The sequence below is a fragment of the Streptomyces sp. NPDC030862 genome (assembly GCF_055571835.1).
In genome coordinates, this window is record NZ_JBVIEN010000011.1 from 278,880 (window position 1) to 336,550 (window position 57,671).

At 72.8% G+C, this 57,671-nt stretch carries 43 protein-coding genes, 3 tRNA genes and 1 pseudogene (2 of these 47 cut by a window edge); 23 read left to right on the plus strand and 24 right to left on the minus strand.

Annotation, left to right across the window (positions count from 1 at the left end; translation table 11 throughout):
• Window positions 1-38: the 3' portion of a Cmx/CmrA family chloramphenicol efflux MFS transporter gene (locus ACZ42X_RS28510; RefSeq protein WP_468295780.1), read on the plus strand. The gene continues 1,171 nt to the left of window position 1, outside the view; 38 of the gene's 1,209 nt are visible here — the last part of the coding sequence; its start codon lies beyond the left edge, outside the window; its stop codon occupies window positions 36-38.
• A gap of 93 nt (window positions 39-131) precedes the next feature.
• Entirely contained in the window at window positions 132-308 is a 177-nt protein-coding gene (locus ACZ42X_RS28515) for a hypothetical protein (RefSeq protein WP_361413897.1), read from the plus strand.
• 200 nt (window positions 309-508) lie between these two features.
• Here the strand turns inward: ACZ42X_RS28515 and ACZ42X_RS28520 are convergent.
• The 3 genes from ACZ42X_RS28520 to ACZ42X_RS28530 form a co-directional block, all read right to left on the minus strand.
• Window positions 509-585, minus strand: a tRNA-Ile gene (locus ACZ42X_RS28520).
• A 212-nt stretch (window positions 586-797) separates the two neighbouring features.
• Window positions 798-870, minus strand: a tRNA-Asn gene (locus ACZ42X_RS28525).
• A gap of 5 nt (window positions 871-875) precedes the next feature.
• Window positions 876-948, minus strand: a tRNA-Asn gene (locus tag ACZ42X_RS28530).
• Window positions 949-1,117: 169 nt separating this feature from the next.
• Between ACZ42X_RS28530 and ACZ42X_RS28535 the strand changes: the two genes are divergently transcribed.
• From ACZ42X_RS28535 to ACZ42X_RS28555, 5 genes are all read left to right on the plus strand, one after another.
• Window positions 1,118-1,417, plus strand: a complete 300-nt coding sequence (locus ACZ42X_RS28535; RefSeq protein ID WP_468295783.1) for a YtxH domain-containing protein — start codon at window positions 1,118-1,120, stop codon at window positions 1,415-1,417.
• Window positions 1,418-1,664: 247 nt separating this feature from the next.
• Entirely contained in the window at window positions 1,665-3,104 is a 1,440-nt protein-coding gene (locus ACZ42X_RS28540; protein WP_468295786.1) for an FGGY family carbohydrate kinase, read from the plus strand.
• A 121-nt stretch (window positions 3,105-3,225) separates the two neighbouring features.
• Window positions 3,226-4,959, plus strand: a complete 1,734-nt coding sequence (locus tag ACZ42X_RS28545) for an ABC transporter ATP-binding protein (protein ID WP_468295789.1) — start codon at window positions 3,226-3,228, stop codon at window positions 4,957-4,959.
• Complete coding sequence (locus ACZ42X_RS28550; RefSeq protein WP_468295791.1) at window positions 4,959-6,896, plus strand: ABC transporter ATP-binding protein; 1,938 nt, start codon at window positions 4,959-4,961, stop codon at window positions 6,894-6,896. Before ACZ42X_RS28545 ends, ACZ42X_RS28550 begins: the two co-directional genes overlap by 1 nt.
• 43 nt (window positions 6,897-6,939) lie before the next feature.
• Entirely contained in the window at window positions 6,940-7,173 is a 234-nt protein-coding gene (locus ACZ42X_RS28555) for a glycine zipper domain-containing protein (RefSeq protein WP_468295794.1), read from the plus strand.
• A gap of 66 nt (window positions 7,174-7,239) precedes the next feature.
• On the opposite strand, the gene ACZ42X_RS28560 is transcribed toward ACZ42X_RS28555, so the two are convergent.
• The 5 genes from ACZ42X_RS28560 to ACZ42X_RS28580 form a co-directional block, all read right to left on the minus strand.
• Window positions 7,240-8,607 carry an RNA polymerase sigma factor gene (locus ACZ42X_RS28560; RefSeq protein WP_468295797.1) on the minus strand — a complete coding sequence of 456 codons (1,368 nt, stop codon included), beginning with the start codon at window positions 8,605-8,607 and terminating at the stop codon, window positions 7,240-7,242.
• 89 nt (window positions 8,608-8,696) lie between these two features.
• A complete protein-coding gene (dnaG, locus tag ACZ42X_RS28565) occupies window positions 8,697-10,604 on the minus strand; it encodes a DNA primase (protein ID WP_468295800.1) in 1,908 nt (635 codons plus the stop codon).
• Between the two features lie 38 nt (window positions 10,605-10,642).
• Window positions 10,643-11,911 carry an NAD(P)/FAD-dependent oxidoreductase gene (locus tag ACZ42X_RS28570; RefSeq protein WP_468295803.1) on the minus strand — a complete coding sequence of 423 codons (1,269 nt, stop codon included), beginning with the start codon at window positions 11,909-11,911 and terminating at the stop codon, window positions 10,643-10,645.
• Window positions 11,912-12,093: 182 nt separating this feature from the next.
• A complete protein-coding gene (locus ACZ42X_RS28575; RefSeq protein ID WP_468295965.1) occupies window positions 12,094-13,404 on the minus strand; it encodes a deoxyguanosinetriphosphate triphosphohydrolase in 1,311 nt (436 codons plus the stop codon).
• A gap of 124 nt (window positions 13,405-13,528) precedes the next feature.
• Complete coding sequence (locus ACZ42X_RS28580; protein ID WP_468295806.1) at window positions 13,529-14,455, minus strand: sirohydrochlorin chelatase; 927 nt, start codon at window positions 14,453-14,455, stop codon at window positions 13,529-13,531.
• A 149-nt stretch (window positions 14,456-14,604) separates the two neighbouring features.
• Here ACZ42X_RS28580 and ACZ42X_RS28585 point away from each other — a divergent pair, with 149 nt between their 5' ends.
• Genes ACZ42X_RS28585 through ACZ42X_RS28600 form a run of 4 tightly spaced genes read left to right on the plus strand, consistent with a single transcriptional unit; the run spans window position 14,605 to window position 25,742 of the window.
• Window positions 14,605-15,531 carry a DUF4132 domain-containing protein gene (locus ACZ42X_RS28585; protein WP_468295809.1) on the plus strand — a complete coding sequence of 309 codons (927 nt, stop codon included), beginning with the start codon at window positions 14,605-14,607 and terminating at the stop codon, window positions 15,529-15,531.
• Window positions 15,528-20,879, plus strand: coding sequence for a hypothetical protein (locus tag ACZ42X_RS28590; protein ID WP_468295812.1), 5,352 nt, complete (start codon window positions 15,528-15,530; stop codon window positions 20,877-20,879). The genes ACZ42X_RS28585 and ACZ42X_RS28590 overlap by 4 nt, the downstream gene beginning before the upstream one ends.
• A gap of 2 nt (window positions 20,880-20,881) precedes the next feature.
• Window positions 20,882-22,060, plus strand: a complete 1,179-nt coding sequence (locus ACZ42X_RS28595) for an ATP-binding protein (protein ID WP_468295814.1) — start codon at window positions 20,882-20,884, stop codon at window positions 22,058-22,060.
• The gene (locus ACZ42X_RS28600) at window positions 22,047-25,742 is read left to right on the plus strand and encodes a DUF5682 family protein (RefSeq protein WP_468295816.1); all 3,696 of its coding nucleotides are present in this window, start codon (window positions 22,047-22,049) and stop codon (window positions 25,740-25,742) included. The genes ACZ42X_RS28595 and ACZ42X_RS28600 overlap by 14 nt, the downstream gene beginning before the upstream one ends.
• Before the next feature lie 1,819 nt (window positions 25,743-27,561).
• Here the strand turns inward: ACZ42X_RS28600 and ACZ42X_RS28605 are convergent.
• Window positions 27,562-28,323, minus strand: coding sequence for a hypothetical protein (locus ACZ42X_RS28605; RefSeq protein WP_468295819.1), 762 nt, complete (start codon window positions 28,321-28,323; stop codon window positions 27,562-27,564).
• Between the two features lie 148 nt (window positions 28,324-28,471).
• Between ACZ42X_RS28605 and ACZ42X_RS28610 the strand changes: the two genes are divergently transcribed.
• The 3 genes from ACZ42X_RS28610 (at window position 28,472) to ACZ42X_RS28620 (ending at window position 32,478) form a co-directional block, all read left to right on the plus strand.
• Window positions 28,472-29,182 carry an aquaporin gene (locus ACZ42X_RS28610; RefSeq protein WP_468295821.1) on the plus strand — a complete coding sequence of 237 codons (711 nt, stop codon included), beginning with the start codon at window positions 28,472-28,474 and terminating at the stop codon, window positions 29,180-29,182.
• A 301-nt stretch (window positions 29,183-29,483) separates the two neighbouring features.
• Window positions 29,484-30,161 (plus strand): SanA/YdcF family protein, encoded by a 678-nt coding sequence (locus ACZ42X_RS28615; RefSeq protein WP_468295824.1) that lies wholly within the window; start codon window positions 29,484-29,486, stop codon window positions 30,159-30,161.
• Between the two features lie 118 nt (window positions 30,162-30,279).
• Window positions 30,280-32,478: a molybdopterin oxidoreductase family protein gene (locus ACZ42X_RS28620; protein ID WP_468295826.1), complete on the plus strand. Its 2,199-nt coding sequence runs from the start codon at window positions 30,280-30,282 to the stop codon at window positions 32,476-32,478.
• Here ACZ42X_RS28620 and ACZ42X_RS28625 read toward each other — a convergent pair.
• The 5 genes and pseudogenes from ACZ42X_RS28625 to ACZ42X_RS28645 form a co-directional block, all read right to left on the minus strand.
• Window positions 32,468-32,878, minus strand: a pseudogene (locus ACZ42X_RS28625) (gamma-glutamylcyclotransferase family protein); the annotation flags it as partial. The gene ACZ42X_RS28620 and the pseudogene ACZ42X_RS28625 overlap by 11 nt on opposite strands.
• Window positions 32,875-33,198, minus strand: coding sequence for a divalent-cation tolerance protein CutA (gene cutA / locus ACZ42X_RS28630; protein WP_468295829.1), 324 nt, complete (start codon window positions 33,196-33,198; stop codon window positions 32,875-32,877). The pseudogene ACZ42X_RS28625 and the gene cutA, both read right to left, overlap by 4 nt.
• Window positions 33,199-33,220: 22 nt before the next feature.
• Window positions 33,221-35,026, minus strand: a complete 1,806-nt coding sequence (locus ACZ42X_RS28635; RefSeq protein ID WP_468295967.1) for an ABC transporter ATP-binding protein — start codon at window positions 35,024-35,026, stop codon at window positions 33,221-33,223.
• A gap of 176 nt (window positions 35,027-35,202) precedes the next feature.
• Window positions 35,203-36,936, minus strand: coding sequence for an ABC transporter ATP-binding protein (locus ACZ42X_RS28640; RefSeq protein ID WP_468295970.1), 1,734 nt, complete (start codon window positions 36,934-36,936; stop codon window positions 35,203-35,205).
• 14 nt (window positions 36,937-36,950) lie between these two features.
• Window positions 36,951-37,544: an NADPH-dependent FMN reductase gene (locus tag ACZ42X_RS28645; RefSeq protein ID WP_468295832.1), complete on the minus strand. Its 594-nt coding sequence runs from the start codon at window positions 37,542-37,544 to the stop codon at window positions 36,951-36,953.
• A 247-nt stretch (window positions 37,545-37,791) separates the two neighbouring features.
• Between ACZ42X_RS28645 and ACZ42X_RS28650 the strand changes: the two genes are divergently transcribed.
• Both ACZ42X_RS28650 and ACZ42X_RS28655 read left to right on the plus strand, forming a co-directional pair.
• Entirely contained in the window at window positions 37,792-38,454 is a 663-nt protein-coding gene (locus ACZ42X_RS28650; RefSeq protein ID WP_468295834.1) for a hypothetical protein, read from the plus strand.
• Between the two features lie 100 nt (window positions 38,455-38,554).
• A complete protein-coding gene (locus ACZ42X_RS28655) occupies window positions 38,555-39,247 on the plus strand; it encodes a class F sortase (RefSeq protein ID WP_468295837.1) in 693 nt (230 codons plus the stop codon).
• Here ACZ42X_RS28655 and ACZ42X_RS28660 read toward each other — a convergent pair.
• The 4 genes from ACZ42X_RS28660 to ACZ42X_RS28675 form a co-directional block, all read right to left on the minus strand.
• A complete protein-coding gene (locus ACZ42X_RS28660; protein WP_468295840.1) occupies window positions 39,231-39,821 on the minus strand; it encodes a dihydrofolate reductase family protein in 591 nt (196 codons plus the stop codon). The two genes, ACZ42X_RS28655 and ACZ42X_RS28660, sit on opposite strands and share 17 nt — an antisense overlap.
• Before the next feature lie 153 nt (window positions 39,822-39,974).
• Window positions 39,975-40,469 carry an anthrone oxygenase family protein gene (locus ACZ42X_RS28665; RefSeq protein WP_468295843.1) on the minus strand — a complete coding sequence of 165 codons (495 nt, stop codon included), beginning with the start codon at window positions 40,467-40,469 and terminating at the stop codon, window positions 39,975-39,977.
• On the minus strand, window positions 40,466-40,867 hold the full coding sequence (locus ACZ42X_RS28670; RefSeq protein WP_468295846.1) for a VOC family protein: 402 nt from the start codon (window positions 40,865-40,867) through the stop codon (window positions 40,466-40,468). The genes ACZ42X_RS28665 and ACZ42X_RS28670 overlap by 4 nt, the downstream gene beginning before the upstream one ends.
• 144 nt (window positions 40,868-41,011) lie before the next feature.
• Window positions 41,012-41,794: a sulfite exporter TauE/SafE family protein gene (locus ACZ42X_RS28675; RefSeq protein WP_468295848.1), complete on the minus strand. Its 783-nt coding sequence runs from the start codon at window positions 41,792-41,794 to the stop codon at window positions 41,012-41,014.
• 186 nt (window positions 41,795-41,980) lie between these two features.
• Here ACZ42X_RS28675 and ACZ42X_RS28680 point away from each other — a divergent pair, with 186 nt between their 5' ends.
• The 5 genes from ACZ42X_RS28680 (at window position 41,981) to ACZ42X_RS28700 (ending at window position 47,534) form a co-directional block, all read left to right on the plus strand.
• Window positions 41,981-43,162: an NAD(P)/FAD-dependent oxidoreductase gene (locus ACZ42X_RS28680; protein WP_468295850.1), complete on the plus strand. Its 1,182-nt coding sequence runs from the start codon at window positions 41,981-41,983 to the stop codon at window positions 43,160-43,162.
• A 1-nt stretch (window position 43,163) separates the two neighbouring features.
• Window positions 43,164-45,683, plus strand: coding sequence for a nitrite reductase large subunit NirB (gene nirB, locus ACZ42X_RS28685; RefSeq protein ID WP_468295852.1), 2,520 nt, complete (start codon window positions 43,164-43,166; stop codon window positions 45,681-45,683).
• The gene (nirD, locus tag ACZ42X_RS28690; RefSeq protein ID WP_468295855.1) at window positions 45,680-46,021 is read left to right on the plus strand and encodes a nitrite reductase small subunit NirD; all 342 of its coding nucleotides are present in this window, start codon (window positions 45,680-45,682) and stop codon (window positions 46,019-46,021) included. The genes nirB and nirD overlap by 4 nt, the downstream gene beginning before the upstream one ends.
• Window positions 46,022-46,054: 33 nt before the next feature.
• The gene (locus ACZ42X_RS28695) at window positions 46,055-46,639 is read left to right on the plus strand and encodes a TetR/AcrR family transcriptional regulator (RefSeq protein WP_468295857.1); all 585 of its coding nucleotides are present in this window, start codon (window positions 46,055-46,057) and stop codon (window positions 46,637-46,639) included.
• A gap of 136 nt (window positions 46,640-46,775) precedes the next feature.
• Window positions 46,776-47,534, plus strand: a complete 759-nt coding sequence (locus tag ACZ42X_RS28700) for an SDR family NAD(P)-dependent oxidoreductase (RefSeq protein ID WP_468295860.1) — start codon at window positions 46,776-46,778, stop codon at window positions 47,532-47,534.
• A gap of 16 nt (window positions 47,535-47,550) precedes the next feature.
• On the opposite strand, the gene ACZ42X_RS28705 is transcribed toward ACZ42X_RS28700, so the two are convergent.
• The gene (locus ACZ42X_RS28705; RefSeq protein ID WP_361413796.1) at window positions 47,551-47,955 is read right to left on the minus strand and encodes a VOC family protein; all 405 of its coding nucleotides are present in this window, start codon (window positions 47,953-47,955) and stop codon (window positions 47,551-47,553) included.
• A gap of 169 nt (window positions 47,956-48,124) precedes the next feature.
• On the opposite strand from ACZ42X_RS28705, the gene ACZ42X_RS28710 reads away from it, so the two are divergent.
• Window positions 48,125-48,709: an SRPBCC family protein gene (locus tag ACZ42X_RS28710; protein WP_468295863.1), complete on the plus strand. Its 585-nt coding sequence runs from the start codon at window positions 48,125-48,127 to the stop codon at window positions 48,707-48,709.
• Between the two features lie 272 nt (window positions 48,710-48,981).
• A complete protein-coding gene (locus ACZ42X_RS28715; protein WP_468295865.1) occupies window positions 48,982-50,142 on the plus strand; it encodes an alkaline phosphatase PhoX in 1,161 nt (386 codons plus the stop codon).
• Here ACZ42X_RS28715 and ACZ42X_RS28720 read toward each other — a convergent pair.
• The 5 genes from ACZ42X_RS28720 to mrdA all read right to left on the minus strand — a co-directional run.
• Window positions 50,112-51,167, minus strand: a complete 1,056-nt coding sequence (locus tag ACZ42X_RS28720) for an ArsR/SmtB family transcription factor (protein ID WP_468295868.1) — start codon at window positions 51,165-51,167, stop codon at window positions 50,112-50,114. The genes ACZ42X_RS28715 and ACZ42X_RS28720 overlap by 31 nt on opposite strands.
• A gap of 675 nt (window positions 51,168-51,842) precedes the next feature.
• A complete protein-coding gene (gene ppdK / locus ACZ42X_RS28725) occupies window positions 51,843-54,554 on the minus strand; it encodes a pyruvate, phosphate dikinase (RefSeq protein ID WP_468295870.1) in 2,712 nt (903 codons plus the stop codon).
• A 629-nt stretch (window positions 54,555-55,183) separates the two neighbouring features.
• Window positions 55,184-56,323: a tRNA dihydrouridine synthase DusB gene (dusB, locus tag ACZ42X_RS28730; RefSeq protein WP_468295873.1), complete on the minus strand. Its 1,140-nt coding sequence runs from the start codon at window positions 56,321-56,323 to the stop codon at window positions 55,184-55,186.
• 197 nt (window positions 56,324-56,520) lie between these two features.
• Window positions 56,521-56,703 (minus strand): DUF6243 family protein, encoded by a 183-nt coding sequence (locus ACZ42X_RS28735; protein ID WP_468295876.1) that lies wholly within the window; start codon window positions 56,701-56,703, stop codon window positions 56,521-56,523.
• Between the two features lie 113 nt (window positions 56,704-56,816).
• A protein-coding gene (mrdA, locus tag ACZ42X_RS28740; RefSeq protein WP_468295879.1) for a penicillin-binding protein 2 crosses the window boundary here: on the minus strand, window positions 56,817-57,671 show its end. Its footprint extends 1,290 nt past the window's final position; the window shows 855 of its 2,145 coding nt (coding positions 1,291-2,145); the start codon falls outside the window, past its right edge; it ends in the stop codon at window positions 56,817-56,819.

Sequence of the window (57,671 nt, forward strand, 5' to 3'; positions counted from 1 at the left end):
GACCGGTGGGCGGGAGGAGGGTGGGCGGTGGACAGTAGAGTGGCCTGCGTCACCGGTATGCCGGCATTCGTGGCGGATCGCACGTCCGCCGAGTGCCCGGATTATCGGATCCTCGCCCTACGCTGGATGGCATGTCCCAGACCCTGCGTTCTCCTGTCCAGCCGGATGCCGAAGCCCTGAATTCGGCGATCCGAGAGCTGTGGGCGCGCGCCGGCGGGCAGCTGTCCCCGGATGAGCACCGGATCTATCAGCGCCTCGTCGTCCTGTGGGCTGCCGCGCAGCAGGGGGACGTCGCCTCGGCGGCGTAGCTTCAGCCGCGCGCGGCAGTCGCGCCGTGCCCGTACAGCCCGTACACATCCGTAGTGGGGTATACGAGGGGCACGAGGGGCATACGAGGGGCTGTGGCGGACACGCAGCGGTTCAGCGGCGGCACCGCCGGGAGCGGCGGGAGCGGCGGTGCCCGCTCGGACGTCTCCGTGGACAGAAACGTTTCTGCTGACCACTGCTGTGGTGGGGCGGGTGGGACTCGAACCCACGGCCGACGGATTATGAGTCCGCTGCTCTAACCGGCTGAGCTACCGCCCCTTACGGCGCGTCGCGCACATTTGTGCGCGCCGTCTGCCGCAGCATAGCCGCTCATACGATCTCCTGCTCCGGATGGTCGGCATACGCACGTCCATGAAGACTGCGCTGGGCGCTGCGCGGTTCCCGTCGCGGTCGGATCGCCCCGGGAAGCCTCGACTCCCCGCCGGAAACGCGAAAGAGGACCCCCTCCCAGGGGCCCTCTTCCAGCACCGCTCCCCCGACTGGACTCGAACCAGTAACCCTCCGGTTAACAGCCGAATGCTCTGCCAATTGAGCTACAGGGGATCGCGCTCCCCCGACTGGACTCGAACCAGTAACCTGCCGGTTAACAGCCGGCTGCTCTGCCAATTGAGCTACAGGGGATTGCTGCGTTGCACCGAACGCACCCACCCGGGGCTTCCCGGGCGGCGCTCGCTCGCTGCGACACATACATTAGCGCAAGCAGGGGGGTGCTCCGCCAATCGGTTCCCGGGGTGATCTCCGGCCACGCGGGTAGGCGGCCAGCACCAACGCCTTCGGAAGGGTGGCAGCCATGCGGTACAAGCTCGCGTTCGTCGTTGGACTGGCCGTCGGGTACGTGCTCGGCACCCGGGCAGGCCGGGAGCGGTACGAACAGTTGCGGAAGTCCGCGCGTGACATCTCCCAGAACCCGGCTGTGCGCAACGCAGCAGAGTCCGCCGCGCACACCGGGCGGGAGGTGGCCGAGAAAGCACTCCACGCCGTGAGCGACAAGGTCGGGGACCGGGTGCCCGAGTCGGTCGCCGAGCGGGTGCGATCGTTGCGAGAGCGCGGCCAGGGCGGTGAGGACGAGTGGGGAACCACTAACACCTGAGCCTGCGGCCTGTCCGGGTGGCCCGTGAGCCCGGCGGGCCACTCGGCCGTTGGGCCGTTACGCCGTTGGGCCATTCGGCCGTTGGGCCGTTGGGCCGTTGGGCCATTCGGCCGTTGGGCCGTTGGGCCGTTGCGCCAGTGGATCGGTGGACCGGTGACACCCCGGCCGGTGGTACCCCGGCCGGTGGCGACCGGCCGCGGTGCCTGGCGGGTCGGGGTGTGTCCCGAGTGCGGCAGAATCTATGCCCATGGGGATAGTCGCCGGGTTGGACAGTTCGTCGGGTTTCACGCGCATCGTCGTCTGTGACACGGACACGGGCGCCGTACTGCGACAGGGCTACGCGCCGCATCCCGTCGAGCCGAAGGCCACCGAGGTGGACCCGCAGGCGTGGCTTCTCTCCCTCGGAGAGGCCGCTTCCGGCGGCCTGCTCGAGGGCGTGCAGGCCATCGGCGTCTCCGCGCAGCAGCACGGGCTGCTGCCGCTGGACCCGCAGGGCGCGCTGGTGCGGCCGGCCCTGGTCGGCAACGACAAGCGCGCGCAGGTGGCCGCCGCGGACCTGATCGAGGCGTTCGGCGGCCGTCAGGCATGGGCCGAGGCCGTCGGTTGCGTACCGCAGGCGGCGCAGCCGGTGGCGAAGCTGCGCTGGCTGGCGCGGACCGAGCCGGAGGCGGCGGCGCGTGTGGCGATGGTGATGCAGCCGCACGACTGGCTGGTGTGGCAGCTGCTGGGGCGGCCGGCGCGTCGCACGACGGACCGGGGGGCGGCTTCCGGTACGGGTTACTGGTCGGCCGGCACCGGTGCGTACCGGCCCGATCTGGTGGAGCTGGCGCTGGGGCACCAGGCCGCGCTGCCGGAGGTGCTGGGTCCCGCCGAGGTCGCGGGTATCACGCCCGAGGGGCTGCTGATCTCCGCCGGGACGGGCGAGACCATGGCCGCCGCGCTGGGGCTCGGACTCGGGCTCGGTGACGCCGTGGTGTCGCTCGGCGCGTCGGGGTCGGTGATGGCCGTGCACCACGAGGCGCTGGCCGATCCGCGCGGCATGATCACGGCGTTCGCGGACGCGGCGGGGATGCACCTGCCGGTCGTCCACACCTCGAACGCCGTGCGGGCGCTGCGCGGCACCGCCGAGATGCTGGGCGTGGAGAGCCTGGAGGAGCTGTCGGCGCTGGCGCTGAAGTCCACGCCGGGCGCGTCCGGGCTCGTACTCCTGCCGTATCTGGAAGGCGAGCGGACGCCGCAGCTGCCGCACACGGCGGGGACCCTGAGCGGGCTGCGGCGCGAGTCGATGAAGCCCGAGCACCTGGCGCGGGCCGCCTTCGAGGGCATGCTGTGCTCGCTCGCGGACGCGATGGACGTACTGCGCGGGCGCGGTGTGGAGGTGCGGCGGGTGTTCCTGCTGGGGGCGGCCGCCGAGCTGCCCGCCGTGCAGGCCGCCGCGCCGGCGATCTTCGGCGCCCAGGTCGTCGTACCGCAGCCGGCGGATTACGCGGCGCTCGGCGCGGCGCGGCAGGCGGCGTGGGCACTGGGGGCGTCGCACGGCGTGCTGTCGCCGCAGGCGCCGCCGGCCTGGCAGGCGGCCGCGATGCAGGTCTTCGAGCCGGGCGAGGAGCTGGCCGTGGGGCAGGCGGTGCGGCAGCAGTACGGGGCGACGCGGGACCAGCTGCACCCGGGCGCGTTCGACGCCTGAGCGCCGGCCCGGGTTTCCTCGGCCCGGGCGGCCCGGGGTTCTTCGGCCCGGGGTTCTTCGCCGCCCCTAGTTCCGGGAAATCGGCTCGTAACAGGCCCGGGCGGTGGGGATAGTTGATGGTGTGCTCAGACAACTTCTTCGACGCCACCTAGGGCCGTACAAGCGGCCCATCGTCGTGTTGGTGGTCCTTCAGTTCCTGCAGACCTGCGCCTCCCTCTACCTCCCCAGCCTGAACGCCGACATCATCGACAACGGTGTCGTCACCGGTGACACGGGCTACATCCTGCGGTTCGGCGCCGTGATGATCGCCGTCTCGGTGGTGCAGGTGGTCTGCAACATCGGCGCCGTCTACTACGGGGCGCGCACGGCGGCCGCGCTGGGCCGGGACGTGCGGGCGGCGGTCTTCGACCGGGTGCAGTCGTTCTCGGCGCGCGAGGTCGGGCAGTTCGGGGCGCCCTCGCTCATCACGCGTACCACCAATGACGTCCAGCAGGTCCAGATGCTGGTGCTGATGTCGTTCACGCTGATGGTGTCGGCGCCGATCATGTGCGTGGGCGGCATCGTCATGGCGCTCGGGCAGGACGTGCCGCTGTCGGCGGTGCTGCTGGCCGTGGTGCCGGTGCTCGGCGTCTCCGTCTCGCTCATCGTGAAGCGGATGCGGCCGCTGTTCCGCACCATGCAGGAGCGGCTGGACGCCGTGAACCGGGTGCTGCGCGAGCAGATCACCGGCAACCGGGTCATCCGGGCCTTCGTGCGGGACGCCTACGAGCGGGAGCGGTTCGGGGCGGCGAACGGCGCTCTCACCGACGTGTCCATGGCTACGGGGCGGCTGATGGCGCTGATGTTCCCGACGGTGATGACCGTGGTGAACGTGTCGAGCGTCGCGGTCGTGTGGTTCGGCGCGCACCGGATCGACGATGGCGAGATGCGGATCGGGGCGCTGACGGCCTTCCTCGCGTACCTGATGCAGATCGTGATGGCTGTGATGATGGCCACCTTCATGTTCATGATGGTGCCGCGCGCCGAGGTGTGCGCGGAGCGCATCGAGGAGGTGCTGCGGACCGAGTCGAGCGTCGTGCCGCCGGCGTCGCCGGTACGGGAACTGGCCCGCCATGGACACCTGGAGATACGGAACGCGGACTTCCGCTATCCGGGTGCCGAGGAGCCGGTGCTGCGCGGGGTCGATCTGGTCGCCCGGCCCGGGGAGGTGACGGCGGTCATCGGCTCGACGGGCAGCGGCAAGTCGACGCTGCTGGGACTGGTGCCGCGGCTGTTCGACGCGACGGGCGGGGAGGTGCTGGTCGACGGGGTCGACGTGCGCGAGCTCGACCCGGCGCTGATGGCGAGCACGGTCGGGCTCGTACCGCAGAAGCCGTACCTCTTCTCGGGGACGATCGCGACGAACCTGCGCTACGGGAACCCCGACGCCACGGACGAGGAACTGTGGCACGCGCTGGAGGTGGCCCAGGCCGCCGACTTCGTACGGGAGCTGGAACACGGGCTCGAGGCGCCGATCGCGCAGGGCGGGACGAACGTGTCGGGCGGGCAGCGGCAGCGGCTGGCGATCGCGCGGACGCTGGTGCAGCGGCCGGAGATCTACCTCTTCGACGACTCGTTCTCGGCGCTGGACTATGCCACGGACGCGCGGCTGCGCGCGGCGCTGGCGGCCGAGACGGCGGACGCGACGGTGGTGATCGTCGCCCAGCGGGTGTCGACCATCCGCGACGCCGACCGGATCGTGGTCCTCGACGAGGGCCGGGTCGTGGGGGCGGGGCGCCATCAGGAGCTGATGGCGGCGAATGAGACGTACCGGGAGATCGTGCTCTCCCAGCTGACGGAAGCGGAGGCAGCCTGATGGCGGGGCCGGCGGGACGGATGATGGCCGGCGGCGGCCCCGACCAGAGGTCGATGGACTTCAAGGGGTCGGGCAGGCGGCTGCTGCGGCAGCTGGCGCCGGAGAAGGCCACGCTGTGGCTGATGCTGGCGGCCGGTGTGGTGAGCGTGGCGCTGTCGGTGGTCGGGCCGCTGATCCTCGGCAAGGCCACGGACCTGATCTTCGCGGGGATGGTGGGGCGCGGGATGCCGGAGGGCGCCTCCAAGGAGCAGGCGCTGGAGGCGCTGCGGGCGAAGGGTGACGACGGGCTCGCGGACATGCTGTCCGGGGTGGACTTCACACCCGGGCACGGGATCGACTTCGGCGCCGTGGCTGCGGTGTTGCTGGTGGTGCTGGGGGTGTACGTGGGCGCCGGTGTGACGATGCTGGTGTCGACGCGCCTGTCGATCAAGGTCATCAACCGGACCGTGTACCGGATGCGCGAGGACGTCCAGGCGAAGCTGGAGCGGTTGCCGCTGTCGTACTTCGACCGGGCCAAGCGCGGCGAGGTGCTGAGCCGTGTGACGAACGACATCGACAACATCTCGCAGACCATGCAGCAGACCATGGGACAGCTGATCAACTCGGCGCTGACCATCGTGGGCGTGCTGGCGATGATGTTCTGGATCTCGCCGCTGCTGGCTCTGGTCGCGCTGGTGACCGTGCCGTTGTCGGTGGTCGTGGCGACGAGGGTGGGCAAGCGGTCGCAGCCGCATTTCGTACGGCAGTGGCAGTCGACGGGCCGGCTCAACGCCCATATCGAGGAGATGTACAGCGGGCACGCGCTGGTGAAGGTCTTCGGGCGGCAGGAGGAGGCGGCCGAGGGCTTCCGGGAGCAGAACGAGGCGCTGTACGAGGCCGGGTTCAAGGCGCAGTTCAACAGCGGGCTCATGCAGCCGCTGATGTTCTTCGTGTCGAACCTCAACTACGTGCTGGTGGCCGTGGTGGGCGGGCTGCGGGTCGCCTCGGGGACGTTGTCCATCGGGGACGTGCAGGCATTCATCCAGTACTCGCGGCAGTTCTCGATGCCGCTGACGCAGGTGGCGTCGATGGCGAACCTGGTGCAGTCGGGTGTCGCGTCCGCCGAGCGGATCTTCGAGCTGCTGGACGCGGAGGAGCAGGATCCGGACGCCGCGCCGGTGGCCGGGCGGGTCTTCGAGCCGGCGGGGCGGGTGTCACTGGAGAAGGTGTCGTTCCGGTACGAGCCGGACAAGCCGCTCATCGAGGATCTGTCGCTGACGGTCGAGCCGGGGCAGACGGTCGCCATCGTCGGTCCGACGGGCGCGGGCAAGACGACGCTCGTGAACCTGCTGATGCGGTTCTACGAGGTGACGGGCGGCCGGATCCTCTTCGACGGGGTGGACGCGACCGCGCTGTCGCGCGAGGAACTGCGGTCGCGCATCGGCATGGTGCTCCAGGACACCTGGCTGTTCGGCGGCACGATCGCCGACAACATCGCGTACGGCGCACCGCGCTCGCGCAGGGTCTCGCGGGAGGAGATCGAGGCGGCGGCGCGGGCGGCGCACGCGGACCGGTTCATCCGGACGCTCCCGGACGGGTACGACACCGTCATCGACGACGAGGGCGCGGGGGTGAGCGCAGGCGAGAAGCAGCTGATCACGATCGCGCGGGCGTTCCTGTCGGACCCGGTGATCCTGATCCTGGACGAGGCGACGAGCTCCGTGGACACGCGGACCGAGGTGCTGATCCAGAAGGCGATGGCGCGGCTGGCGCACGGGCGGACGAGTTTCGTGATCGCTCACCGGCTGTCGACGATCCGCGATGCGGACGTGATCTTGGTGATGGAGAATGGTGCGATCGTCGAACAGGGGACGCATGCGGAGCTGTTGGCGGCGGAGGGCGCGTACGCACGCCTGTACGCGGCGCAGTTCGCGCAAGCGGTCGCCGAGGTGGACTGACCCGCCGTGTGACGGTGAAGCACATCAACGGGAGTTGGGGGACATGGCGGAAACAGGGGACACGGCGGAAACGGGCGAGGGTGCGCGGCCGGACAGCAGCCGGGAGGGGGCGGGGCTGGCGCTGTGGCTGCCGATCGGGGTGGCGCTGGGGATCAGCCTGGGCCAGCTGAGCGACAACCTGGGGCTGGGCATCGCCTTGGGGCTGGGCCTGGGTGTGGCGGTCGGCGCCGGGGTGGACGCCTCACGCCGCAAGCAAGGCTCCGCCGACCACTCGTGACCAGGTGTGGTCACTTCTGATCACCTGCGCCTGAACCTTGCCTCTTCTGGGCGGGTTTCTGACCGGTCAGTCGAGGTAGCCGCGCAGTTGGTCCGCGAAGGCGTGGTCCCGTAGCTTGCCGAGGGTCTTGGACTCGATCTGGCGGATGCGTTCGCGCGTCACGCCGAAGATCCGTCCGATCTCCTCCAGGGTGCGGGGCCTGCCGTCGACCAGTCCGTAACGGAGCTGGACGACCTTGCGCTCGCGTTCGCCGAGGGTGGAGAGCACCGCGTCCAGGTGCTCACGCAGCAGCAGGAACGCCGCGGACTCGACGGGGGACGTGGCGTCGCCGTCCTCGATGAGGTCGCCGAGCGCGACGTCGTCCTCCTCGCCGACCGGTGCGTGCAGAGAGACCGGCTCCTGGGCGAGGCGCAGCACCTCGCCGACCCGCTCGGGCGGCAGGTCCAGGTGGGCGGCGACCTCGTCGTGGGTCGGTTCGTAGCCGCGCTCCTGGAGCATGCGGCGCTGGACCCGTACGACCCGGTTGATCAGCTCGACGACATGGACCGGGACCCGGATGGTGCGGGCCTGGTCGGCGAGGGCGCGGGACATGGCCTGGCGTATCCACCAGGTCGCGTACGTCGAGAACTTGTAGCCGCGCGCGTAGTCGAACTTCTCCACGGCCCTGATCAGGCCCAGGTTTCCCTCCTGGACGAGGTCGAGCATGGTCAGGCCGCGGCCGACGTAGCGCTTGGCCACGGAGACGACGAGGCGCAGGTTCGCCTCGATGAGGCGGCGCTTGGCCATGCGGCCCATGACGACGAGCCGGTCGAGGTCGAGGGCGAGCTGCGAGTCCAGGTCCGGGGTGCCGGCGAGCTTCTCCTCGGCGAAGAGGCCGGCTTCGACCCGGCGGGCCAGTTCCACCTCCTCGGCGGCGGTGAGGAGCGGTATCCGGCCTATCTCGCGCAGGTACTGGCGGAAGAGGTCGGCGGAGGGCCCGCTGCCGGTCCCGGCCGTGGCGGCGGGGCGGCCCGCGGGTGGCTCGACGGCTTCGACCACGTCGGCGGCCTCGGCGGCCTCGGCGATGTGGGGTACGTCGGCGATGTCGGTGATCTCCGGGAGCTCGGAGGCGTCCTCCGTGTCCGCGACCTCGAGGAGTGCTTCCGGATGGTGCGGCGACAGCGCGTGCACGGGTACGGCCAGGGCAGCGGCTGCGGCAGCGGCGGCGGCTGTGGAGGGAGCCGTGGCTGCGGCCGTGGCGGAGTCGATGTCGGTCAGGGTCTGGGTCTGCACGGGGGCGACCTCCAGGGTGATCGCTGCCGGTTCGGGGGCGTGCGGCAGCGGGACGGCTGCGGCGGCCGTGCCGCTTTCTTCCGTCCCGTACACGATGAGCGGATCCGCGGGGGTGAGTGGTCCACCGTCTATGGACCGGCCGCGCTCCGAGGACTCAGGCACCGCCCCTTAGTGTGGGGTACGACACATCGCCGCCACGAGGGGCGTGCGAGCACTTTTTGCGGGCGGTGTGTGACTGGGCGGTTACGCGGTCAGAGCGCGTCGGAACCGCGGTTGCGGAGGGACTGGGCGTACTGCTGGAGCACCCACAGCTCGTTCTGAACGGCCGCCAGGCGCTCCGGGTCGCCGTGGGCGCCGAGGCGGGTGAGGGTGCCCTGGACGTCGCGGATGCGGCGGTCCACGGCACGGAGGCGGACGGCGACGAGCTGCATGCCCGCGTACGTCTCGTCGACCACGCGCCCGTGGATCGCCTCCACGGCGAGCTCCGTGACCAGAGCGCGCACTGTGTCGTTGGGTGCGGCGTCCCGGACTCGGGTCAGGTAGTCGGTGCTGCCGTCGATGCCCTGCTCGGCGCCGCCCGCGTCGGCGATGGTCTGGCGCACGGCGGCGTACGGCGGGGCGGTGAACTCGTCGACGCCGTACGCGTCGAAGGCCGGCGAGACCAGAGCCGGGTACTGGAGCGCGAGCTTGAGCAGCTCGCGCTCGGTCTGGTGGACGGGGTTGCGCAGGTTGAGCGCGGGCCCGGAGGGAGCGGTGGGGGCGTGGGCGTGCGCCTGGGGTGCGGGTGCCGGGCGGTTCGTGGGCGCCGGGCCCCGGCCGCCGCGGTCCCGGGCCCAGCGGGCCAGCTGGGCGACGCGCCGGACGACGAACTGGGTGTCGAGGATGCCGAGCATGCCGGCGAGTTGCACGGCGACCTCGTGCTGCGAGGCGACGTTCTTGATGCGGGCGACGATCGGCGCGGCCTCGTCGAGCGCGGCGGCGCGGCCGGCCGGGGTCTCCAGGTCGTACCGGCCGACGATCTGGCGCAGCGCGAACTCGAAGAGCGGGGTGCGCGGCTCGACGAGCTCCTGGACGGCCTCGTCGCCCTTGGCGAGACGCAGCTCACAGGGGTCCATGCCGTCGGGGGCGATGGCGATGTACGTCTCGGCGGCGAACTTCTGGTCGTCCTCGAAGGCGCGCAGGGCGGCCTTCTGGCCCGCGGCGTCGCCGTCGAAGGTGAAGATCACGCGGGCGGAGCCGTTGTCCATCAGCAGCCGGCGAAGGATCTTGATGTGGTCGCCGCCGAAGGCGGTGCCGCAGGTGGCGATGGCGGTGGTGACCCCGGCGAGGTGGCAGGCCATCACGTCGGTGTACCCCTCGACGACCACGGCCCGGCTGGACTTGGCGATGTCCTTCTTGGCCAAGTCGATGCCGTACAGGACCTGGGACTTCTTGTAGATCGGGGTCTCGGGGGTGTTGAGGTACTTGGGTCCGTTGTCGTCGTCGCGGAGCTTGCGCGCGCCGAAGCCGACGACGTCGCCGCCGACGTCCCGGATGGGCCACATCAGGCGTCCGCGGAAGCGGTCGATGGGGCCGCGGCGGCCGTCCTGCGAGAGGCCGGAGAGGATGAGCTCCTTGTCGGAGAAGCCCTTGCCGCGCAGATAGCGGGTGAGGTGGTCCCAGCCGGCGGGGCTGTAGCCGACGGCGAAGTGCTGGGCGGCGGCCTGGTCGAATCCGCGCTCGGCGAGGAACTTCCGGCCGATCTCGGCCTCGGCGCTGTCGAGCTGCTCGACGTAGAACTGGGCGGCGGCCTTGTGGGCCTCGATCAGGCGGATGCGCTCGCCGCGCTGGTGGCCGGGGGTGTACCCGCCTTCCTCGTACCGCAGGGTGATGCCCGCCTTGCCGGCGAGGCGCTCGACCGTCTCCGAGAAGGAGAGGTGGTCGATCTTCATCACGAAGGCGATGGTGTCGCCGCCCTCCTGGCAGCCGAAGCAGTGGAAGAGGCCCTTGCTGGGGCTGACCTGGAAGGAGGGGGACTTCTCGTCGTGGAAGGGGCACAGGCCCTTGAGGTTGCCGCCGCCGGCGTTGCGCAGCTGGAGGTACTCGGACACGACGGCGTCGATCGGGACCGCGTCCCGTACCGCCTTCACGTCGTCATCGTTGATCCTGCCGCCTGCCACGCACGAATTCTACGGTTCCACGGGTGGCCCACGACGGCCTACGGGCCGGGCACGACGGCATCGAGCGGCGTCGCGGGGTCCGCGAGGGCCTCGGGGTCCACGGGGGCGCCGGAACGGACGAGCTGCTGGACGGTCTCTGTGACGTCCCACACATTGACGTTCATCCCCGCCAGCACGCGGCGCTCCTTCAGCCAGAAGGCGATGAACTGCCGCTTGCCCGCGTCGCCGCGCAGGACGACCTGGTCGTACGAGCCGGGCGGGGCCCAGCCCGAGTACTCCATGCCCAGGTCGTACTGGTCGGAGTAGAAGTACGGGATCCGGTCGTAGGAGACGTCCTGGCCGAGCATGGCGCGGGCGGCGGCCGGGCCGCCGTTGAGGGCGTTGGCCCAGTGCTCGACGCGCAGCCGGAAGCCGAGCAGGGGATGCAGGGCGTTGGCCACGTCGCCGACGGCGTGGATGTCGGGGTCGGAGGTGCGCAGGGCGGCGTCGACGGCGATGCCTCCGCCCTCGGACCGGTCCGCCAGGTCGAGTCCGGCGGCCTCGGCGAGGGCGGTGTTCGGGGCGGCGCCGATGGCGATGAGGACGGCGTGTGCCGGGTGCTCGTCGCCGTCGTCGGTGCGGGCGGCCAGCACCAGGCCGTCCTGCCCGGTGATCTCGGTCAGGCGGGTACCGAAGCGGAAGCGGACGCCCCGGTCGGCGTGCAGTTCCCTGAAGAACTGGCCGAGCTCGGGGCCGATGACCCGGTGGAGCGGCGTCGGTTCCGGTTCGACGACGGTGACCTCGGCGCCGTACCCGCGGGCCGCGGCGGCGACCTCCAGGCCGATCCAGCCGGCCCCGGCGATGACCAGATGGCCGTTGTCGCGGCCGAGCGAGGCGAGGGTGGACCGGAGGCGGTCCGCGTCGACGAGCCGGCGCAGCTGGTGCACGTCCGCCAGGCCGGTGCCGGGGATGTCGAGACGGCGCGGCTCCGCACCAGTGGCGAGGAGCAGCTTGTCGTACCGGATCGTGGCGCCGTCACTGAGGTGCACGGCTTTCTGGGCGCGGTCGATCGCTGTGACGGGCTGCCCGAGGTGGAGCTCGATCCCGGCGCCGGTGTACCAGCTCGGTTCGTGGACGTAGGCGCTGTCGCGCTCCTCCTTGCCGGTGAGGTAGCCCTTGGAGAGCGGCGGGCGTTCGTAGGGGTGGTCGTGCTCGTCACCGACGAGGATGACGCGGCCGGTGAAGCCTTCGGAGCGGAGAGTCTCCGCCGCCTTGGCGCCGGCCAGTCCCCCGCCGACGATGACGAAGGTGCGCGGTGCGTCGACCACTGGGTACCTCCTTGCGGTTCAGGGCGTTTTCCACGCTACGCCGCCGTGATGCTCCCGCTTGGCTACGGCGATCGGGTGCGGCCGGTCGCCTCCAGCCGCCCGACCGCGGCGGCCCGGGCACGGTGTCCCTGCCGCGGCGGCCCGGGCATGGCGGCTCGGCCGCGGCGGTGGGCCACGGCCGCTCAGCGATGCGTCGCCAGGCGGGCGTGCAGGGTGCGGGCCGAGGCGTCGGTGAGCGAGGCGATCTGGTCGACGATGACCCGCTTGCGGGCGCGGTCGTCCGGCGCCGCGTCGAACAGCGCGCGGAACTGCGGGTCCAGGCCCTCGGGCGCCCGTATGGTCAGCGCCTCGGCGAGCTCGGCGAGCACGATGCGCTGGTCGGCGCGCAGCGCCTCCTGCTCGGCGCGCTGCATGACGTAACGGTCGGCGACGGCCTTGAGCACCGCGCACTCGTTGCGGGTCTCCCGGGGCACGACGAGCGCGGCGCCGTACCGGGTGAGGCGCCCCGAACCGTACGCCTGCCGCGTGGCGCCCTCGGCGGCCAGGCAGAAGCGGCCGATCAGCTGGCTGGTGGCGTCCTTGAGGCGGGCCTGGGCGACGGCCGTCCCGTCGTAGCCGTGCGGCCACCACTCCTGCTCGATGAGCCGGTCGAGGGCGTCGGCGAGCTCCTGCGGATCGGTGTCCTCCGGTACGTACCTGCCGATGGCCACCCGCCAGATGTCGGCACGCTCCGGCTCGGCGAGCAGCATGTTGGGGTCGATGTGGCCCGCGTGCAGGCCGTCCTCGAAGTCGTGCACCGAGTACGCGACGTCGTCGGCCCAGTCCATGACCTGCGCCTCGAAGCACTTGCGGTGGCGGGGCGCACCCTGCCTCACCCACTCGAAGACGGGCAGGTCGTCCTCGTACACGCCGAACTTCGGTGAGCCCGGCTCGGTGGGGTGGGCGCCACGCGGCCACGGGTACTTGGTGGCGGCGTCCAGGGTGGCCCGCGTGAGGTTGAGGCCGACGCTGACGAGGTCCCCGGTCGCCGCGCTGGGCACGAACCGCTTGGGTTCGATGCGGGTGAGCAGGCGCAGCGACTGGGCGTTGCCCTCGAAGCCGCCGCAGTCCTTGGCGAAGTCGTTGAGCGCCTGTTCGCCGTTGTGCCCGAAGGGCGGGTGCCCCATGTCGTGGGCGAGGCAGGCGGCCTCGACGAGGTCGGGGTCGCAGCCGAGTGCGGCGCCCAGCTCCCGGCCGACCTGGGCGCACTCCAGGGAGTGGGTGAGTCGCGTGCGGGGGCTGGCGTCCCAGGCCGGGCTGCGGGTGCCGGGGGTGACGACCTGCGTCTTGCCGGCCAGACGGCGTAGCGCCGAGGAGTGCAGCACGCGCGCGCGGTCGCGCTGGAAGGCGGTGCGGCCGGGCCGCTTGTCGGGCTCGGCGGCCCAGCGCTCGGTCGCCGCGGCGTCATAGGTGTCGTAGGCGTCGGGGTGCGTCGCCGCGTCGTCGTGGTGCATCGCCGCGTTGTCATGGTGCTGCGCCGCGTTGTCGTGGTGCGTCGTGTTGTACGCCGTCTCGCCAGCCTTCTCGTCAGGACCTTCCATGCACTGAAGGTAACCGCAGGCACTGACAGCGAACCCGTCAAGCGGAAGCGAGTTCCAGGGAGAGCGGGAAGTCGGTGGCCCCGCGGCTGGTCTCGGCCCGCTCGACAGCCTGGTCGTAGCGGTGCAGGACGAGACGGGCCATGGCCGGATGCGGGCCGAGCGGGGCGGAGGCGATCCAGGGCGCGGCGTCGGCTGCACGCGTCGCGAACAGGCCGGGAGCGGTGAAGCAGGACGCGACGGCTATGCGGTGGCGGCCACGGGCGGTGAGCGCGCGGATCGCCTGCGGGACGGTCGGCGAGGCGGCGGAGGCGTACGCGGGGACGACGGGCACGCCGCCGAGCCGTTCGCTGAGCAGCCGGGCCGTGCGGCGGGTGTCGGCAGCCGATTCGGGGTCGCGCGAGCCGGCGGCGGCGAGCACCACACCGGTGCTGCGGCTGCTGCCCTGGTCGGAGCGCCACCCCGCGTCGGTGAGCCGGGCGTAGAGCGCCTCGACGAGCAGCGGGTGTGGCCCGAGGGGGGCGGCGACGCGTACGCGCAGGCCCGGCTCGGCGGCGGCTGCCGCGCCGGGCAGGTCGTGCTTGACGTGATAGCCCCGGCTGAGGAGCAGCGGTACGAGGACGGCGTCACCGCCGCCCAGGTCGCGCAGGGTGTCGGTGAGCAGCGGCGCGTTCAGTTCGATGTGCCCGAGGCGGACGCGCAGGCCGGGCCGCAGCTCGCGCACCCGGTCGAGCAGGGCCGACACGGCCGGCAGCGCTCGCGGGTCGCGGCTGCCGTGCGCGACGGCGACGAGGGTGGGGCGGTCGGGTGTGGTCATGGGCCTGCGCGTTCCGTTGCGGTGGAGATGGTGCCGCAGCTGCGGGTGGTTCAGCTGCGCACCGAGTTGCTCGGTGATGCGGCTGAGCAGGTGGGCGGTGGAGTCGAAGGTGCATGCGCTGCAGGTGCGGGGATCTGTCGGCTCCGTCATGAACCGATGGTCACGGGCGGACGTTGCGGGGCCGTTGCGCGGGCGTGACGGAAGTTTTCCACAGGCTCACGGGCTCGCGGGGGCGCTGTCAGACCCGTCACCTACTGTGATCGGCATCGGAACCGGAAGGTCGGGGAGGCGGTCGCGCCATGGGCTGGATCGATACGAAGAGTGGCGGGTACGCCGTCACGCTGGACGGCACACGGGTGGTGTGCCGCAACGCCGCGGGGCGCACGCTGAAGCAGGTACCGGCGAAGCTGCGGGACGACGCCGAGGTGGTGCGGCTGCGGCAGCTGGCGGAGTGGCTGGAGCGGCACGAGCTGGAGTGCCGCGCGCAGGTGGACGCCTGGCTGGTGCGTTCGCTGCCGGTTCCGGTGCCGTTGCTCGCCCGGGTGTGGCAGGACGCGGCGTGGCAGGGGGTGCTGCGGGACCTGGTGGTGGCGCCGGTGGGCGCGGACGGGTCGGCCGAGGTGGAGCGGGCCGGGTTCCTCCGGGACGCGGATCCGGATCCGGCGCGTGGACTGGGCATAGTCGACCTGGACGGCGACTCGGTGCGGCTGGGCTCGGAGCAGGGCGTCGAGGCGGTGCTGATACCCCACCCGGTGCTGCTGGAGGACCTGGAGGAGCTGCGGGAGTTCGCGGTCGAGCTGGGGGTCGAGCAGGGTACCGAGCAGCTGTTCCGTGAGGTGTGGCGGCGTCCGGACGAGATTGCGGAGGCGGATGCGGGCGGGAGCTCGGGTGCGGGCCCGAAGGCGACCTGGGACGCGTACGCGCGGGGGAAGTTCGCGGAGCTGCGGCACGCCACGGCGCGGGCGGCCTCGCTGGGGTACCGGGTGCGCGGCGGGTTCGCGGTGTGCCCGCTGGTCGAGGCGGGCCTGCCGCTGGAGGCGGCGTACTGGCTCGGCGACGAGTACCCGGAGGCGGAGACGGAGACCGGCACGCTGGAGTGGCGCGACCGGGCGGGGCGGCGGCTGCCGCTCGCGGAGGTGGGGCCGGTCGCCTGGTCGGAGGGCGAGCGGATGGCCGCGCTGGTGTACGCGGGGCGTGTGGTGGACGAGGAGGGGGAAGCGCGATGAGCGGGGTGCTGAACGGGGTGTCGGAGGAGGCGGCTGACGGGGTGTCGGCGGCGGCTGCCGACCGGGGGGCGCCGGAAGGGCTCTTGGCCGGCCTGGCGGCCCTGTCGGACGCGATGCTGAACCGGCTGCTGGACGGTTTGCTGGACGCCGGCGCGGTGCTGCCGCTGGCCGGCGGTGCGGGTGGTGAGAGCGACGGCGTCGCCGCCGGCGGTGACAGGATCAGCGGTGGTGCCGTCGGCGGGGCCGTCGTTGTCGGCGCGGCACCGGGTACGGAGGCTGGCCGGGGGCCGACCGGCGTGCTCGGGATGGACGCAGCCCCCGCAGGCGCGGGTGCGGACCCGACGGTCGCCGGCCGGGCAGGCTCAGGCCAGGCAGGCGCAGGCCGGGCGGGCGAAGCCCCGGGAGGTGCGGGCCGAGGCGGTGCCGGAGATGTGGATGTGCTGACCGCGCGGGCGTACGCGCACCCGGCGCTGGACGGGCGCACGGTGGTGCGGCTGGTGCCGCAGGCGATCGGACCCGCCGAGGACCTGTCCCTGGAGTACCTGGGGTTCACCAGCGAGCAGGACCCCGAGCCGGTGGGGCGCGTGCGGCGGAAGGCGCTCGGCTTCCCGGCCTGGGCACTGGTGCACGACCCGGACAACGGCCACCACGCCCTGGCGGTAGTCAAGGAGATGGAGCGGCTGTCCCGGCTCGTCGCCACCAAGCCCGGCCTGGCCAAGGAGGGCTTCGAGGGCATCGGGGAACGCCTCGACCGTTCCGTACCGCACTTCCTCCCCACCTACTACGAACAGGTGGCGCGGCTCTTCCTGGCCGCCGAGTCGCGGTCGTACGCGTCGCTGTTCTTCGGCAAGGCGCGGGCAGCCGAGCAGCGGCACGCGCTCGCCGTGGACGAGGAGCGGCTGCGCGAGGTGTTCCTGGAGTTCGCGGGGGCGGGTGCGCTGAGCGGCAAGGCGCTGCGCGAGCATGCCAAGGGCCTGGCCGCCAGGCTGCCCGCGCCGACGGCGTACGAGCAGTTCAGGGTGGTGTCGCTGGAGCGGTGTGCGGCGGGTCTCGCGCCGTACGCGGGCATGCTGGAGGACCTGCGGCGCCTGGCGAAGGCGGCGCGGCTCGACGTGGCCGCCGAGGAGCGGTCGCTGCTGGCGGAGATCATCCAGACCGGTGCGGTGAGCCGGGCGGCGGTGGGCTTCTGGAAGTCGGCCCTGTCCGCGCTGACGGCGGTCGCGGCCGAGGACCGGGCGGTGCGGGAGCGGCTGCTCCACGTGATGCCGACGGCGAGCGGCGACCATCGGGCGGAGTTCGAGACGTCCTGGCTGACGCTGCTGGACGACTGCGGCGCGACGGACCTGCTGCTGGACGGGACGGTACCGGCGGCCGGGTGGCTGTCGGCCTGGGCGGCGTACCGCCGACGCGGGTACGGGCGGGCGACGCGGCTGGCGGCCGAGCTGGCCCTGGTGGAGCGGCTCGCGGACCGGCTCGTACGGGACGGCGTGCCGGTACGGCTGATCTCGGGCGGCGGTTGGCGCATGGGCGCCGACCTGGATCTGCTGGACCTGTGCCTGTCGCTGGGTGTTCCGGTGGAGCCGCCTGCGGAAAGCACCACCGGCTACCTGGATCTGGCGGGCTGGCTGCAGGACGAGGCGGAGGGGCGCCGGGATCTGGTGGCCCTGGCCGCAGACGAGCGTTTCACGGGGATGTTGCGCCGTTCCGTGGAGCAGCTGGCCGGTGACGGCGAGGCCCCGGCTCGGCTGCGCCGGGTAGTGGAACACCCCGCGCTGCGAGGCGTGCTGGCGGGCTGGATCGCGGACCGCGCGGACGACCTGTCACGGGCGTGCGGCCTGCCGGAGCTGCGCGAGCAGTTGGCCCGGCTGGCGAAGTTCTCGAGCCCCTCCGTGCTGGCCGCGGCGCCCGCCGCGATGGAGCGGATCTCCGCCGTCACGCCGACCGCCGCGCTGGCGCGGACCCTGCGTGCGGGTGTGCTGGACGAGCTGGGCTGGCCCGCCCTGGAGGAGACGCTGCCGAAGCTCGGCAAGGTCTATCCGGTGGCGGCCGGGCAGCGGCACGCGTTCCTCGCCGAGCAGTGGTACCGGCTGGCGGACGCCTGGCCCGCGTTGATCGTGCGCAACGGCAACGAGGCGGCGGTGGTGGGCCCGGACGAGGCCCTCGACGTACGCCCGCTGACGCTGCCGGCGGCGAAGACCAGCGGCTGGGACCAGCCCACCGTGCGGTACGTGGACGGACAGTGGCTGGTGGCGAACGGCCATGGCCCCGATCGGCGCGCGGTGTGGTCCGGCAGACCCGCCGACGTCTTCGTGCCGGCCGGCCGGCTGGACGACCACTGGGTCGCGGCGCACATGGCGTCGTTGCCGCTGCCGGGCGGAGGCCGCTGCTACGGCGGACGGCCGGTACACGCGGGCGACACGTCGTTCGCCGAGGAGCGCCGGAAGGTTGCCTCCGACGGCGTCTCGGTGTGGGTGCTGCACGACGACGGCTGGTGGGAATACGACCCGTTGACCGCACGGCGCGGCCGTGCGGCAGGCCCCGCGTTCTTCGACGAGGCCCTGGCCGGGGCGGCCGACGGGGAGCGGCTGCTGGCGGGGTACTGCCGGCTCATGCCCGTGCAGCCCGGCCTGGAGTCGTCGCCGTTCGGCAGCAAGGACGGCCTGCTGGGCTGGTGGGTGCTGTACAACCCGAAGACGCGGACGATGACGGCGTGTTCGGTGGACGGCAGCCGCAGTCCGGCGGTCCCGGCGCTGCCGGGGGCGTACGGCGAGCAGATCGCCGGGGGCGTTCCGCTGCCGCCGCTGCACCTGCCGGGCGGGGCGGTGCTGCATCCGCGGGAGACCCAGCGCTTCGACACCGTCGTCGACCTGTACGACGCGGAGGGCGTGCGGATCGCGCAGGTCCAGCTGTGCGACCGGGGTGGCAGGTACGCGGCCGGTACGCCGCTGGTGCCGCCGCTGGCGTACTGGCACGCGCTGCGGCCGCGCGACGAGCGCGGCTCGGCGCGCCTGCGTGCCGTGACGGACGCGGACGCCGCCGCGCTGCTGGAGGCCGTGGCCGGGGGCGCGGCCCCCGCCGAGGCGGTGGCGCGGGTGCTGCCCGAGGTGACGCACCCGGGGCTGGTCGCCGGTGTCGCCGGGCTCGTGGAGGAGGCGGCCCGGTGCGGCAAGTGGCTGACGCAGCTCGCCGAGAAGGCGGAGCAAGGGCGTCGGGCGCCTGTTGAGGCGGAGCCGCTGGTGCGGTTCGCGGGGGATGAGGCGTTGGCCGGTGCGATGGTCGGCCTGGGCCCTGCGGCGAACGCGTACGGGCTCTGGGGTCGAGGCCCCGGCACGCACACGGCCGTCGACCAGCTGCGTCAGGTGGCCGCCGTTCTCGGCGCGCCGGCGGACGGCGTGCCGGAGAAGGTGAAGCTGCGCGGGTCGGGGGTGCCGTGGTTGTCGTTCGCGGGGCGCGGTCTCGCCGCACTCGCGATTCGGGCCGCGGCGCCGGTGACCGAGGAGGCGCACCGGGCCGCGCTGCTGGAGTTCCTGGAGCTGGTGGGTGCCGTGATGGTGGACGGCGAGCCGGTACTGGTGGACCCGCGGGGGCGGTTGCGGCTCGTGCGGCTGAAGGTCGCCCGGCCGGGCGGCACGCAGCGACTGGGTGAGGTGCACCGGTCGGCGGCCCGGCGCATGGTGCTGTTCGCCATGGTGCGGCAGGACGAACAGCACTCCTTCTACGCCGGGCTCGAATACGACCCGTCGGGCGCGTTCGGGGCGTGGGACGGCTTCGCCCTGGTCGATTCCACGGTGCTCGGGGAGCGGGACGACGCACCGCTGGCCGCGTCGCTGCGGCGCGTGGTGGAACTGGTGCGGGAGCGGGGCCCGCTGCCGTACCGGCCGGATCAGGCGCTCCACTTCGCGGAGCAGGTGGGGGTCAGCGCTCCTACGGCGGCCCTGGTGCTGCTCGGCATGCCGGGCGTGGACGGGTGGGACCGGCAGAGCCTGCTGCCCGCGGAGATGCTGGCCCCGCTGGGAGCCAAGACCGCGCAGGCTGAGGCGGCCAGGACGAGCCTCAGGACGCTGGCCACCATCGATCGGCAGCACTACACCGCCCTGTTGCTTCCCCGTGACGCCGATGCCGTCGCCGGCCTGTGGGACTCCGGCTTCGATCTGGAGCCGTTGACCGACGCTTGGGTACGGGCGCGGGGCAGGCGGCGCGTGGTACCACCCGAGCTGGTCGCCCGCGCCGTTACCGAGACCCAGCCCCGGCAGAGCGGCATGCTCGACGCCGTGCTCAACCCGGAGGCGCAGCCGGAGCTCACGGGCCGTACCGAACAGCGCGTCGAATCCGAGTCGGGCCGGCTCGCCGCCGCCGAGCCGGAGCAGCTGCTCACGGGGAACCGCATCACGTTGTACGTGGACATGCTGCGCTGGCTGGCGTACCGGCTGCCGTTCGGTCACCCGCTGCGCGCGGTGCTGCCCGTCACGCTGCGGATGCTGCGCGAGCGGCTGGCGGACCCGGGGCTGCTGCTGGACCTGGGTGTCAGCTGGGACACACAGGGCAGCTGCAGCGCGCCGCGGATCCGGGAGGCGTGTGGGCTGCCCGCTCAGGGCGGGGGTGACCGGCAGGGCGTCGTCGAGGTGGGGGATGCCCTGGTGCTCATGCCGATGCAGTACAGGCCGGAGTGGGAGGAGGTGTGGCTCCGGTCGGCGGCAGTGCTGCCGGGCGCGGGCGAGCACGGCGGCCCCGACCATCCGGCACTGACGCTGCTGGCGGCCCTGTCCAGGCCGTCGGAACTGCTGGATGCGTTCCGCACGCTGCTGAGCGACGAGTTCGAGGCGCTGGTGACGGCGGACTGTCCGGCGGGCGGCACGGCGGGCGCGCCGCAGCACCCGGTGTACAGCGTGCCCGAGCTGGTGGAGCAGGCGGCGGAGCTCCACGGGCTGTCCCAGGACGCGGCCGCGCTGTACCTGATGCTGCTCGCACTTCCGGACCCGACGGACCGCAAGCAGGCGGAGTGGACGGGGTGGAAGCCGGCCCGGCTGAAGAAGGCCCGGGCCGAACTGGCCGCCACCGACTTGGTGGTGGAGGCCAAGCGGCCCCGCGCGGGGCGGTCGTTGTTCCTGCCCGGCGGCTGGCTGGAGCGGGCGGCACCGCAACTGCCGCTGGAGAGCTGGAAGACGGGGCTGTTCCCGGGGGAGGGATCCGCCTTCCTGGTGCCGGACCGCCCGGTGGCCGAGGTGTACGCGGCTGCATGGCGCCGGGTCGTCGACGGTGACGTGCCCGGATACGAGGAGTTCGAGAGCCGGGCCCGGGGGCGCGGCACGGGCCGTGGCACGGGCGACGGCCGGGGAGGAAGGCGATGAGCGTGAGCGTGCGGGCTGAGGGGTCAGGCGGGCACCAGGGGGTTCGGCGGCAGGTGGAGCTGCCGGAGGACCGGTACGCCGAGGAGCTGGCGTTCCTGGCGGCGTACGACGAGGGCCCGCGGCCGCCGGGGTGGCGTTTGACCCCGCGCGCGGTGGTGGTCTTCGTGTGCGGTTCCGGTGGGGAGGCGCTGGAGTCGGATGACGGCCGGCGACTGGTCGTGTCGCGGAAGTTCGTGGGTGACCGGGCGCTCGTGGAGCGGTGCGTGGTGACGCTGGCCGGCGAGCGCGGGCTGCTCCTCGTCGGCGAGCCGGGCACCGCGAAGTCGATGCTGTCGGAGCTGCTGGCCGCCGCCGTGTGCGGCACCAGCACCCTCACGGTGCAGGGCACCGCCGGTACGACGGAGGACCAGCTGCGGTACGGCTGGAACTACGCGATGCTGCTGGCCAAGGGGCCCAGCCGGGAGGCTCTGGTGCCCTCGCCGGTGCTGACGGCGATGGTGCGGGGTGCGGTCGCCCGGGTCGAGGAGGTGACCCGTTGCCTGCCGGAGGTGCAGGACTCGCTGGTGTCGCTCCTGTCGGAGCGGCGCATGTCCGTGCCGGAGCTGGCGGGGACGGGTGAGTCGGGCCGGGAGGGCGAGGACGGGACCGTGCACGCGGCGCCCGGCTTCACCCTCATCGCCACGGCCAACCTGCGCGACCGGGGCGTATCGGAGATGTCCGCCGCGCTCAAGCGGCGCTTCAACTTCGAGACCGTCGGCCCCATCGACGACGTGGCGGCCGAGACGGAGCTGGTGCGGGTGCAGGCCACGGCGGCGCTGGCGCGCGGCGGGGCGGCGTTCGCGCTGGACGAGGCGGTGCTGGAGGCGCTGGTCACGGCGTTCCGGGACCTGCGCACCGGGCGCAGCGCGGAGGGCTGGGAGGTGGAGCGGCCGTCCACGGTGATGTCGACGGCGGAGGCCGTACAGGTCGCCACCTCCATGGGGCTCGGCGCGGCGTACCTCGGCAACGGCCGCGATGTGGTGCGTACGCTGCCGGGCCATCTCCTCGGCACGGTCCGCAAGGACGACCCGGCGGACCACGGGCGGCTGCTGGGGTATTGGGACGGGCCGGTGCGGCGCCGTGCGGAGGGCGGGGCTCCGCTGTGGCGGACGCTGTGGGAGCTGCGCGATGAGCTCACCTGACGGGCCTGCGGAGGCGGTGGAGGAGCTGGCGGGGTGCCGTGACCCGTTCCTGATCGGGGTACGGCACCACTCCCCCGCGCTGGCGGCGTCCGTGCCGGCGATGTTGGCCGAGGCGGCACCGGAGGTGCTGTTGGTGGAGCTGCCGGAGGAGTTCGCACCGTGGCTGGTGTGGCTGGCGGACCCGGCGACGGTGCCGCCGGTGGCGCTGGCCGGCAGCGGCGGTGATGACGGTGGGCTGGTGTTCCTGCCGTTCGCGGAGTTCTCGCCGGAGCTGGCCGCGATCCGCTGGGCGCGGGAGGCGGGCGTCGAGGTGGTGCCGTTCGATCTGCCGTTGGGGGCTCGGGGTCAGGGCCGGGGGGCTTCGGCACCGAGGCCGGTGGCGGGGCCGGTGCCGGCTCGGCCGTCGGCGTCGGCGTCGGCGTCCGTTGCGGCTTCCGCTTCCGCATCCGCTCTCGCTTCCGGCGAGCGGGGGGTCGCTGCTGCTCTGCGGACACGGGTCGGGGGCCGGGCCGGGGACGATCTGTGGGACCGGCTCGTCGAGGCCGCCGCTCCGGGTGCGACGCCCGAGGCCTTGCGGCGGGCGGCGCTGGTGGTGGGCTGGGCGTTGAGGGCGGACCAGGAGGCGGTCGATCCGTACGACCTCCGGAGGGAGGCGCACATGCGGCGCAGGCTGGCCGCATACGCGGGCCGGCGCACGGCGGCCGTCGTCGGCGCGTTCCACGCGCCTGCGCTGCTGCCGGCGGTCACGCGGGAGGGTGCCCCCGCGGAGACCCGCTCCGGTGAGGTTGCACCAGGCGACTCGGCTCTTGGTGAGGTGGCTCCCGGTGGGGTGGGGCCCGGTGAGGGAGCTCCCAGTGGGGTCGTCACGTCGCTCGTGCCGTACGCGTACGGGCTGCTGGACGAGCGCTCCGGCTATCCCGCCGGGATCCGTGACCCGGAGTGGCAGCACGGCGTCCACGCCGCCGCGGGGGACCCGGCGCTGATGGACGAACTCCTGCTGTCGACGGCGGTACGGATCTGTGCCGCAGTACGGGATGCGGGCCACCCGTGTGGGCCTGCCGATGCGCGTGAAGTGGTGCGACTGGCCAGGGATTTGGCCACGCTGCGGGGGCTGCCCGCCGCCGGGCGGGGGGAGCTCGCGGAGGCCGCGCAGTCCGTGCTGACGCAGGGCCGGCTGTTCGGGCGAGGCCGGGTCGTGGCCGCGGCGATGGAGAAGATCCTGGTCGGCGACCGGCGCGGGCGGCTCGCGCCGGGCACGCCGCGCTCCGGTCTGGGACCGGCGGTGGAGGCGCTGTTGTCGCGGTTGTCGCTGCCGACGCCGGACGCGCCCGCCGCGCGTGAGCTGCGGCTGGACGCCTTGCGCGCGGAGCTGGACCGGGATCGGGAGGTCTGTCTGCGGCGGCTCGCGGTGTGCGGAGTGCCGTACGGGCATGAGGCCGAGGTCGCGGGCGTGGGCGGAGCCGACGCGCTCACCACGCGGTGGACGGTCGCCTGGTCGCCGTCCACCGCGGCGATGCTCGATGTGGCGGGTGTGCATGGAGTGACCCTCGAGCAGGCGGCCACCGGGGTGCTGCGGCAGCGGCACGCGGTGCAGGCGCGGGAAGGCGGCCCGACGGCGGTCGAGGTCCTGGACAGCCTGCGGGAGGCGGCACGGTGCGCGCTGTCAGATCTGGCGGCCGAGCGGCTCGCGGAGGTGGCCGTCGCGCTGCCCGCATCGGGCACGCTGCCGCAACTCCTCGACGGCCTCGCACTGTTGGACCGCATCCGGTCCGGTCATGTGCCGGGCCTGCCCCAGGGGTGGCGGCGGGACGCGGTGGACGCGGCGTACGAGGAGCTTGCGGCGGCCGGGGTCCGTGCGCTGGACGGGCTGGCCGGCTCCACGGATCCGGAGGACGCCCGCGCGCTCGTCGCCCTCGCGGCGCAGGCCGACACCGCGTCGGGCGGCGGCCTGCGGCTGGCCGACGCCCTCGCCCGGCTCGACGCCGGAGCCACGCCCCTGATCCGGGGGGCGGCCGGCGCAGCGCGCGTGCTGCTGGCGCAGCGGGACGCCGGGGAGTTCGGAATGCGGCTGGCCTCGCGGGCGGACAGCGCCACGACGCCCGAGCTGCGGGCGGAACTGACCGGTCTGCTCCGCGGCGCCCTGCTGGCGGCGGGCCCGCTCCTGGAGGCGGGCCGCGCCCTCGACCCGTTGCTCGAGCGGGTGGAGACCTGGCCGGACCGCGACTTCCTGGACCGCCTGCCCGCGCTGCGAGCCGGGTTCGACACGCTGGCGCCCGCGGCCCGTTCACGGCTGCTGGCCGTAGTCGAGGACCGCACCGGCTGCGCCTCGTCCGGCTCCCTGCCGCCCGAGATACGCGACCCGGCGGCGCTCGCGCTCCTCGCCCGGGCGGACCTGGCGGGCCGCGAGGCGCTGGCGGCACGGGGCTTCGGCGCAACCCCCGACTGCGCGGCCCCTGGCAGGGCGGTCCCCGCCGACGGGGCCGACTCGGCCGGCTTGGGTCCGGCCGGTATGGGCCCGGCTGCGCCCGACGAGGTGCGCTCGGGCATGCCCGAGCCGGGGGCACTCACCGCCGGAGAGCGGTGGCGGCTGCTGCTCGGGCAGGCGCGGGAGTTGACCGGGGCCGCCGGGCGGCTGGCCCGGGCTCTCGACGAACTGTACGGGCGGGGCCGCGGAGAGGGCTCGCGAGGCGAAGAGGCCGCCGGTTACGGGCCCGGAGCCGGCGACGGGGCGCCGTTCCCGGACGTACGGTCCTGGTCGGAGGAGCTGGCCGCGCTGTTCGGGCCCGGCGTACGCGAGGAGGTCCTGGCCGCTGCGGCCGACGCGGGGCGGCTGGATGCCGCGCTGGAGCTCAACCCCGAGGCGGCCCGCCCCTCGGTGGAGCTGCTGCGTACGGTCCTGTCGTACGCGGGCGGCCTGTCGGAGCAGCGGCTCGCCCGCTTGCGGCCGCTGGTCGCCCGACTCGTACGGGAGTTGACGCAGGCGCTCGCCAACCGGCTGCGCCCCGCGCTGGCCGGGCTCGCGCATCCGCGTCCCACGCGCCGCCCCGGAGGGCCGCTGGATCTACCGCGCACCCTGCGCGCGAATCTGGCCTCGGCCCGCCGCGACCCGGTGACGGGCGCGGTGACCGTTCTGCCCGAGCGGCCCGTGTTCCGTAGCCGGGCGCGCAGGCAGGCGGACTGGCGGCTGGTGCTCGTCGTGGACGTGTCCGGGTCGATGGAGGCGTCCACCATCTGGTCCGCGCTGACCGCGTCCGTCCTCGCGGGAGTGCCCACGCTCAGTACGCACTTCGTCGCCTTCTCCACCGAGGTACTGGACCTGACGGGCCACGTCGACGACCCACTGAGCCTCCTGCTGGAAGTCAGGGTCGGCGGCGGCACCAGCATCGCGCGGGGCCTGCGGCACGCCCGCGAGCTGGTCACGGTGCCGTCGCGCACGCTCGTCGTGCTGGTCAGCGACTTCGAGGAGGGCGGCCCGGTCGGTCCCCTCCTGTCGGAGGTGCGGGCGCTGGTGGACGCGGGCTGCCACGTCCTCGGCTGCGCCTCGCTCGACGACCAGGGGCGGCCGCGGTATTCGGCGGGCGTGGCGGGGCTGTTGGTGGCGGCAGGCATGCCGGTCGCCGCGCTCAGCCCCTTGGAACTGGCCCGCTGGGTCGGCGAACGCGTAGGAGGTACGCAGCGGTGACGGATCTTTCCTCTGGCCTGCCTCCGGTGGCCGCGGAGGTGGTGGCGACCGCGCTCGATCTGCTGCCCGCACGGCTGCGCAAGCGCGTGGACGGCGCGGTGGCGAAGGCGGCCGGCTGGCCGGTGGAGCGGACGGCCGACGGTGTGCTGGTCCGCGCCGGTGACGACACGGTGGTGACGCTGACGACGGCGGCCGCCGGTGTCGTGGCGTCGGCGGAGGCGGCGGTGTGCAGTTGCCTGCTGGCCCCGGCCTGCCTGCACCGTGCGGCGGTCCTGTCCCGTGCGCCGGTCGCGGAGGAGGGCTCCGCCGAGGCGGCGGCCGTGCCGGGAGAGCAGCCCGGTCCCCGGCAAGCGCAGGAGCAAGGGCAAGCGCAAGCGCAGGGGCCGAGGCAAGGGCAGGAGCCGGGCACGGGCGAGGGCGCGAGCGACGGCACGGGGACGGCTCGCGGAGACGGCGGGCCCACCGCCGCGCAGGCGGCGGCGCTGCACGCGCTCGGGGACGCCGCGGTGGCGGTCCTCGTCGCGGGCGTGGCCGGGGCGGGGGCCGTGGTGCGGGCCGAACTGCTGCGGGCGGCGCACTCCGCGCGGCTCGCCGGGCTGCACCGGCCCGCCGCCGTCGCCGTACGCGTCGCGCGGCGCCTCGGAGAGGCGCGGTCGGAGGACCCGGCCTTCCGGTTGCCCGAGTTGTCCGCCGACCTGGCCGCGCTCCTCGACTCCGTACAGCGGCCGGATGCGGCGGTGCTGGGCGGCCCGGTGCGGCGCGAGTACCGGCCGTCCCAGCCGTTGCGGCTGTACGGGCTGTTCACCGAGCCGGTCGTCACGGCGTCGGGGTACGCGGGCGCGACGGTGTACGCGGTCACGCCGGACGGTTCCTTCCACACCGTGTCGGACGTGGCGCCCGGCGGCCCGGAGCGGGCGGTCCACGCGTCCGCCACGGCTCTGGTGCCGGGTGGCTCCGCGCTGCCGCTGCGGGAGCTGGGCGACGGCGGCGGGGTCATCCTCACCTCGCCGACCGTCTCGGCGGACGGCCGGATCGGCGGCGGCGGGTCGGTTCGTTCCGTACGGGCGGCGGGGTGCGCCTGGCACGAGCCGCCGCTCGACACCTTCTGGCGGCGTCCGCCGTCCGCCCAGCTGGATGCCGCCCTGGACTGGCTGACACAGCCCGCCGACGAACGTCCGGCGGGCGGTGACCTGCTGTTCCTCACGGGCACGGTCGCCGGTGACGGCGGCCGCGTCCGGTTCGCCGTCGACGGCGGGCCGGTCGTCACGCTGTACGCGCCGGACGAACGGACCGAGTTGCCGTACGCCGAGAACCTGCGGCTGCTCGGCGCGCGCCCGGGCCTGCGGCTGAGGTTGATCGCCCGGGCCGCCGCTGATCCGGCCGGCGGGGTGCGGGCGCTCGCGGCGGCCTGGGCCGGTCACGACGGTGAGCCGGTCCGCGCGGACCTGGGCCTGCGGAGGCTGAACCGTACGGACGTACCCGCCGCGGGGGCGCTCGCGGCCGCCGGCCCGTCGGCGCCGGAGGCATTGCCCGAAGCGTCGCCCGGGACGTCGCCCGGGACGTCGCCGGAGACCTTGCCCCTGGAGCTGGACCTGCTGCGCCGCGCGGTTGACCGTGCGGTGGCGGGCGGCCGTCCCGTAGCGGCGGCCGCGGCCGACGGTGACCTGCCGCACAGGCTGCGCGCAGTCGGCTTCACGACCGGGGCGCGGTGCGCGCAGGACCTCGAGGACGCGGCCACGGCACGGAACCTGGACGCACTGGGGCGCCTGCTGCCCGCGGACTCGGGCGCGTTCGCCCGGGCCTGGCTTGCCGCGGCCGTCTACGCGTCGGCAGCGTCGCGTTCGCTGGTGTCGGCGGCGTGGTCGAGCTCGGGGCTGGCGCTGGGGCACGGGTCGGAGACGGGGACGGGGACGGCTGATGACGAGAGCCAAACCCGTAGGGGGCCGGTGGCCGTGAAGCCGTGACGCAGGGCGGCTGCGAGGTCGTCGCCGTGTTCGTACCCGACGACCGGCATGCCCGGCCAGCGGTCGGCGATCGTGGCGAGGCAGCCGGGCCAAGCGTCGGGGCCGAACAGGTTGGAGACGCCGACCATGCCAGTGGCGGCCGCGGTGGCGGTGGCAGCGGTGCGGCTGACGACGGCTCCCGCGACGATACGGCCGTCCGGCGCGCGGCCGGCGAGGACCGTGGTCGCCGGGTCGGCGCGCAGCGCGGGGCGGAAGAGGTCCATGCGGTCGCCGCCGTTCCAGGCGGCCTCCCAGGCGGCGAGCTCGGCGGCGGTCTCGACCGGTTCCCAGGCTCTGGTGACCGGTCCCGGGGCGGCGAGGGCAGCGGGGCGGTGGACCCACTGTCCTTCGAAGAGCACCTCGAAGCCGTGTGGCGTCAGGTCCAGCTCCGCGAAGCTGTCCTTGACCGAGCAGCCGGGCGTGCTCCGGTCGACGGCGTCCAGCATGGCGCGTATCTCGGTGTCCGATGCGCCGGGGGCGAGGGTGACGGCGTCCGGGTAGTGCGGCGGAGTGCGGCGCGGGTGCGTCCAGGCGCGGTCGCCGAACGTCCCACCTGGGAGTCCGTGAGCCCTGCACATCGCATCGCACCACTCGGCGTTGTTGCGAGGCGGCCGCTTCGCGCTTCATGTGGCGATCGTGACAGGTGTGGTGACGCTACCCTGCCCCCTATCGAACTTTCCGAAACACGGAATATATTTTCCGTTGAATCGGGACTTGGGGGTACTCATGGCTACGGACCGGGCTCTGCCCCGCCGCGCAGTCGCCGAGCTGGTCGGCAGCGCGGCACTGGTCGCCGTCATCATCGGCTCCGGCCTGCAGGCCAGCGCGCTCAGCGACGACGTCGGCGTGCGGCTGCTCGCCAACTCGCTTGCGTCGGCGATCGGGCTCGGCCTGCTCATCGCACTGTTCGCGCCCGTCTCCGGGGCGCATCTCAACCCCGTCGTCACCCTCTGCGTCTGGTGGACCCGGCGGCGCGGCGGGGACGGGCTGCTCGGGCGCGAGGTGGCGCTGTACATCGGCGCGCAGCTGGCCGGAGCGGTCGCCGGGGCGCTGCTCGCCGAGGCGATGTTCGGGCGGGCGCCCGGCAGCTGGTCCACCCAGATGCGGTCGGACGGGCACCTGCTGCTCGGCGAGACGGTCGCCACGGCCGGGCTTGTCCTGCTGATCCAGGGCTTGGACCGGATCGGGCGTGCCGGGTTGGCGCCCGTGGCGGTGGCGGCGTACATCGCGGCGGCGATCTGGTTCACGTCGTCCGGGTCGTTCGCCAACCCGGCGGCGACGGTCGGCCGGTCTCTGACCGACTCCTTCACCGGGATCGCCCCGGCCTCGCTCCCGGGCTTCATCGCGGCGCAGCTCGTCGGCGGGCTCCTCGGCGCGGGGCTGGCGAGCCTGCTGTACGGGAGGCGGCCGCCGGGGGCCGAGCCGGCCGCGGGCTGAGTCGGGCGCGGGCTGAGCCGGGCGCGGGCTGAGCCGACGTTGCGGCGGTCCGGTTACCTGCCCAGTCGGGCGTAGGGCAAGCCGGTCGCCTACCAGCCGGACACGCGGCGGGCCGGTTGCCCGCTGAGCCGGGCGCTCGACGGGCCCGTTGCCCACCCAGCCACGCGGAGGGCGAGCCGGTTGCCCAGCCGGGCGGGGGCTGGCGGGCCGGTTGTCGGCTGAAACCGTCGTCGGGTGAACCGCGCCGGGGCCTTTCGCGTCGGAGAGGACAGGGCGGGAACAACCAAACGGAGGTTCGAACATGCGACGCACGCGGCTGCCGCTGCTGCCACGGGGCCGGCGGGGACAGCGGCGGGTGGTGCAGGCCGTCATGCTCGGGTGCGTCCTCGCGCTCGCGCCCATGACCTGGATGCACGCCGTCGCCGACGGCCGGCTGCGCACCGCCGACGACGTCCCCGCCCACGACGTCGCCGTCGTCTTCGGCGCGGGCCTGTGGAACGGCCGGCCGACCCCGTACCTGGCCCACCGCCTCGACACGGCCGCCAAGCTGTACCGGGACGGCAAGGTGAAGGTGCTCCTCGTCACCGGGGACAACAGCCGCGTCGAGTACGACGAGCCCGACGCCATGCGCGCGTACCTGACGGAGCGGGGCGTTCCGGACGGGCGGATCGTCAGCGACTACGCCGGTTTCGACACATGGGATTCGTGCGTGCGCGCGAAGAAGGTCTTTGGCGTCGACCGCGCGGTCCTGGTGACGCAGGGCTTCCACATCCAGCGGGCCGTGACGCTGTGCCGGGAGGCGGGCGTCGACTCGTACGGGGTCGGCGTGGCCGAGCCGCACGACTCGGTCTGGTACTACGGCGAGGTGAGGGAGCTGGCGGCGGCCGGGAAGGCGGCGGTGGACGCGGTGTTCGAGCCGGAGCCGAGGTTCTTGGGGCGTGAGGAGCCGGGTGTGGCGGAGGCGTTGGCCTCTCCTTGACGGCGGCCCCTCCCCCGCCCCGGCTCACCGGCCTGACCCCACCACCTGGAGAGGGACGTACCGGGGGCGTAATGCGGCGGGTGCGTGGGCGTAACACAGGCGTCGCATGCTCGGGGGCATGCTCACCGTCACCACCCCCACGCACTGTCCGTACTGCTCCCTGCAGTGCGGGATGAACCTGCGACCCGCCGGGCAGGGCGCCGGGCAAGGCGTCGAGGTGGTGGAGCGCGCGGACTTCCCCGTGAACCGGGGGGCCCTGTGCGGTAAGGGACGTACCGCGCCCGCGGTGCTCTCCTCCCAGGCCAGGCTGGCCGGGCCGCTGGTCCGACGCCCCGCCACAGGCAGGCTCGAGCCGGCCACCTGGGAGGAGGCTCTGCGTGCCGTCGCCGACGGGCTGCGCGGCACCAGGGAGCGTCACGGGGCCGACGCCGTCGGGGTCTTCGGGGGCGGCGGGCTCACCAACGAGAAGGCGTACGCGCTCGGCAAGTTCGCCCGCCTAGTCCTCGGGACCTCGCAGATCGACTACAACGGCCGCTTCTGCATGTCCTCCGCCGCCGCGGCGCACCAGCGGGCCTTCGGGCTGGACCGGGGGCTCCCCTTCCCCCTGGAGGACATCCCGCGCACCGGTTGCGTGGTCCTCGTCGGGTCGAACCTCGCCGAGACGATGCCGCCGGCCCTCCGCTACCTCACCGAACTGAAGGAGAACGGCGGCCGCCTCATCGTTGTCGACCCGCGCCGCACCCGTACCGCCGAGCAGGCCGACCTGCACCTGGCCCCCCGCCCCGGCACCGATCTCGCGCTCGCGCTCGGGCTGCTGCACCTGGTCGTGGCCGAGGGCCGCACGGACGAGGACTTCATCCGGGAGCGTACGACCGGCTGGGCCGACGCCCGCTCCGCCGCGATGTCCCACTGGCCCGCGCTCGTGGAGCGCATCACCGGGGTGCCGGTGCCGCAGCTCCGGGAGGCCGTCGCGATGTTCTGCGACGCCGACAGCTCCATGGTCCTCACCGCCCGCGGGCCCGAGCAGCAGTCCAAGGGCACCGACACCGTCGGCGCCTGGATCAACCTGTGCCTGGCCACCGGCCGCGCCGGCCGGCCCCTGTCCGGTTACGGGTGCCTGACCGGGCAGGGCAACGGGCAGGGCGGCCGCGAGCACGGCCAGAAGGCCGACCAGCTGCCCGGCTACCGCAAGCTCGACGACCCCGCCGCCCGCGCCCACGTCGCCGGCGTTTGGGGCGTCGACCCCGACAGCCTCCCCGGTCCCGGCCGCAGCGCCTACGAACTCCTCGACGCGCTCGGCACCGACATCAAGGCCCTCCTCCTCATGGGGTCCAACCCCGTCGTCTCCGCGCCGCGCGCCGCGCACATCCAGGAGCGGCTCGAATCCCTCGACTTCCTCGCCGTCGCCGATGTGGTGCTGTCGGAGACCGCCGCGCTCGCCGACGTCGTCCTGCCCGTCACCCAGTGGGCCGAGGAGACCGGCACCCTCACCAACCTCGAAGGCCGCGTCATCCTCCGGCAGCGGGCGATCGACCCCCCGGAGGGCGTACGCAGTGATCTGGAGGTCATGAACGCCCTCGCCGAGCTGCTCGGCTGGGAGAAGGGCTTCCCCACCGACCCCGAGGAGGTCTTCGAGGAGCTGCGCCGCGCCTCGGCCGGCGGCCCCGCCGACTACGCGGGCATCAGCTACCGCCGCATCGCCGAGGAGGACGGGGTCTTCTGGCCCTGCCCCGAGCCCGCGCACCCCGGCACGCCGCGCCTCTTCCTGGAGCGGTTCGCCACCCCGGACGGGCGGGCCCGCTTCGTACCCGTCACGCACCGCCCGGCCGGTGAGGAGACGGACGACGAGTATCCGGTGGTGCTGACGACCGGGCGTGTGGTCTCGCAGTACCAGTCGGGCGCCCAGACCCGGCGGGTCGCGGAGCTGAACGCCGCCGCACCCGGCCCGTTCGTGGAACTGCACCCCCGGCTGGCCGAGCGGCTGGGCGTCGCCGAGGGCGAGCCGGTGGCCGTCGTGTCGCGGCGCGGGCGGGCGGTGGCCCCGGCCCGCATCACCACCGGCATCCGGCCGGACACGGTCTTCATGCCGTTCCACTGGGCGGGCGAGGGCCGGGCCAACACCCTCACCAACCCCGCCCTCGACCCGACCTCCCGCATGCCGGAGTTCAAGGTGTGCGCGGTACGTCTCGAAGCGGCGGCCGGCCCTCCGTCCGCGGCCGCCCCTCCGTCCGCGGCCGGCCCTGCGACCCCGGCCAGCAGCCCTGCGCCCCCGGACGGTCCTGCCACCCCGAACCGTCCTGTGTCCGCCGCCGGCTGAGCCAGTCGCCGCCCGCGATCGGCGGGCCGAGCCGCGCCGCCGGCGCCGCGACGTACACCCACGCCCGCACCGTCCGCCCGTCCCGCGTCCGCCGTACGTCACAGAGCTCGCGCTCGTACAGGTTCAGCGGGTGGCCGGGGCCCAGGTACCCCTCCAGGCCGTCCAGTACGGAGAGGAGGGCGCCGTACTCGCCGGGCGCCGCGCTGATCAGCTCGCCCGCGACCTCACCCCGCCCTTCGGCACGCGCCAGGTAGGGGTAGCCGGGGCCGTCGTACAGGAGCGCGCCGGGCAGCCGGGCCGGCTCCTCCGCCGCCGTACGGCCGCGCAGGAACAGGTCGTGGTTGTACTCGCCCGGCCGCAGCGTCCCGTACACGAAGAACGGCAGCTCGTTCCTCGTCATCGCGCCGACGTCTCCTGCCGCAGCCACGCCAGGTAGCCCGTGCTGCCCTGGACCACCGGCATGGCGATGATCTCGGGCGTCTCGTAGTCGTGCGCCGCGACGAGGTGCGCCTCCAGCGCGTCGTAGGACGCCTCCGTCGTCTTGAAGAGCACCTGCCACTCCTGGCTGGTCTCGATGGCGTTCTTCCAGTGGTAGACGGAGGTGACCGGGCCGGAGATCTGCGCGCAGGCGGCGAGCCGCGCCTCCACCGCGCCTCGGGCCAGTTCCTCGGCCTTCTCGGCGCTGTCGGTCGTGGTGAGCACGGTCAGGGCCAGGGTCACGGTCGTCTCTCCTCCACGGTGGTCATACGGCGGCGGCGAACTGCGCCGCGTACAGCCGAGCGTACGCACCCCCGGACGCGAGGAGCTCCTCGTGCGTGCCCTGCTCCACGATGCGGCCCGCCTCCATCACCAGGATCACGTCCGCGTCCCGGATGGTGGAGAGCCGGTGCGCGATCACGAACGACGTCCGGCCCGCCCGCAGCGACGCCATCGCGCGCTGGATGAGGAGCTCGGTGCGGGTGTCGACGGAGCTGGTGGCCTCGTCGAGGACGAGGATGGACGGCTCGGTGAGGAACGCCCGGGCGATGGTGAGGAGCTGCTTCTCGCCGGCGCTGAGGTTCGCACCCTCCTCGTCGACGACGGTGTCGTAGCCGTCGGGCAGGGTCCGGATGAAGCGGTCCGCGTGCGTGGCCATGGCCGCCTCGACGATCCGCTCGCGTGGCACCTCGCCCGGCACGCCGTACGCGATGTTGTCGGCGATCGTGCCGCCGAAGAGCCACGTGTCCTGGAGCACCATGCCGATACCGGACCGCAGTTCGCGCCGGGACGTCGTCGATACGTCGACACCGTCGAGCAGGATGCGGCCCGCGGTCGTCTCGTAGAAGCGCATGAGCAGGTTGACGAGCGTGGTCTTCCCGGCGCCGGTCGGGCCGACGATGGCGACGGTCTGGCCGGGCTCGACGGTCAGCGACAGGTCCTCGATGAGCGGCTTGCCCGGCTCGTACCGGAAGGCGACCTTCTCGAAGGAGACCCTCCCGGCCTTGCCGCGCTCGCGGGTGGGGGCCGCCGGCGCCGGGGTGCTCACCTCGTCCTCGCGCTCCTCCTCCGCGTCCAGCAGGTCGAAGACCCGCTCGGCCGACGCCACCCCGGACTGGAGGAGGTTGGCCATGGCCGCGACCTGCGAGATCGGGCCGTTGAACTCGTACGAGTACTGGACGAAGGCCTGTACGTCGCCGATCGACAGCGTCCCGGACGCCACGCGCAGTCCGCCGACGACCGCGATGAGGACGTAGTTGAGGTTGCCGACGAAGGCGGTGGCGGGCTGGATGAGCCCCGACATGAACTGGGCGCGGAAGCTCGACGCGTACAGCTGCTCGCCGAGCTCGTCGAAGGCCTCGACGGCCTGCCGTTTGCGGCCGAAGAGCAGCACCTCGGCGTGGCCGGTGTACGCCTCCTCGACGTGGGCGTTGAGCTTGCCGGTGACGGCCCACTGGCGGACGAACTGCGGCTGGGCGCGCTTGCCGATGAGGGTGGCGACCACCACGGAGACGGGAACGGTCGCGAGTGCGATGAGCGCGAGCAGGGGCGAGATCCAGAACATCATCGCCAGCACGCCGACGAGGGTGAGCAGCGCGCGCACCATCTGGCTGAAGGCCTGCTGCATGGTCTGGGTGATGTTGTCGATGTCGTTGGTGGCCCGGCTGAGGATCTCGCCGCGCGGCTGCTTGTCGAAGTACGCGAGCGGCAGCCGCGCCAGCTTCGCCTGAGCCAGCTCGCGCAGCCGGTGGCCGGTCCGCTGGACGGCGGTCATGGCGAGGCGCATCTGCACCCAGGTGAGGGCGGAGGAGGCGGCGATGACGCCGACGGCGAGGGCGAGGACCTCGCCCACGGCCCGGAAGTCCACGCCGGCGGGACTCGCCGCGCCGGCCACGACCAGGTCGGTGGCGTAACCCAGGATCCTGGGCGCCGTGACGGCGAGCGCGACGGCGGCGGTGCCGGCGGCGAGGACCCCGAGGACGAGGCGGCGCTCGGGGGCGAGGGTGCGCAGCAGCCGGAGCCCGGAGCGGCGGAAGTCCAGCGAGCGTTCGAGGGACGGCGTGGCCACCATGCCGGGCCCCCGCTGGACGACGGGGCCCCGCCGCTCGGGTGCGGCCCGCACCTCGTGGCCGCCTTGGCCGGCTCTGCCGGCCCGGTCGACTCTTCCACCCTGTCCGACGCTGCCGGGTTGGCCGCCCGGCGCCCGGTGCGCGGCACGCCCCTCGGGCGTCGGCTTCTCCTCCGCGTTCACGCGGCTTCCTCCTCGGTCAGCTGGGAGAGCACGATCTCCCGGTACGTGTGGTTGTCCCGCAGCAGCACCTCATGGGTGCCGGCGCCGACGACGCGGCCCTCGTCGAGGACGACGATCCGGTCGGCGTCGCGGATGGTCGACACCCGCTGGGCCACGATCACCACCGTCGCGTCCGCCGTCTCGGCCGCCAGCGCCGCCCGCAGCCGCGCGTCCGTGGCGTAGTCCAGCGCCGAGAACGAGTCGTCGAAGAGGTAGACGGCCGGCCGGGTGACGAGCACGCGGGCGATGGCGAGGCGCTGGCGCTGTCCGCCGGAGAGGTTGGTGCCACCCTGGGAGACCGGGGCGTCCAGCCCTTCCCCCAGCTCCCGTACGAAGTCGGCGGCCTGCGCGACCTCCAGCGCGTGCCACAGCTCTTCGTCCGTCGCGTCCGGATCGCCGTACCGCAGGTTCGTCGCGATCGTGCCCGAGAAGAGGTACGGCTTCTGCGGTACGAGCCCGACCGTCCGCGCCAGCGCCTCGGGCTCCAGGTCGCGGACGTCGACGCCGCCGACGCGGACTTCGCCGCCGGTCGCGTCGAAGAGCCGGGGCACCAGGTTGAGCAGGGTGCTCTTGCCGCTGCCGGTGGAGCCGATGACGGCGGTGGTACGGCCCGGCCGGGCGACCAGGTCCACGCCGCGCAGCACCGGTTCCTCGGCGCCCGGGTAGCTGAAGTCGGCCGCGCGGATGTCGAGATGGGCGGGGCCGCGCAGCGCGTGGACGGGTGCGAGGGGCGGGGCGACGGACGGGGCGGTGGCGAGCACCTCCTGGATGCGTTCGGCGCTGACCTCGGCGCGTGGCAGCTGCATCATCAGGAACATCGTCATCATCACGGCCATCAGGATCTGCATCAGGTAGCCGAGGAAGGCGATCAGCGAACCCGCCTGCAGCGAGCCGGAGTCGAGCCGCAGCCCGCCGAACCAGATGACGGCCACGGTGGCCGCCTCCCAGACCAGCAGCACCGTCGGGAACATCAGCGCCATGAGCCGCCCGGCGCGCAGCGCGACGTTCATCAGCTCCGCGTTGGCGCCGGCGAAGCGGTACTGCTCGTGCCGGTCGCGGACGAAGGCGCGGATGACGCGGATGCCGGTGATCTGCTCGCGCAACACCCGGTTCACCGTGTCCAGCCGCTCCTGCAGGGTGCGGAACAGCGGCGGCAGGCGGCGGACGATGAGCCCGACGGAGCCGCCGAGCAGCGGTACGAAGAGGAGCAGGAGCAGCGCGAGCGGTACGTCCTGGCCGACGGCCAGCGCGATGCCGCCGAGGGACATCAGGGGCGCGGCGACGAGCAGGGTGAGGGCGAGGACGGTGAAGGTCTGCACCTGCGTGACGTCGTTGGTGGTGCGGGTGATCAGGGACGAGGCGCCGAAGCGCCCCATCTCCCGTACGGAGAAGTCCTGTACGCGGCGGAAGACGGCGGACCGCAGGTCGCGGCCGACGCCCATGGCGATGCGGGCGGCGCAGTACACGGCGGCGGCCGCGGCCGCGACCTGGAGCAGGGTGACGGCGAGCATGACCCCGCCGGTGGACAGGATGCGGTCGGTCTCGCCGCGCAGGACGCCGTTGTTGACGATGTCGGCGTTGAGGGTGGGCAGGTAGAGGGTGGCGAGGGACTGGGTCAGCTGGAGGAGGACGAGCAGCGCGATCGTCCGCCGGTACGGGCGCAGACGGGCGCGCAGCAGTCGGGTCAGCACCATGGGGGCGCGCCTCAGCCGGCGTAGGGGCGGACGGACTTGGCGTCGCGCAGGGCGTGGGCCCACCAGGCGAGCTGGTCGAGCATCGTCTTCGCGGCGGCGTCGGGGCCGGTGGGGTCCTTGTGCCGGCCGGTCTCGTCGAAGTGGCCGTGGGCGTTGTGGAAGGAGACGGTGTCGCGGATCGTGACGGCGTGCATCTCGGCGAAGACCTGGCGCAGTTGCTCGACGGCGCGCAGGCCGCCGGACATGCCGCCGTAGGAGATGAAGCCGACGGGCTTGGCCTGCCACTCGGTGAAGTGCCAGTCGATGAGGCTCTTGAGGGCGGCGGGGAAGGAGTGGTTGTACTCGGGGGTGAGGACGACGAACGCGTCGGCGTCGGCGAGCTTGGGGCTGACCTCGGCGAGTGCGGCGCGGGCCGCCGGGCCGGGTTCGCGGGAGAGGGCGGTGGGCAGGTCGGTGGCGGCGAGGTCGACGACATCGACGGTGAAGTCGTCGCGCTCGGCGGTCCGGGAAAGGAACCAGTCGGCGATGACGGGCCCGAAGCGGCCCTCACGGTTGCTGGCGATGACGACGGCGAGCTTCAGCGGCGTGGCGTTGGTGATGTCCATGCCGAGGAGCCTCCTACCTCAACCAAACTTGAGGTCAAGCCCCTCTTTCGCCGGTCGGGGTCACCCGTTCGGTGCGCGCGGCGCGGGCCGCGCCTCCTGACCCCCCGGTACCGTCCCGACCTGCGGAAACGCCCGTACGAAGCCGGCGCGGCGACCGGTAATCGAGCGGTCATCGGCATGCGGGCGCGGGGGTCGCGGCCTTACCCATGGGACTAGGACACCGCCCCTCGCGCTCGGAGGACCCCTCATGCGCACCACCATCCGCCCGCTGACCGGTACCGTGCTGGCGGTCGCCTCGCTCGGCGGCATCGCCGTGGCCTCGCCGACCGCGTACGCCGGGGACCTCGGGCGGCTGGAGGTCTACCCGTCGAGCGCCGCACCGGGCCAGACCGTCACCGTCAACACCACCGCCTGCGGCAAGAACGGCAAGGGCGTCGGCGACGCGGGCTCCCTGGGCGCAGGCGAGTTCAAGCTGGAGCCCGGCACCCACCAAGAGGTGGTGATCGGGCAGTTCCGGGTGCCCGCGCACGCCAAGCCGGGCACGTACGCCATCAGCGCGGCGTGCCAGAACGGCAAGACGGCCACCGGCGACCTGACCGTCACGCACGCCGCCGGCGGCGGCACCAGCGGCACGGGCGGGACGACCGACGTCGGCGGCAAGGAGACCGGCGGCCACGCGCAGGAGCAGCCGCCGGTGCAGCTGCCGGAACAGCCGCGGGAGCAGGCGCAGGAACAGGGGCACGCCAGCGGCGCCGGCCACGTTCCGAGCGGACCCGTCAAGACCGGTGTCGGGGGCAGCGTCGGCCCCGACACCGCCCAGATCGCGGCGGGTGCGGCCGTCCTGGCCGCGGCCGCCGTCGGCGGGGTCTGGCTCCTGCGCCGCCGGGCGAGCGGCGCGCAGGGCCGCTGACCCGCCGCTCCGCTCCCCGCCCCCGCCGCGCGCGCCCCGAGGCCGCGGTGCGGGCGGGGAGCACCACGGGCACGCACGGCACAGGAGGCGGGAAAGCCCCATGAGCGCAGGCGGCAGCGGCAGCAGCAGCGGCGGCTGCAGCCATGGCTACGGCTCCGGCTCCGGCTACGGCAGCGGGAGCCGCAGCGGCAAGGGATGGGCGGTGGTGATCGCCGCCGTCGTCGGCGTGTGGCTCGTCCAGAACGGCTCCGCCGACGTCACGCCGCCCGCGCCCTCCGCCGCCGAAGCCTTCGCCGCCGGCGGCCCGCACCAGCACACCGAGGCCGCCGGCCCCCTGCCGCCCTCCCCACCCGTCCGCGTCCGCATCCCCGACATCGACGTCGACGCGCCCGTCATGCGCCTGGGCCTCGCCCCCGACCGCAGCCTGGAGGTCCCGCCCGTCGGCGACCCGAACATCGCCGGCTGGTTCCAGCACGGCACCCCGCCCGGGGCCATCGGCACCGCGATCATCGCCGGTCACGTCGACAACGCCGACGGCCCCGCCGTCTTCTACGCCCTCGGGGCGCTCAGGAAGGGCCACCGCGTCGAGGTCACCCGCCTCGACGGCCGCACCGCCGTCTTCGCGGTCGACGCGGTCGAGGTGTACGACAACGACGACTTCCCCGACCACAAGGTCTACGGCGCCGCCCACCGCGCCGAACTCCGCCTGATCACCTGCGGGGGCGAGTTCGACGCGAGGACCGGCTACCAGGGCAACGTGGTCGCGTACGCGCACCTCATCGGTCGTAGGTGAGGAAGAAGGCGCCGCTCTCCAGTGCGGTGTGGTCGGTGAGCTTCCAGCCCCGCGGGTCGAACGCGGTGTCGCGGGAGAACAGCGGGATGCCGTTGCCGATGGTGAGGGGGCTGAGCTTGACGATCAGCCGGTCGATCTCGGGGTAGAGGGCACCGGCCAACCCCGCCCCGCCGATCAGCCAGATGTCCTTGCCGCCGCTCTCCTGCTTCAGCTCTCGGACCTTCGCGGCGGGGTCGCCGGCGACGAGTTCCACGGCCGGGGCCGGCACCTCGGTGAGGGTGGTGGAGAAGACGAGGTGGCGCAGGTGCGGGTAGGCGTCCGGGACTCCGGCCGCCAGGCCGATCTCGTAACTCTTGCGGCCTTCGAGGACGGTGTCGAAGTGCGTGCCCTCGGCCGTGATGCCCAGCGCCTCGCGGGCCGGGCCGGGGAGGGTCTCGGGGTAGGTGGCGGACATGTGCTGGATGTAGTCCGGCGTGATCGGCCAGAAACCGTCGGGGCCCGTGGGGTCGGTACCGTCGGGGCCGGCGATGAAGCCGTCGAGGGTGGAGGCGATGTAGTAGACGAGCTTGCGCATGGAGACCCTTCGTGGAGCGGACGTCGGTGGATTGGATGGCGCTGAAACGGAAGCCGACGAAGCAGATGCCGACGGAGGAGACGGCGGTGGGGGCAAACGGCGGCGGGGAGCAAACGGCGGCGGCGGGGCCCGGGGCGGCAGGAGGCGGTTCGGTCAGCCGTGCAGGTGCAGGGCCCAGGCCGTGCAGCCGAAGGCCGCGGTGTGCAGGACGGCTCGTACGGTGTTCCACCTGACCCACGCCTCCTCGAACGCGGCGCGGGCGGCGGCGAGTCGGTCGTGGTCGGTGGCGAGGGCGGCCACCTTGTCGAGTGCCTCGTTGAGGGGGACGTTCTGCGTCCCGGTGACGAAGAACGCGGCGGCGTACAGCACGAGCGCCGCGATGACCCAGAGGCGGACGGCGCCTGCGTTCGGCCCGCCCCCGGCGAGGAAGGCCGCGAGGATCAGCAGGGGCAGCGGCAGCAGGAAGGGGATCAGGAACCAGGCGTTGATGATGGCCCGGTTGATGTTCTGCATGACCTGGACGAACGCGTGGTCGTCCGAGCGCGCCAGACCGGGCATCACGGCGTAGGCGAAAGCCGCGAACAGCCCTGCCATCAGCCCGGCCGCGAGCGTGGACGTCGTCAGGGCGACGGTCTGGAGCACTCTCATACGCCACCTTCTTCGGTCGCCGCGGCCCACTCCACGAACTGGACGACCACGCCGTTGGGGTCGGTGATCTGGAAGAGCCGCTCGCCCCACGGCTCTTCGCGCAACGGCATGGTGATCTCGACGCCCTCGGCCCGGAGCCTGGCCTCCTCCTCCGCGATGCCACCGTCAAGGGTGAACGCGAGGATCAGCCCGCCGGCGTGCCGGTCGCGCTGGTCGGCGGGCAGGACCTCGGTGCCGCGGCGCAGCAGGACGACGTCGGCCGCGGCGTCGGGGCGGCCGAGCGAGGCGAAGCCGTCGGCGGCCATCCGCTCCTCGTATCCGAGGTGTGCGGTGAAGAAGGCAGAGGATGCGGCGACGTCGTCGACGGTGAGCGAGACGGTGGATGCGGTGATCTGCACGGGGGTCCTTTGCTCGAAGCGGACGGAGGAGCGAGCCGCGCCCCCGTCACCCGCAAAATTGCGACGGACGTAAACTTAGATCAGCCGCATGCGGCACGTCAACATAAATTTGCTACGGAAGTAAATTTACCTCCGGCGTCCTGCTCAGTACCACTGATCGAACGCGAGCTTGGCCACCAACGAGAAGACGACGACCAGCAGCACCCCGCGCACGAAGCCCGCGCCCTTGCTGAGCGCCGTCCGCGCGCCCAGCATGCCGCCCGCCAGGTTGAACACCGCCATGACGGCGGCCAGCCGCCACAGCACGTTCCCCTGGTACGCGAACATCGCCAGCGCGCCCGCGTTGGTGCACACGTTGACGATCTTCGCGGTCGCGGACGCGGTCACCAGGTCCAGATGGAGCACGGCGGTGAGCGCCAGCACCAGGAACGTCCCCGTCCCCGGACCGAACAGCCCGTCGTAGAAGCCGATCCCGCCGCCGACGAGCACGATCGCCGTCACGACGCGGGCGCGGGTCACCGGGCCCCTGTCCCCGACGGTCCCGAACGACGGCCGCAGCATCACGAACGCCGCCACCCCCAGCAGCACCACCATGATCACCGGCCGCAGGGCCTCGTCGTCGATCCCGTCGGCGAAGAACGCCCCGCCCATGGAGCCGGCGAGGGCCGCCAGCCCGACCCGTACCGCCGTCCGCACCGACACCCGCACCGGCGCCCGGCGGACGTACGTCACGGCCGCACCCGTCGTGCCGACGATGGCCACCGCCTTGTTGGTACCGAGGACCTGGGGGGCCGGCACGTGCGGGACTCCGAGGAGCAGCGCGGGCAGGAGCAGCAGACCGCCACCACCCACCACGGCGTCGATCCAGCCCGCCACGAGAGCGGCCGCACAGAGGAAGACCAGGGTGGTCAGCGATATGTCGGGCATGACCATGACCCTAGGGGACGGGATAGGTGCCCCGTCCATGAATGCGTGAGACTTGAGGTACCTCTGAGGTCACCCACTCTCCCCCACCTCCCTCACCGCCCCCGCCCCCACCCGCTGAGGTCAGCTTTCCGCGCGCGAAACAAACGGGATGCGGCCGGGAAACACCGCCGACGCACGCTGCTGAGCATGAGTTCACGGATCGTGGTGGTCGGCGGAGGCACGGCGGGCGCACGCCTCGCCGAGCGGCTGCCCGTCACCCTGCTCGGCGAGGAGCCGCACCCCCCGTACAACAGGGTGCTGCTCGCGGACGTCCTCGCCGGGCGGTACGGGCCCGAGGTCATCACCCTGCCCGCGGCGCGCGAGGAGGGGGCGCGGCACGAGGTGCGGGTGACCGCCGTCGACCGCGCCGCGCGGGTGGTGCACTGCGCGGGCGGCGAGGCGTTCGCGTACGACCGGCTGGTGCTGGCCACCGGCTCGAACCCGGTGCTCCCGCCGCTGCGCGGCCTCGGCGGCGACCGGCTGCCTTCCGGGGTGCACGCCTTCCGCACCCTCGACGACTGCATGGCGCTGGACGCGGTGGTCGGCCCCGGGGCCCGGGCGGTGGTGATCGGCGGCGGCCTGCTGGGCGTGTCGGCGGCCCGCGCGCTGGCCGCCCGGGGCGCCGAGGTGGTGCTGGCCCAGCAGGGCGAGCACCTGATGGAGCGCCAGCTGGACGCGGAGGCCGCGCGGCTGCTGCGCCGTCATCTGGAGGCCGACCTGGGCGTGGAGGTCCACACCGAGTGCCGCGTCCGCGGCCTGCGGTGCGAGGACGGCGCCGTCGAGGCCGTCGAACTCGCCGACGGCTTCGTGCTCGACGCGGACGTCGTCGTCATCGCCTGCGGCGTACGGCCGCGCGTCGGGCTCGCCCTGGAGGCGGGGCTCGACGTCCGGCGCGGCATCGTCGTGGACGACCAGCTGCGCACCTCCGACCCGTACATCCACGCCGTCGGGGACTGCGCCGAGCACGACGGCCGGCTCTACGGCCTGGCCGGCGCCGCGCTGGAGCAGGCCGACGTCCTCGCGGACGTCCTCCTGCACGGCACCGGCGCCTACCGCGGCACCCGCGCGCTGACCCGGCTCAGCATGGACGCCCTCGAACTGGCGGCGTTCGGCGAGGCGACGCCGCTGCCCGGTGACGACACCGTGCGGCTGGCCGACGCGACCAGCGGCGCGTACCGGAAGGTCGTCGTCCGCGGCGACCGGCTCGTCGGCGGGGTCCTGCTCGGCGATCTCGGCGCGGTCGGGGCGCTCGCCCGGGCCTGGGAGGGCGATGAGGCCCTGCCGGAAGCGCCCCTGCTCCACCTGCTCACCCATGACGGAGGCTCATAACATGGCCCACCAGCCCACCATCGTCCTCATCGGCCACGGCATGGTCGGCCAGCGCTTCCTGGAGGCCCTCGCCGAGCGGGGCGTCACCGAGCGGGCCCGGATCGTCGTCTTCTGCGAGGAGCCGCGCCCCGCGTACGACCGGGTCCGGCTCACCTCGTACTTCGACGGCAGGACGCCCGACGACCTCTCCATGGTCGAGGACGGCTTCATGGCGCGGCACGGCATCGAGCTGCACCTGGACGACCCGGCCGAGACCGTCGACCGCGAGGCGCGCACGGTCACCTCCCGCGCCGGCCGCGTGATCGCGTACGACACGCTCGTCCTGGCGACGGGCTCGTACCCCTTCGTGCCGCCCGTTCCGGGCAAGGACGCGACCGGCTGCTTCGTCTACCGCACGATCGAGGACCTCCTCGCCATCGAGGAGTACGCGAAGACGGCGCGGACCGGCGCGGTGGTCGGCGGCGGGCTGCTCGGTCTGGAGGCGGCGGGCGCGCTCAAGGGCCTGGGCCTGGAGACGCACATCGTGGAGTTCGCGCCGCGCCTGATGCCGGTGCAGGTGGACGAGGGCGGCGGTGCGGCCCTGCTGCGCACCATCGAGAACATGGGCCTCATCGTCCACACCGGAACCGGTACGCAGGAGGTCCTCACGGAGGACGGCTCGGTGACCGGCATGGCGCTGTCGGACGGCTCCACGATCGGCACCGACCTGGTGGTCTTCTCGGCGGGCGTACGCCCCCGGGACCAGCTGGCACGCGACTGCGGCCTGGCGGTCGGCGAGCGCGGCGGCATCGCCGTCGACGAGCGGTGCCGTACGTCGGACCCGGCGGTGTACGCGATCGGCGAGTGCGCCCTCGCGGCCGACGGCCGGGTGTACGGGCTGGTGGCACCCGGCTACGAGATGGCGCTGACGGCGGCCGCCACGATCGCCGACGAGCAGGGCCCGGCGTTCACCGGCGCCGACACCTCCACCAAGCTGAAGCTGCTCGGCGTGGACGTGGCCTCCTTCGGCGACGCGCACGGCACGGCCGAGGGCTGCCTCGACGTCGTGTACTCCGACTCGCGCGCCGGCGTCTACAAGAAGCTCGTCGTGGACGCGGACGGCGTGCTCCTCGGCGGCGTGCTCGTCGGCGACGCCGAGTCGTACGGCATGCTGCGGCCGATGACCGGCACCAAGCCGCCCGTCGCGCCCGAGCAGCTGGTGCTGCCGGCGGGCGCGGGGGCGCCGGTGACGCTCGGCCCGTCCGCCCTCCCCGACGACGCGATCATCTGCTCCTGCCACAACGTCACCAAGGGCGCCATCTGTGCCTGTTCCTCGCTGCCCGAGGTGAAGAAGTGCACCAAGGCGGGCACGGGCTGCGGCAGCTGCGTGAAGGTGATCCAGCAGCTGCTGCCGAAGCCCGCCGACAGCGGTATGTGCGGCTGCTTCTCCTACACCCGCAGCGAGCTGTTCGAGATCGTCCGGACCATGCGCTTCACGTCGTACGGGCAGCTCCTCGACTCGCACGGGCGGGAGGAGGCGCGCGGCGGCGAGGGCTGCGAGATCTGCAAGCCGGCCGTCGCGTCGATCCTGGCGAGCCTGCACAACGAGTACATCCTCGACGGCGAGCGGGCCGCGCTCCAGGACACCAACGACCACTTCCTGGCGAACATGCAGCGCAACGGCTCGTACTCGATCGTGCCGCGCATCCCGGGCGGGGAGATCACCCCCGAGAAGCTGATCGTGATCGGCGAGGTGGCCCGCGACTTCGGCCTCTACACCAAAATCACGGGCGGTCAGCGGATCGACCTGTTCGGCGCCCGGGTCGACCAGCTGCCGGCGATCTGGGCGCGGCTGGTGGACGCGGGCTTCGAGTCGGGGCACGCGTACGGCAAGTCGCTGCGCACGGTGAAGTCGTGCGTGGGCCAGACCTGGTGCCGCTACGGCGTGCAGGACTCCGTGAAGATGGCCATCGACCTGGAGCTGCGCTACCGGGGCCTGCGCGCCCCGCACAAGCTCAAGTCCGCCGTCTCCGGCTGCGCGCGCGAGTGCGCCGAGGCCCAGTCGAAGGACTTCGGCGTGATCGCCACCGCCAACGGCTGGAACCTGTACGTCGGCGGCAACGGCGGCGCCACGCCCCGCCACGCGGACCTGCTCGCCCAGGACCTGTCGGACGCGGAGCTGATCCGGCTGATCGACCGGTTCCTGATGTTCTACATCCGCACCGCCGACCGGCTGGAGCGCACCGCGACCTGGCTGGAGCGGCTGGAGGGCGGCCTCGACCACCTCCGCGACGTGATCGTGCACGACAGGCTCGGCCTCTGCGACGAGCTGGAGGCGCAGATGGCCGCGCACGTCGCGAGCTACCACGACGAGTGGGCCGAGACCCTGAACGACCCCGAGCGGCTGCGCCGGTTCGTCTCCTTCGTCAACGCCCCGGACGCGCCGGACCCGTCGGTGAAGTTCGTACCGGAGCGCGGCCAGATCAAGCCCGACCTGACGATCCTGACGCTGGAACCCCTGGAAGGAGCTTCCGCCCGATGATGCTCGAACTCTCCTACGACGACGCCTGGCTGCCGATCTGCGAGGCCTCGGCGCTGACCCCGGGGCGCGGCATGGCGGCGCTGCTGCCCGACGGACGCCAGGTGGCGCTGTTCCAGGACCGGGCGGGCCGCTGGTACGCGATCGACAACCGCGACCCCTTCACCGGCGCCCAGGTGCTGGCGCGCGGGCTCCTCGGCTCGGCGGGCGGGCGGCCGTTCGTGGCGTCGCCGCTGCTGAAGCAGCGCTTCGACCTGGAGACGGGGCGGTGCCTGGACGACGAGGAGGTCGCGGTGGCCGTCTTCCCGGTGCGTACGCGGGAACTGGCCCCGGTTTCTTGACCGTACGTTCCAGTTTGATCTAGGGTCCTGTCCGTGGCCAGGACCAAGGAATTCGATCCGGACGCCGCGCTCCAGGCAGCCCTCGAGCTGTTCTGGGAGCGCGGCTACGAGGCGACGTCGATGGCGGACCTCGTGGACCGCCTCGGCATCGGCCGCGCCAGCATCTACGCGACCTTCGGCAACAAGCACGAGCTGTACCTGAAGGTCATGGACCGGTACGCCGAGACCCGCGAGCCGAACCTGATGGACGAGCTGTCCCGGCCTGGTCCGGCCCTTCCGGCCGTACGGGCGGTGGTGCGGCGGTTCGCCGCCGAGGCGTCCTCGGGTGACCAACGGCTCACCGGCTGCCTGTTCACCAACACGGCGGCCGAGATGGCGCCGCACGACCCGGCGATGGCCCGCCGGGTGGAGATCGGCTGGGAGCACATCGAGACGATGCTGCACTCCGCGCTGGCCCGGGCGCGGGCCCAGGGGGAGCTGGCGGCCGACCGCGATCCGCGTGCGCTGGCCCGGATGCTGCTGGTGCTGATGCAGGGTCTGCGCGTCGTGGGCAAGGCGTCCGGTGATCCCGCACGGGTGCGCGACGCGGCCGAGCAGGCCCTGACGCTGCTGGACTGACCACACACCGACCACAACGCACGGACCACAACACACGGACCACAACGGCTCGACGAGGGGTGCTCGAGGCACGGGCACCCCTCCTTTCCGCCCTCAAATTGGAACGTTCGGTCAAAAATTAATGGAGGGGACGATCATGTCCGCACGCTTCACCGGCACCACCGCCCTCGTCACCGGCGCGGGCTCCGGCCTCGGCCGGGCCATCGCGCTCGCCTTCGCCGCCGAGGGCGCCTCGGTCGCCGTGGCCGGGCGCACCGCCGCGACCCTCGACGAGACCGTCGCCCTGATCGAGAAGGAGGGCGGCACGGCGGCCGCCTTCACCGCCGACGTGAGCCGCGCCGACGACGTACGCACCCTGGTGCGGCGTACCGTCGAGCGCTTCGGCGGGCTGGACGTGGCGGTCAACAACGCCGCCGTGCTGCGCGGCGAGGGCAACCCGGTCGGCGACCTCGACCCGGCGGACTGGCAGGCGATGCTCGACATCAACGTCACCGGAGTGCTGTACGCGCTCCAGGCCGAGATCGCCCACATGCGGGCGAACGGCGGCGGGGCGATCGTCAATGTCGGCTCGACCCTGGGCGCGCACGTCCGCCTGTCCGGCATGGGCGGGTACGCGGCCGGCAAGGCGGCGGTCACCGCGCTGACCCGCGCCGCCGCCCTGGACCACATCGGGGACGGCATCCGGATCAACCTGGTCAGCCCCGGCGCCTCGGACGCCCCGATGTCCCTGCTGCCGGGCGAGACGCACGAGGAGCGCGCGGCCAGGTTCACCACGCCGCTCGGCCGGCTGACATCCGCCGAGGAGGTCGCCGCGGCGGTGCTGTACCTGGCCTCACCGGACGCGGGATCGACGGTCGGCACCGATCTGGTCGTGGACGGCGGCGCGGCGGCGTAACGGACCGACCCGCGTCTCAGCCCTGGACGGCCGACGGGTCCATCCACATGACCTCCCACAGGTGGTGGTCGGGGTCCTGGAAGGAGCGGCCGTACATCATGCCGTAGTCCTGGGGGTCGTTGGCCGGGGAGCCACCGGCCGCCAGGGCGGCGTCGGCCAGCTCGTCCACCTTCTCCCGGCTGTCGGCGCTCAGCGCGATGATCGCCTCCGTCGACGTCCGCGCGTCGGCGATCTCCTTCTTCGTGAAGTCCTTGAAGCGCTGCTCGGTGAGGAGCATCGCGAAGATGGTGTCGCTGAACACCAGGCAGGCGGCGTTCTCGTCGGTGAACTGCTCGTTGAAGGAGTAGCCGAGCTTGCCCCAGAAGGCCTTGGAGACCTCCAGGTCCTTGACGGGCAGGTTCACGAAGATCATCTGAGGCATGTCATCCATCCGTTCGGTGCGGTTGCCGTGCGGCGTTTGGCGTGGCGCCGTGTGCTGTCGAAGGGGTAGACCCGGCACTCCTCGGAAACTCATCGCTCCCTCGGAACACCTCTCGAAAAAAATCTCCCTCACCTTGCGGGCCCGCGCACCCCCACCTAGCGTCGGCCTCATGAGCCCCGCGAGCTCCCCGGGCCGGCGGATCACACAGAAGCTGTCGGGCGACGCCCTGGCCGCCGCCACCGGCAAGGACTGGGACGGCTGGTTCACCCTGCTCGACGCCTGGGGCGCCGCGACCGGGCGCTCCCACACCGAGATCGCCCGCCACCTCGTCGAGGCGTACGGGGTGCCGGGCTGGCACGCCCAGTCGATCACCGTCGGGTACGAGCAGGAGCGGGGCCTGCGGGAGGTCGGCCAGTCCAGCACGGGCGACTGGCAGGTGTCCGTCAGCAAGACGGTGGGCGTCCCGCCGGAGCAGGTCTCCGAGGCGTTCGCCGACCCGGAGCTGCGCCGGCGCTGGCTTCCGGACGTCCCGGAGGGGGACTTCGTGCTGCGGATGCACCGCCCGGGCCGGTCGCTGACCGCCGACTGGGGCGGCGCGACGAGCCGTGTCGCGGTCCGCCTGACCCCGAAGGGCGAGGGCGGGACGCAGATCGGCCTGGGCCACACGAAGCTGCCGGACGCGGACGCGGTCGCCGCGTACAGGAGCTTCTGGCGGGAGCGGCTGGCGGAGCTGAAGCGACTCCTGGAGAGCTGAGGCCGGGCGACACCGGTCGAGCCCCACCGCGCCCCCCGACCAACTCCGACCACCTCCGACCGACTTCGATCGAGTGCGCACAAGCGGGACCGAGCTCGACCGTAAAAGGCCGGAAGTCGACCACCGGCTCGGCCGTCCGCCGCTTCCCCTTCACCGGTTGTTGATGCACCGTCAATGCAGGACCCATGCCGGAGTTCTAGGTTCCTCCAAGCGCGCGACCCCGCCGGCCGTCCGGCCGCGCGGCAGGCTCACACCCCCTCCTGGAGTGACAAGTGGAACGTCGCAGTTTCCTGCGCGGAGCGGTCATCGGCGGCTCGGCCGCCGCCTTCGGCTTCACCCTGATGCGCGGCGCGGCCTACGCGGCGCCCGCACAGCCGGGCCCGGGCCCGTACGGGGCGCTCGGCGCGGCGGACGCCAACGGCATCCGGCTGCCCAGCGGCTTCACCAGCCGGGTGATAGCCCGCTCCGGCCAGAAGGTCGGCTCCACCTCGTACACCTGGCACAACGCGCCCGACGGCGGCGCCTGTTTCGCCGACGGCACGGGCTGGATCTACGTCTCCAACTCCGAGATCTCCTCCACGGGCGGCGCGAGCGCGATCAAGTTCTCCGCGACCGGCGCCATCACCGGCGCGTACCGCATCCTCTCCAACACCAACCGCAACTGCGCGGGCGGCGCGACGCCGTGGAACACCTGGCTGTCCTGCGAGGAGGTGGACACGGGGTACGTCTACGAGACCGACCCCTGGGGCGTGAAGGCGGCCGTCCGCCACCCCGCCATGGGCCGCTTCAACCACGAGGCCGCGGCCGCCGACCCGGTCCGCAGGGTGATCTACCTGACCGAGGACAAGTCGGACGGCTGCTTCTACCGCTTCATCCCCTCCACCTGGGGCAACCTGTCCTCCGGCACCCTCCAGGTGCTGGTGGCGTCCACGGCCACCTCCGGCTCCTTCACCTGGCAGAACGTCCCCGACCCGGACGGCTCCCCCACCGCCACCCGCAGCCAGGTGTCCGGCGCGAAGAAGTTCAACGGCGGCGAGGGCTGCTACTACGCCAACGACACCGTCTGGTTCACCACCAAGGGCGACAACCGCCTGTGGCAGCTGAACCTCACCACCAACACCTACGAGCTGGCCTACGACGACTCGCTCGTCAGCAGCGGCACCGCCCCGCTGACCGGCGTGGACAACGTCACCGGCGCGTCCTCCGGCGACCTGTACATCGCGGAGGACGGCGGCTCGATGGACATCTGCGTCGTCACGCCGGACGACGTCGTGGCGCCGTTCCTGCGCATCGAGGGCCAGTCCGGTTCGGAGATCTGCGGGCCGGCCTTCTCGCCGGACGGCAAGCGGCTGTACTTCTCCAGCCAGCGCGGTACGACGGGCAGCTCGTCGGGCGGCATCACCTACGAGGTGACGGGCCCGTTCCGGGCGTAACTCCGCCGCCGCTGCTGATGCGGGATCCGGCCGTACTGGGCGCCGCCGTGCAGGAGGGCGGCGCCCAGGGGTGTCAGTGTGTGCAGGACGGAGCTGCCCTGGCGCAGCGTGACCACCAGGCCCGCCTCGCGGAGCACGCCCGCGTGCTGGCTGGCGGAGGCGAGCGACACCCCGGCCCGGCGGGCCAGTTCGCTGGTCGTGCCGCCGTGGCCGATGGCCTTGAGGACGGCGGAGCGGGTGTGCCCGACGAGCCGGCCGAGTGAGGACGACGCGGCGCCGCCGCCGGCCGGCTCGCCGGCCGCCGGGGCGTCGGAGTGCGTCACCGGGTACACCAGCACGGGCGGCAGCTCCGGGTCGCGGTAGACGACCGGGGTGCCTCGGCAGAAGAACGACGGCTGCAGCAGCAGCCCCCGCCCGTCGAGGTGCAGGTCCCGGTCGACCGGGTAGTCCGCCTCCAGCACGGGCGAGCGCCAGCGCAGCGTCGGCGGCAGGGAGGCCAGCAGCTCGTCGGCGCCGCCGTCGAGCAGCGCCCGGCCGCGCACGGCGCGGTCGGCCTCCACGCGGGACTGGATGTACGTCCAGTAGGGCTCGATGGCCGCGCGGTGGTAGCCGCGCAGCGCCCCCAGCAGCCGGCTGAACGGCTCGGGACGGCCCTCCCGGAGTCCGGCGGCCCAACCGGGCAGCGGCGCCGCGCCGGGCCGTGAGGCGGCGAGCAGGGCCAGCTCGGTGCCGATCCGGGTGGGCGGGGTCTCCCGTACGGCCTCCAGAGCCGTGTCGAGGCCGCCGAGCCCCTCGGGGGGCGTCAGGAAGTCCGGGAAATAGCCCCGCTGCGGGACGAGTGCCCCCAGCAACCGTGTTTCACCGTTCAACCGCGTGCGGGTTTCCGAGCGCCATTCTCCGTAGACGAGGGCACCGCGCCGGTCCCGCAATCGGTGAAAGCTGAGGACGGTTTCCCACAACACATCCGGCCGGGCCGCCATCCGAACCCCGGCAAGGTCGGCCCCGGTGAAATGTATACGCAGCACTGAACCCCCACCTGTTGCATCCGCAATCACCCCCCACCACTGAGTATGCACGCCATCACAGGACGTCACCACGGCATTTCAGCCACAGTTGAAACGCATCGCGGAGGCAGGGTGTAAACCGAAAAGCTGTACGGCGTCGGACGGGAAACCGTCAGGACCGAGGTGACGTGGTGAAGACCGTGGGGGGCTTCTCGCGTCCGGCGGCGGTCCTGACAGGTTGCGGCTCTCCTGTCCGGCAGGGGTAATGGGGCGCGGTCGGCGGGTGGGGATCCGGTGGCCGCGCTCCGCCCATTGTTTGCGGGGCGAATGGCGCAATTCGAGCGGGCACCTGAAGTCCGCTCTTCAACAGCCCGGAATTCAACCGCCCGTAACGCCACGGGAATGCACATCGGCACCTGAACGAAATACCCGGACGAAATACGACGGGGCGGACACCTCCGCACAAGGTGTCCGCCCCGTCTCTCTTGCAACCCGGAGCCGCCGCCGATCGGTGAGGGTCGGGGACCAACGGCGGCTCCGGTGACTCGGAGCCCGACCGTCCGGGCCGGGCGGGGCCAGGGGACGGTCGGACAGGACCCGGCCTCAGCGGCCGGGCGAGGCCCGGCGTCAGGGCCGGGCACGGCTCGGCTCAGCGGCCGGGCACGGCTCGGCTCAGCGGCCGGGCACGGCTGGGCGTCAGCGGCTGTCGCTGCCCGACGACTGCGCTGCCGCGCGGCCCGCCTCCAGGCGCGCCACCGGGATCCGGAAGGGCGAGCAGGAGACGTAGTCGAGACCCACCTCGTGGAAGAAGTGCACCGACTCGGGGTCGCCGCCGTGCTCACCGCAGACACCGAGCTTGATGTCGGGGCGGGTGGCGCGGCCGGACTCGACCGCGCTGCGCACGAGCGCGCCGACGCCGTCCTTGTCGATGGTCTCGAACGGGCTGACGCCGAAGATGCCCTTCTCCAGGTACGCCGTGAAGAAGCTCGCCTCCACGTCGTCGCGGGAGAAGCCCCACACGGTCTGGGTGAGGTCGTTCGTACCGAAGGAGAAGAACTCCGCGCACTCGGCGATCTGACCGGCGGTCACCGCGGCGCGCGGCAGCTCGATCATCGTGCCGAGCGCGAGCTTCAGCTCGACGCCGGTCTGGGCCTGCACCTCGGCGATGACCTGCTCGGCCTCGTCGCGGACGAGCTCCAGCTCCTGCACGGTGCCGACGAGCGGGATCATGATCTCCGCGCGCGGGTCGCCCTTCGCCTCGATGCGCTGGGCCGCGGCCTCGGCGATGGCCCGCACCTGCATGGTGAACAGGCCGGGGATGACCAGGCCGAGGCGTACGCCGCGCAGGCCCAGCATCGGGTTCTGCTCGTGCAGCCGGTGCACGGCCTGGAGCAGGCGCAGCTCGTTCTCGTGCGGCTCCTTGCGGGCCTCGGCGAGGGCGACGCGCACCGACAGCTCGGTGATGTCGGGCAGGAACTCGTGCAGCGGCGGGTCGAGGAGGCGGACCGTGACCGGCAGGCCGTCCATCGCCTCGAACAGCTCGACGAAGTCCTGCTTCTGCAGCGGCAGCAGGGCCTTGAGGGCGTCCTCGCGCTCGGCGTCCGTGTCGGCGAGGATCAGGCGCTCGACGTACTCGCGGCGCTCACCGAGGAACATGTGCTCGGTGCGGCACAGGCCGATGCCCTGCGCGCCGAAGCGGCGGGCGCGCAGCGCGTCCTCGGCGTTGTCGGCGTTGGCGCGTACGCGCAGCCGGCGTACTCGGTCCGCGTACGCCATGATCCGGTGCACGGCCTGGACCAGCTCGTCGGCGTCGTCGGCGCCCGCGTGCATGCGGCCCTCGAAGTACTCGACGACCGGCGACGGCACGACCGGGACCTCACCGAGGTACACCTTGCCGGTGGAGCCGTCGATGGAGACGACGTCGCCCTCCTCGACCACGTGCCCGCCGGGCACGGTCATGCGGCGGCGCTTGGTGTCGACCTCGAGCTCCTCGGCGCCGCAGACACAGGTCTTGCCCATGCCGCGGGCGACGACGGCCGCGTGGGAGGTCTTGCCGCCGCGCGAGGTGAGGATGCCCTCGGCGGCGATCATGCCGTCCAGGTCATCCGGGTTGGTCTCACGGCGGATGAGGATGACCTTCTCGCCGGACCGGGACCACTTGACGGCGGTGTACGAGTCGAAGACGGCCTTGCCGACGGCCGCGCCCGGGGAGGCGGCGATGCCGCGGCCGACCTGCTGCACCTCGGCCTTCTCGTCGAAGCGCGGGAACATCAGCTGCGCGAGCTGGGCGCCGTTGACGCGCTGAAGCGCCTCGGCCTCGTCGATGAGGCCCTGGTCGACGAGCTGCGTCGCGATGCGGAAGGCGGCACCGGCGGTGCGCTTGCCGACACGGGTCTGGAGCATCCACAGCTGGCCGCGCTCGATGGTGAACTCGATGTCGCAGAGATCCTTGTAGTGGTTCTCCAGCGTCTCCATGATCTGCATCAGCTGGTCGTACGACTTCTTGTCGATCGACTCGAGGTCGGCCAGCGGCACGGTGTTGCGGATACCGGCGACGACGTCCTCGCCCTGGGCGTTCTGGAGGTAGTCGCCGTAGACGCCCTGGTGGCCGGAGGCGGGGTCGCGGGTGAAGGCGACACCGGTGCCGGAGTCGGGGCCGAGGTTGCCGAAGACCATGGAGCAGACGTTGACCGCGGTGCCGAGGTCGTGCGGGATGCGCTCCTGGCGGCGGTACAGCTTCGCGCGGTCGCCGTTCCAGGAGTCGAAGACGGCCTTGATGGCGAGGTCCATCTGCTCACGCGGGTCCTGCGGGAAGTCGCGCCCGGCCTCGGCCTTGACGATCTTCTTGAACTGCTTGACCAGCTTCTTCAGGTCGCCCGCGTCGAGGTCGGTGTCGACGGTGATCTTCTTGGCGGCCTTGGCCTCTTCGAGGGCTTCCTCGAAGAGCTCGCCGTCCACGCCGAGGACGGTCTTGCCGAACATCTGGATCAGACGGCGGTACGAGTCCCACGCGAAGCGCTCGTCGCCGGCCTGCTTGGCGAGGCCCTCGACGGACTTGTCTGAGAGTCCGATGTTGAGGACGGTGTCCATCATGCCGGGCATCGAGAACTTCGCGCCGGAGCGGACCGAGACGAGGAGGGGGTTGTCGGCCTGGCCGAGCTTCTTGCCCATCTTCTTCTCGAGCGCGTCGAGGTGCGCGGTGACCTCGTCCCTCAGCTCGACCGGCTCGTCGCCGCTCTCGAGGTACACCTTGCAGGCCTCGGTGGTGATGGTGAAGCCCGGAGGGACGGGGAGACCAAGGTTGGTCATCTCGGCGAGGTTGGCACCTTTTCCGCCGAGCAGGTCCTTGAGGTCCTTGTTGCCCTCGGTGAAGTCGTACACGAACTTCTGATCTTTGATTTCCGACACGGGTCTCGACTCCTCGAGGACTCGGTGGCTGCCCTGACGGCGAGGAACATACCCAGATCGAAGGCTTCTGGGTACGTCCACTTACCCGTCATGCGGCCTTAACCACCCGTCCGCCAGCAGATCGCAGGCAACTCGCCAGTAACGAGGTGAGGGGTTAATCCTTCAACACCTGAATGCCGGTTGACCAAAACCTGGGCTTAAGTGCTCACATGAGCGAGTCGTGTGCCAAATGAGTTCAACTCTTGAACACAAGAAGGATGGCACTGGGTGCCACCCTTTGAAAAGTACAGTCGCTGCGCATGCGCTCATCTGAGCGCAACCCCTATCAGGGGTGGCGAGAATCACGCGCGCTGATCACCGAAAATTCCAGCATCCGGACCGTGGTGGGGCGGGTGGAGGCGCGTTCCCCGCGCAGGCACTTCCCTCCGCAGGCGCTTCCCCGCGTACTCGACGGCGCCGGCACGGATGGCGCGGGGGCGCGGGGTGGGGGCGGGTGGTGCCGGCGGGAACCGCAGGCCCGGCTGCAGGCCGGGCGCACCCCACCCAGCCCGCAGCCGAACAGCGCAGGTGGGCGGGGGTACGGGCGGCGACAGCGGGGCCAGAGCGGCGACGGCGGCGTCGACGACCGCTCAGCCCCCCGACGTGTCCAGTTCGGCTTCCGCGCCCACGACCGCGGAGCAGTCGTACGGGTCCTTGAGCCAGCCGTCCGGCAGGACGACCCGGTTGTTGCCGGACGTCCGCCCGCGCGGCCCGTCCGCGCCCAGCGGCCACGCCTGCTCCAGGTCCAGCTCGCTCAACTGAGCGCGCAGCTCGTCCAGCGACGACGTCACCGCCAGCCGCTTGCGCATCTCCGAGCCCACCGCGAAGCCCTTCAGGTACCAGGCCACGTGCTTGCGGAAGTCGATGACGCCCCGCGTCTCGTCGCCGATCCACTCCCCCAGCAGCTGTGCGTGCCGCACCATGACGTCCGCGACCTCGCGCAGCGTGGGCGCCGCCGAGGCGCCCGTACCCTCGAAGGCGCCGACCAGGTCGCCGAAGAGCCACGGGCGGCCCAGGCAGCCGCGCCCGACCACGACGCCGTCGCAGCCGGTCTCGCGCATCATGCGCAGCGCGTCCTCGGCGCACCAGATGTCGCCGTTGCCGAGCACGGGGATCTCGGGCACGTGCTCCTTCAGCCGGGCGATGGCGTCCCAGTCCGCCGTGCCGCCGTAGTGCTGGGCGGCCGTGCGGCCGTGCAGGGCGATGGCGGTGACGCCCTCCTCGACGGCTATGCGCCCCGCGTCCAGGTACGTGATGTGGTCGTCGTCGATGCCCTTGCGCATCTTCATGGTGACCGGCAGGTCACCGGCGTTGGAGACGGCCTCGTTCAGGATCGCCCGCAGCAGCGGGCGCTTGTAGGGGAGGGCGGAGCCGCCGCCCTTGCGGGTGACCTTCGGGACCGGGCAGCCGAAGTTCAGGTCGATGTGATCGGCGAGGTCCTCGTCGACGATCATCCGGACCGCCTTGCCGACCGTCACCGGGTCGACTCCGTACAGCTGGATCGACCGGGGCGTCTCGCTCGCGTCGAAGTGGATCAGCTGCATGGTCTTCTCGTTGCGCTCGACCAGCGCCCGCGTGGTGATCATCTCGCTCACGAACAGCCCCTTCCCGCCGCTGAACTCGCGGCACAGGGTGCGGAACGGAGCATTCGTGATGCCGGCCATCGGCGCGAGCACCACCGGCGGCTGCACGACGTGCGGCCCGATGGAGAGAGGACTGAACGCGGTCATGCCCCCCATTGTCACCCACCCGCGCACACGCCCCGCCGGACGCCCGGAGCCCGGCATCCCTGGAGGGCGGCGTCCCCGGAGCCCGGCACACGGAAGGGCCCGGGCGGCGATCCGCCCGAGCCCTTCCGTCCCCCGTACGCGCAGTCCCCCGTCCGCTCCCCCGTACGCGCAGTCCCCCGTAGGTGCGGGGCGCGGCGTCAGCTCTCCTGCTGCTGCTTGCCCTCCGCCCGCTCGCGCATCTTGCGCAGCAGCTCCTGCTTCTGGTCGGCGGCCGCCCTGCGGTCGGCGGCGCGCGCCGGCGCGGAGCCCTGCTGGTCGGCGCGGGACAGCTTCTTGCGCTGTCCGCCGACGCCGAGAAGGTTGTTACGGCTCTTGGCCACGGTGTCTCCCAACGTGGTGAGAAGTGATCGGAACGTCGTACCTGGGGGATCTCACTCGTAGATCTGGAAGAACCACATGCAGTCGACGGTAGCCCCCGGCGTCCCGCCGCGCATCAGTTTTTCGGCCTGGCCGCCGTCCCGGACGGCCTGACCGGCTTGTACGGCTGGACGCGCGGCGCGTCGATCGTGCCGTCCGGCTGGATCTTCGGCAGCGTCTTCTGCGGCTGGGGCAGCAGGGCGCGCTCGAGGTCCTGGTTGCCCTGCTTGTCGAGGCCGTACAGCGCGTCGTAGATGTTGCGCACGGCGGGTCCGGACGCGCCGGAGCCCGTACCGCCCTGGGAGATCGTCATGACGATCGAGTAGTCCTTGGTGTACGTGGCGAACCACGACGTCGTCTGCTTGCCGTAGACCTCGGCCGTACCCGTCTTGGCGTGCATCGGGATCTTGTCCTGCGGCCAGCCGCCGAACCGCCAGGCGGCGGTGCCGCGCGTGGCGACTCCGGCGAGGGCGTCGCCCATCTGCTCCAGCAGCTTCTTGTCGACGGGCAGCCTGCCGTGCGCCTTGGGCTTGATCTCCTGGACCGCGCGGCCGTCGGGGCTGACGATCGCCTTGCCGACGCTCGGGGTGTAGAGGGTGCCGCCGTTGGAGAGCGCGGCGTAGATGGTGGCCATCTGGATCGGCGTGACGAGGGTGTCGCCCTGCCCGATGGAGTAGTTCACGGAGTCGCCCGCGCGCAGGTCCTTGAAGGAGACGCAGTTCTCGTACGCGATCCGCTGCGTGTACGAGCCGTTCCTCTTGCCCTGCTTGCACCAGGCGTCCTTGTTGGCCTCCCAGTAGTCCTGCTTCCACCGGCGGTCCGGGACCCGGCCCCTGACCTCGTTGGGCAGGTCGATGCCGGTCTCCTTGCCGAGCCCGTACTGGCGGGCGGTGGTGTAGAGGATGTCCTTGGCGTTCTTCTTCGGCTTGGT

Coding starts and splice junctions, on each gene's coding strand:
- ACZ42X_RS28600 (WP_468295816.1), top strand. CDS start 22,047: ATGAGCTCACCTGACGGGCCTGCGGAGGCGGTGGAGGAGCTGGCGGGG.
- ACZ42X_RS28645 (WP_468295832.1), bottom strand. CDS start 37,544: ATGGACATCACCAACGCCACGCCGCTGAAGCTCGCCGTCGTCATCGCC.
- ACZ42X_RS28550 (WP_468295791.1), top strand. CDS start 4,959: ATGGCGGGGCCGGCGGGACGGATGATGGCCGGCGGCGGCCCCGACCAG.
- ACZ42X_RS28585 (WP_468295809.1), top strand. CDS start 14,605: ATGGGCTGGATCGATACGAAGAGTGGCGGGTACGCCGTCACGCTGGAC.
- ACZ42X_RS28660 (WP_468295840.1), bottom strand. CDS start 39,821: ATGCGCAAGCTCGTCTACTACATCGCCTCCACCCTCGACGGCTTCATC.
- ACZ42X_RS28540 (WP_468295786.1), top strand. CDS start 1,665: ATGGGGATAGTCGCCGGGTTGGACAGTTCGTCGGGTTTCACGCGCATC.
- ACZ42X_RS28615 (WP_468295824.1), top strand. CDS start 29,484: ATGCGACGCACGCGGCTGCCGCTGCTGCCACGGGGCCGGCGGGGACAG.
- ACZ42X_RS28675 (WP_468295848.1), bottom strand. CDS start 41,794: ATGCCCGACATATCGCTGACCACCCTGGTCTTCCTCTGTGCGGCCGCT.
- ACZ42X_RS28620 (WP_468295826.1), top strand. CDS start 30,280: ATGCTCACCGTCACCACCCCCACGCACTGTCCGTACTGCTCCCTGCAG.
- ACZ42X_RS28650 (WP_468295834.1), top strand. CDS start 37,792: ATGCGCACCACCATCCGCCCGCTGACCGGTACCGTGCTGGCGGTCGCC.
- ACZ42X_RS28680 (WP_468295850.1), top strand. CDS start 41,981: ATGAGTTCACGGATCGTGGTGGTCGGCGGAGGCACGGCGGGCGCACGC.
- ACZ42X_RS28700 (WP_468295860.1), top strand. CDS start 46,776: ATGTCCGCACGCTTCACCGGCACCACCGCCCTCGTCACCGGCGCGGGC.
- ACZ42X_RS28635 (WP_468295967.1), bottom strand. CDS start 35,026: ATGGTGGCCACGCCGTCCCTCGAACGCTCGCTGGACTTCCGCCGCTCC.
- ACZ42X_RS28610 (WP_468295821.1), top strand. CDS start 28,472: ATGGCTACGGACCGGGCTCTGCCCCGCCGCGCAGTCGCCGAGCTGGTC.
- ACZ42X_RS28590 (WP_468295812.1), top strand. CDS start 15,528: ATGAGCGGGGTGCTGAACGGGGTGTCGGAGGAGGCGGCTGACGGGGTG.
- ACZ42X_RS28535 (WP_468295783.1), top strand. CDS start 1,118: ATGCGGTACAAGCTCGCGTTCGTCGTTGGACTGGCCGTCGGGTACGTG.
- ACZ42X_RS28710 (WP_468295863.1), top strand. CDS start 48,125: ATGAGCCCCGCGAGCTCCCCGGGCCGGCGGATCACACAGAAGCTGTCG.
- ACZ42X_RS28515 (WP_361413897.1), top strand. CDS start 132: ATGTCCCAGACCCTGCGTTCTCCTGTCCAGCCGGATGCCGAAGCCCTG.
- ACZ42X_RS28575 (WP_468295965.1), bottom strand. CDS start 13,404: ATGCACCACGACGACGCGGCGACGCACCCCGACGCCTACGACACCTAT.
- ACZ42X_RS28655 (WP_468295837.1), top strand. CDS start 38,555: ATGAGCGCAGGCGGCAGCGGCAGCAGCAGCGGCGGCTGCAGCCATGGC.
- nirD (WP_468295855.1), top strand. CDS start 45,680: ATGATGCTCGAACTCTCCTACGACGACGCCTGGCTGCCGATCTGCGAG.
- ACZ42X_RS28665 (WP_468295843.1), bottom strand. CDS start 40,469: ATGAGAGTGCTCCAGACCGTCGCCCTGACGACGTCCACGCTCGCGGCC.
- ACZ42X_RS28605 (WP_468295819.1), bottom strand. CDS start 28,323: ATGTGCAGGGCTCACGGACTCCCAGGTGGGACGTTCGGCGACCGCGCC.
- ACZ42X_RS28555 (WP_468295794.1), top strand. CDS start 6,940: ATGGCGGAAACAGGGGACACGGCGGAAACGGGCGAGGGTGCGCGGCCG.
- dusB (WP_468295873.1), bottom strand. CDS start 56,323: ATGACCGCGTTCAGTCCTCTCTCCATCGGGCCGCACGTCGTGCAGCCG.
- ACZ42X_RS28705 (WP_361413796.1), bottom strand. CDS start 47,955: ATGCCTCAGATGATCTTCGTGAACCTGCCCGTCAAGGACCTGGAGGTC.
- nirB (WP_468295852.1), top strand. CDS start 43,164: ATGGCCCACCAGCCCACCATCGTCCTCATCGGCCACGGCATGGTCGGC.
- ACZ42X_RS28580 (WP_468295806.1), bottom strand. CDS start 14,455: ATGACGGAGCCGACAGATCCCCGCACCTGCAGCGCATGCACCTTCGAC.